This window comes from Pseudoalteromonas sp. T1lg22, from assembly GCF_002964645.1.
Taxonomy (GTDB): Bacteria; Pseudomonadota; Gammaproteobacteria; order Enterobacterales; family Alteromonadaceae; genus Pseudoalteromonas.
In genome coordinates, this window is the sequence record NZ_PQBY01000002.1 from 1 (window position 1) to 57,671 (window position 57,671).

The window sequence follows — 57,671 nt, forward strand, 5'->3', positions numbered from 1 at the left end:
AACAGTCGGGGATTACAAAGTTAATTACACCACATACGTTTAGACACTCGTTCGCGACTCATCTTTTGCAATCAGGAGCAGACATTCGCAAAGTACGCGGCTGCCTTTTTTAAGAATTCATTTTCCTCTTTCAGGTCGTGCAGCTCACGCTTAAGACGGCGTAACTCCTCGCTTTCATGTTTCGAGTAATCGACGCCTTGAACGGTATTAAATTGCTTGTCGGAAAGACGGTTGAATTGCCTGCGCCAGTTATAGATTTGCTGGGCGCTGATCCCCAGTTCTTCGGCGACTGATTTATTGGTATTACCCGGTAATTCCGCACGACGTACTGCTTCGCGACGGAATTCTTCGGTATAGGCCTGGGTTCTTTTCTTTTTAGTCATGAGACACCTCTTTTTCTAACTATAGAAGGTGTCTACTTTTTTTGGGTAAGTCCTACACATAACGCCCGCCACAAACGCGAGCAACTTGTTGTGAATCGAGCCGCGAAGCGGCGTTTTGATGGCGATTGTTATGTGCCACGCATATCGTTACCACAGTTATGACAGATATACTCAGACCATTCGATAAATAATGTTTTTTTAATATGCCCAATTTTTGGCGCGTACTGCCATGGTTTATTACAAGCTGGGCAAATAATTTCTGAAAGTTTGACCTCAATTATTGTTAGAGCAATGAAACCGAAGAAGAAACCAAATGCAATCAAATAAATGTTGTTCATCAGATTTAAAAACAGCAATAAACAGATTATCAATCTCATGTATAAAAGTCTGTCAAATTTACTCACGGTCTCTCCTTAGCACATTACAGTATCAAGTGATTAGTGTTGACACCGAGGGAGTCTACATAAGCCTATTAGTGCGAATTCCCGGTTAAGGAAGTTATCCACAACCTCACCATTGCCCACCAATAAACTTTTTTATTCAATAATAGCAATAAGTTATCAGGTGTTTTTCTTACGAGCAATTAAGAGATGGCTCATAAAATACGTGCCTTCACTTATTCTGGCCCTACTTGGCTCGCGATATAATTTATTTTCTCATTAAATATCATCAGATTATCTATTATCACCACATAACCGAGCCGGTTTTTTGTGTTACATAGTGTGCCAAACAACTCTAATTACAGGCATAAAAAGAGCAGCCGTCGGCTGCTCTTTTTATATTGCTAAGCTTAATTTTGCTGGAAGGGATACACTGAGCCAATAGAGAGTATCTGAGTCAGCTCATCAAGCGCCGTTTGGCTTTCAGTCATCAGGCAGGGGTCGGCCAAGTCCTTCTCTGAGACTCTGTCACGGTAGTGTTTTTTCACCCAGTCGGATAAAACGGCGTAAAGCCTGTCATCCAACAGGCAGGAGGGGTTCACCGCCGCCAGCTCCTGCTGTGACAGTGCAACTCGCAAACGCAGGCAAGCCGGTCCGCCGCCATTTTGCATGCTTTGCTTCAAGTCCAAATAGATCACCTCATTAATCGGGTTACTGGCCTTGCATAACAGTGACAGATAGCGCTCCACCCTGCCTATGGTCTGACACTCGCTTGGGGCGATAATGGCCATGCCCCCGCTTGGCAGGCTCACCAATTGGCTGTTAAATATATAGCTTTTAATCGCATCGTCGACGGTCACGTCTGTTGTTTTTACTTCTATCAGGTGCAAAGGGCGAGAGCCTGAATATCCGTTGCGGATCTGCGCTATCACCAACTGCTGCTGATAAAACGCCTGCTCATGAAACAGCAACACATTTTCGTTGCCAATGGCTATGACATCGTTGTGAAACACCCCCTGATCGATAACGTCGGGGTTTTGCTGAATAAACAAGGTGCGCGCTGGGTCGAGCTGATGGCTGCGTGCTATTGCTTCACTCGCCTGGCGGGTTTGTCTGGCGGGAAACGCGGAGGGCCTAACATTGGAATTCATGTCTTCGCCATAGACAAACAAGGCAAGCCCACTGTGGCCGTAACTGTCGACCAGCCTGGTGTAGTTTGCCGCCCCCTCATCACCAAAGAGTGAGTGCTGGGGCAAAGGCGGATGATGCACAAAATGCGCATCATCATTAAAGGTGGCACGCAAAATTTGCCCCGTGGTTTTCGCCTCTATCGCCCGATGCAGCTTATTATTCAGGTTGGCCGGCGTAAAGTGCACCTTGGCGTCTTGCGTATCACACCCGGGCGAGATGGTAGCAGCGTTGGCTGCCCACATGGATGATGCCGAATAACAGGCCTTCAACAACATGGGCTCGGTTTTCGCTGCCTTGTCGATCACCGCCGCATCCGAGCCGCTGAATCCCAGGGCTCTTAGCGTCGCTAAGTCAGGGCGGGCATTGGGCGCCAGCACTCCTTGGTACAGCCCCAGTTGTACTAAAGACCACATTTTTTCCAGACCCTGCAGCGCCGCTTGCCTGGGATTAGCCACCTTATTGGCATTGGATTTAGATGCAATATTACCGTACGACAAGCCTGCATAATTGTGGGTAGGCCCTACCAGGCCATCAAAATTAACCTCGTAATAACTCACTGCTGCCCCCTTTTGGTGCGTGATGCACTATGTTGGTTTTGATTGTTCCCGCGTTGTCGCCCGCTGTTTACCAGCCCATCCCCCAGCTCTCCTACACTAAGGGAGCAAAGCGAATCAGGTGTAAAACGTATCGGCGCGATAAAGAGTAGGCAATCAAGTCCTGTGCCAAGGTGCGCAAAAAAGAACTAGTTCGGTTAGGCAGGTAAGCAGCTTTCCCGCAGGTTACCAAGTTCAATACCTGCTAACGGACTTTACCGGCAATCTGTTCAATGTCCTGCTTCAGTCCCTTGTATAGGCCGAGCATAAACAACAGCTCCACCACCACAAACAGCGGGCCGATCACCAGGCCAATCAGATCGTCGACGAACGCCGGTTTCTTCCCTTCAAAATAGTGACCGATAAATTGAAATACCCAGGCGAGCAGGAACAGCCCACCCCCCCAGCCCGGCCAGTGTGGCCAGGGTAAGGCGGCCAAAGGTGCCGCGCCCACCAAGACGGCGGCCATCAGTACCGTCATCACTAAACCAAGGGACAGGGATAGAAACAAATAATAAACACAGGTGATGGCAACAGCTAGGGTGGCGGGAGTGAGTGTGAGTTCGGGAGTGAGCGTAAAGCTTGGTCGCGATAACAACACCGCCAAGGCATACACTATCAACGGGATGCCGATAAATTGAGTGTAAATATTGCGCTTATCCCTATGATAGTGGGCGTAGTTAGCCAGTTGGCTGACAAGTGTTTTCATCGTCTCTAACCTGCTTTACGTATATTTCTATAGATAAAAACCAGTTTAGAGTAAAAAATCTAATCTGCCTACGCCTTTTCCGCCTGACCGCTACCCACCTGATCTTTAAAGATAAAATAGCTTCTTATCAGCATAAAGATAAGTGTCGCGCCAATAAAGGCCGCCATCATATGATGCAACACCAGGTGGCTGGCAATAAACATGGGCACATCCTCCCATGACTCAAGCGTGAAGAGTTTTATCAGCAACATGGCGTAGGCTAAAAGGTGCAGCCCAAGCGCGAGTTTGAGTATTTTCGCGGCGCGGCGGCGTAACCAGGGTTCGGGCTTGCCCAAACCTAAGCGCAGCAATAATAACCCCAACAGTGCCAGCACTATGGAAAGGCCACCCAGCCCCAATAGTGACGTTTTTACCAATATCAGGGCGAGAATAATGTAAGGCCACATCAGTGATTTGCTCCTTGCAGTCGCTGATAAAGCCCGGACGCGCGACTAATGGGCTGATTAATGGCATGGAACAAGGTACGCATATCGCAGATAAGCTCAATGTGCTTTTTAGCCCGGGTAATGCCGGTGTAAACCAGTTGGCGGTTAAGACGCTGTCCGCCACGGCCTAAGGGCGGTAGTACCATGGCGGTATGAGCAAATTCCGAGCCCTGCGACTTATGTATGGTCATGGCAAAGACCTTATCAAACCCGGGCAGGCGCCCCGGCTCTATGGCGCGGAGTGTACCATCGCTGCCTATAAACATGGCTTTCAGGGCACCGTCCTCGTCCGGTAAAACTATCCCTATATCGCCATTAAAGAGGCGTAACTGATAGTCGTTTTGGCTGATCATCAAGGGCATACCAAGATAAAAACGTTGCCTCAGATCGATTAATCCCTGCTGTGCCAAACGTTGTTCAATACGTTGATTAAGCTGTTGCACGCCAAAGGGACCTTCGCGCAGCGCCGCCAGCAATTGATATTGAGCAAAAGCCTGATGCACGGCCTTGGCGCCCGCGCCCTCACCAGCCAAGTTTAAATAGGTACTGTATTGGGTTGCGGCGCGGTCGATAAGCTGGGAATAGAATCCCTCCTGCAAATCAAAATAGCTGATATCCTTGGCATCGCTTTGCAGCAGCTGCCTGGCGGTATTTTGTTCGGCGCGATTGACCGCATAGGCCAGACGGCCAATGCCACTGCCCTGGGCAAAGCGGTAACTATGCTGCAAAAAGGCGATATTGTCGCGCAGCAGATAAGGGGTTTGCTGCTGGCTGTGATACTGGTGCTGCCCACACAGGCCAGCCAATTGCTGCGCCCAAGGCGCGCTGTAATTAGGCAGGTGGCCAAGCTGACACTGGCAGCACAAATCGGCCATGATATTGCCACTGTCCACCGAGCTTAATTGGTCCTTATCGCCGAGCAAAATCAACCGGGTATGCGGCGCCAGGGCATCCACCAGCTTGGCCATCAAGCTGATGTCTATCATGGAGGCCTCATCGACCACCACCAGATCAGCGTGCACCGGGTTGGCGGGGTTATGACGAAACTGATTGGAGTATTGCAAGGTACCGAGCAAACGGTGCAGGGTTTGCGCCTGCTCGGGAATAAGCGCCGCCACCTCCTGAGGTGCTTGCGGTAAGTCCAGCTTGGCACCTTGAATAGACTCGCTTAAGCGTGCCGCCGCCTTACCCGTGGGCGCCACCAACTCGATATGCAGCGGTGCCTCACGATACAGGGATTGCAAAATGGCCAATAGCCGAGTCACAGTAGTGGTTTTGCCTGTGCCCGGACCGCCGCTGATCACACAGAATTTGCGCGTGGCCGCAGTGGCACAGGCGACCTTTTGCCAGTTCGGGCTTTGTGCATCCTCGGCGCCAAAATACAACTGGATCAACTCCGCCAGACGGGCATTGTCCAAGGTGATGGGCGCTGTGGCCAACGCGCTAAAACGCTCGGCCAGTAGCGCCTCATACTCATCATATCGAGCCAGATACAGGGCGTTATCACGAAGGCGCAGCGGCATCCCTTCGCCAATGCAAGACAACTGAGATAGCCCTAGCTCAATATCAAGCCCAAGTTCCAGCCCTGGCTCTAAGGTGCGCAGATCAGGGGAGCGCAGGTCAAGGGCAAAAGGATTGCGGGTATCAATTGTGGTTAAATCCAGACAGCTATGCTGCTCATTCATGGCCTTAAGCAGCAATAAGAGCAGGTAGAAGCCCATTTCATTGCCGCTGTGCAGGGGCTCGCCCAGCAGCAGCTTGGCCAGCTCAATATCCACGGTGCGCACCTTATCATGCGCTTGTAGTAACTCAATCACCGCGCTCTCCTTGGGCGAATAAGGCATCCAGTTGGTTAATCTCATTGATACTAAAGGCTTTGCTGTAGACCCCTTGCTGCTGTGGCATGGCGCGCACAAAGGTGTAGATCATACCGCCCAAATGGCGCTCGGGATCGTAATCCGGCAAGCGTTTTTGCAATAAGCGATGCAGCGCCACCACATAAATTGCCCCTTGCACATGGTAGCTGTGCGCATTCATGGCATGAGTGAGGGCATTTTGATCATAATCCAAGGCGTTATCGCCCAGGTAATTTGATTTATAATCAAGCACATAATAACGACCCTGATAACAGAAAATAAGGTCAATAAAGCCCTTTAAGACGCCCTTCACCCGCTCAAAGTCAAAATCGAAGTCATGGCCGAACAAGCTCAGCATGGCGTGGTTAAAGGCTTTAGGTTCGAGCTCAAGCAGAGGCAGATGAAACTCCATTTCCACCAGGCACTGCTTATCTTCCAGCGCCCCCAGACTTAAGCCTGTGTTATCGAGCGGACAGCGCACTATGTCCACCATCCAATGTTGCAATAATTCCAGCCAACTCTCGTCCAGGGCATACTTGTGCAGGCTCTGCTCACACACCTGTTGCAGTTGCGTCATCGCTTCTGCCTCACCCTTGGCGACTCCGGCGAAGGAAATTTGCTCTAGGATATCGTGCAAACAACTGCCCGGCCCCGGGCCTTTGGGGAATTCGTAGCTGCTAAGGCTTGCCTCATCGGCGCTCCTGGACGGGTATAAATACTGCTCCATACGATGGTCTTCATCGTCGTCACCACCACCGGCGCCAAAACTCGGCGCTTCATGGCGTTTATAACTTAAGGCACTAAAGCTGGTCGCCCGCCAATGACGCTCTATACCCGCCGGTGGCGTAGCAAGGTGCAATTCAACGGCGTCGCTGTGCGCCAGTGCTATATCAGACACGGGCACCTGCTCTGTTAGCATCAGCGCCATATCCGCGTTCGTTGCAACCTTGTCGGCCAGTAAGGCATAGAAGTCCGACTGCGGCTCGGCCTCGCTAAATAGCAAATAGCCCAAGGCGCAGCTGTGCATCTGCGAGCGCCCTCTCTGGCCTATGCCGTACATTCCTAAAGAACAGTGATAGATAGCGCGGGTCAGCGCCACATAAAGCAAGCGCAGGTCTTCGGCCAAACGCTCACGCTCGGCGGCCATCATGGCCTGCTCGCTCTCGGCCAGATCCAAACGTAACTGGCCGTCGCTATGGTAATAAGCCATGGCGGCGCTGCGATAACTCTGGGCAAAGGGTATAAAGACTATGGGGTATTGCAAACCTTTGGAGGCGTGCATAGTAACGATTTGCACCAACTGCGCATCGGTTTCCAGGCGCAATTGGGCGCTGTCGCCCTCACCATATTCGCTGCTCAGCTGCTGATGAAAATAGCTGAGCAAACGCGTGGTGCCATCAAGTTCAATTTGCTTATGTTGGAGGATTTCGCCGAGATGACGAAAATCTGTTAACGCCCGCTGTACATCCCAGCCCAGATCGTGCCAGCGCTGAGGAAGTTTATTTTGCCAAAGCAGCTGCTCCAGCATGGCCAGGGCACCATCGGCATACCAGCGGCGTCTTAGCTCGGCAAATTCATTTAAAAGCTCACCCCAACGCTGCTGATCATCGCCAAGGGCATAGATCTGTGCCGCCGAGAAATTATAAAAGGGGCCGCTCAACATACCGCGCAGCAAGCGCTCGTCGTAAGGCCCGTGCAGTACGCTTAACAAGCGATACAAATGCTGTGCCAAAGGCTGCTTAAAGACGCTGTCACGAGCCAGATAAACACTGGCCACCCCGGCCTCAGCCAGAGCTTTTTTCATCAGCGCCGCCTCACGACGGTCACGCACCAGAATACAGAAATCGCCGGCACAGGGAGACGTCTCGCCCAGGGTTAAACGCCCCTGTTGTGCTTCACCCAGCAGATAATGGATGCGTTTGGCAAAACTCTCGGCCAAGGCGCCCTGCCCCAGCTCCTTAGAGAGTATCTCAGTGCCACCGCCATGCCAGATAAACTCCATCGCCGCCAAGGGCTTGCCATCAAGGCATAACTGCTCTTTCTTGCCCTTGGCTTTGACATTGAAAAACGGAATTTGCTCGTTATAAATAAAGCTCTGCGGATGACCGCTAAAGAGGTCGTTCACGCAGCCCACCAGTTGTGTGCTGGATCTGTGGTTGACCGCCAGGGTATACAGGCGCTGCTCATCGAGCTGTTGTTTGGCATCTATATAGGTAAAGATATCGGCACCGCGAAAGCCATAAATGGCCTGTTTCGGGTCGCCTATCATGGTCAGACCGCTCATCGCCGAGCTTAGAGGGCGATACAGGGTATTAAAAATCCCGTATTGGACGGGGTCTGTGTCCTGAAACTCATCGATCATGGCCACCGGATATTGGCTGCGTATCTGCCACGCCAACTCACCTTCGCTGTCATTACCTAGGGCCTGATAGAGGCCGCTCAGCAGGTCGTCCGGAGCCAAGAGTTGCTGGCGTTTTTTCGCCGTTTGCACATGGGTGCGCACATAATCCAGAGCGTAAACACACAATAGCTGGGCCAAAGACTGGCCAAAACCGGCGCTGAGCTCACTTAAGCGTTCAAACTCGCTCACCAGTTCATGGCTGAACTCCTTGCCATTTTTCTTATAAATGCTTGGGTCTTGCAGCGACTCGCTTGACCAAAGCGCAAACGACTTTTTGCCTTTATCCAGCTCAAGATCATCGCTGTGGGCAAAGGCCTGCAAAGCGGCAACATTGGCCTTGTGCTTAGGTTTAGCTGTCCCCTTGATATCGCTGGCGGCCAGGGCACTGAAGAAATCGCCGTTTTTAAGCGCCTGCTTAAACGGCTCCAGGGCCTCAAGGTATTGCGCTTGTTGCTGCCAAACCTGCTCTAATGCCTGCTGCGGGTCGTCAAAGCGCGGCTCTATGATCAGTTGCTCGCGATTGATCAGCGGGCTCAGGGTTTTTAGCAAGCTGTAAGGTGACTTATAATGGGCCAACACCGCCTGTACTTGCTGCGCCGATAAGGGGTAAACGAATTGCCGCCAAAAATCGAACACCGCCTGTTGCTGCAATTCACTTTCGTCCATAACGAAATGCAGGTTGAAGGCCATATTGGAGGCAAAGGCATGCTGTTTTAGCATGCGCTGGCAAAAGCCATGTATGGTGAAGATGGCACTGTCATCCAGAGACTTGGCCGCTGCATCCAGCAGGTTATAGGCCTGCTGTGGCTCTTTGACCTGAGCCAGCAATTGCTGCACCAGCTCATCGCTACTTGCTTTACCAAGCAGCACTTCCTTGGCCTCGGTGATGCGCGCCCGCACCCTGTCTTTAATTTCACTGGTGGCCGCCTCGGTAAAGGTCACCACCAGAATTTGCTCAACGCTTAAAGGCTCCCCGTCACTGCCATCTGAGCGCTGGTACATGCCCAACAAGTAACGCAGGTATAAGCCGGTAATGGTGTAGGTTTTACCCGTACCGGCACTGGCCTCAATCAGTTGCTGGCCAATCAAGGGCAAGCTGAGGGGATCAAGAATCTGCATATTTTTGCTCCTCAGCCATCTCATCGATAGGGGCTAACAATTGCAGCGCCCAGTCGCAAAATTCCTGCTCGCATTGGTATAAATCTCGGTAGTCGGCACTGATATAAGGATCGGCACGCTCCGGCACGCCGATATAGGCGCCAACAAATTTTAAATTCGCCTTGCCGACTTCCCCCTGTTGCAACCATTCCCAGGCACTGATAGGGAAAAATGCCGGGCTGCGTGTTTGCGCCTCACGGTAAAGAGCCAACCAGGGTAACAAGAGTTGCTCGGCATGAGCCACAGTTAGCGGTTCAAAACGCACTTGCTCATCAAGGCCCATCACCAAAGTAGTAACGGCCTGGCCGCTTAATTGCGCCAGCAAATGATAAATAAAGCCCTTGATACGGTCCTTGGGTTTAATACTGGCGCTGCGATAAAACACCTGCTCATTGGCGTAAACATGACTTAGCCAGCCCTGAATTTGGTAGCCGCCGACGCTGACATCCACTTCCACCAGCTGTGGCTCTTGCCCACCGATGCGCATTTGTACCTGCTGCGCTAACGCAGTAATACGGGTTTTTAATTGCTCCAGGGTCACTTCAGCCATGATCCCTTGTGGTAACACGCCGCGTTGAATTAACTCGGCATCATCTACCTCTTTATCATTAACGGCGCACTCAAGCAGCTCATCGAGCAGCTGATAGCGAGCCATAGGATCGACGGTAAAGTGCTCATTATCATCGCTGCCTTCATCTATGTCCTTGATGCGCACCGCCAGCACCTGCTGATAAAAAAACTGCTGGGCACGAGTAGCGCAGTGCAATAAGGCATCGAGCTCGATAATGGACTCAGGTGACGCTGCCAGAGGTTGTTTCTCGCCCTGCTCCGGCCCCTCTTCATAGGTCAAGGCCCAAACCGGATTAAAGCTCTGCCAGCGTCCTTGGCTTTGATAGTAGTCACTGTGAAATGGCTGCAAATGATGCACGGCGGTAAGGGCAGCACTCACGGCTTGGTCCTTATCCGGATAATAAAAACAGCGGTCGATATATTCGCATAGCTCGCTTAACAAGATAGAGGGCATGCGCTCACTGTTATCACGGCTGGAGCGGCCAATATAGCTAAGATATACGCTGTCACGGGCACTCAAGAGCGCCTCTAAAAACAGGTATCTGTCGTCCAGGCGACGCGAGCGGTCGCCCTTACGGCGTTTGCTAAAGGGCACCAGGTCAAAACCAATGGGCTGTACGTTACGGGGATAATCCGCATCATTTAAGCCAAGAATACAGACCTTTTTAAAGGGCACCGCCCGCATCGGCATCAGGGTACAGAAGTTCACCTGTCCCATTAAGAAACGCTGACCCACGCCCTTGTCGTCTATGCCTTGTTGCAGCAGGTTTACAAACACCCGCTGTGAGATGAGGCCAAGATAATCACCATTATAATAATGCTTGTCGACGGCGTTAAAGAGCCTGTCCATGGTCGCTAAATCCACCGCACTGAGACTCGTACTGGCAAACATCTGCTCCAACACCTGACGCATGGACGCCACTTTTTGCGCCAAGTCTGCATCCGGGCTAAGCAAGGCTTTGGCCGCCAAAAGCGCATTGATAAAGCTCAGCAACTTGCTCAAGATATCGCTGTTCATCCCCTCAACCGCATCGGCGGGATACAAACCCAAATAGGGTTCGCTTCGGGTTGCCATACCGAGTAACAAACGCTGTAAGCCCAACTGCCAGGTGTTCAAAGCCAATGTCGGCAGGGCAAATTCGCTTTTATGCTCACCGTCTATGCCCCACTTCACCCCGACCTGCTCAAGCCAGACATGGCATTGCTGTAATTCCGGCTCGGACAAGGCAAAACGCTCGCTGATGGCGCTAATTTGCAGCAGGTCCATTAATTCGCTGACGCCAAAGCGGCTAAAGGGTAAATTTGCCAGCACTAAAATGGCATTAAGCAGCGGGCGCTCCTGGGCGATAGATAAGTCGGCGATGGCATAGGGAATATGGCGCGCGCCCTTGGCACCACCAAACACCGCCTCGATAAAGGGACTGTATTGGCCGACATCCGGCATCATGACAATAATGTCTTTGGGCGTAAGGCTTGGGTCTTTAGCGAATTCCCGCAGCAGGTAGTCGTGCAAACATTCCACTTCCCGTAGCTGGGTATGGCAATTGGCCAGCTGCACCGAGGTGTCATCATCGCACACCGCCATCTTGCCTTCATCGCTTACAAACCAGTGCGTATCTTCGGCCAGACTCTGACCCTTAAAGGCCAGCTCATACACTTCTTGCTGAAGGCGACCAAGCAAATGCGGCGCAAATTCATCGTCAAAGCCGTCCAGCCACTTGCCGTCGAGCTGTATTAGTTGCTCTAAATAATCCCGCCCCAGTTTGCCCCAGGACGCCAATAATGGATTACCGACAATATAATAATGCTCGCCCTTTTGCGCCGCATCCAATTCGGGTTTGACCTTATAGCGGCTGTTAACCTTGGCCAGGGTTTTCTCATCAACCAGATCGCCCCAATAATGCTCGCTGGGGTTAAACAAGAAAACCAAGACCTGGGTATGGTGCGCCAGGGCGTTAAACACTTCTAACTGCGACTGAGCCAAGGCCGAGATGCCAAATATACAGATGCGCGATGGCAGTTGTACCTTATTGCTGGCGAGCGCCGCCAACAAGGCATCATGCATATTGGCGCGGTGATACGGGCTTTGCCCAAGCTCGGCCACCACAGCAACCAGGCTGCGCCATAAATCGGGTTGCCAGGGGGCATGTGAAATATCGACTTCATCCAGCTCATCCACGCCCTGCTCCCATATTTGCAGCCACTGGGGCCGGTACATCAAATAATGGTCAAAAACATCGGCGATTTTTTCGCACAGAGCAAAACGCTTGCTGCCATCGACATCATCTTCAAGATAGCTGGCCAGCGCCTGATACGGTTCCAGAGACAGCTTTTGCATTAATAACTCATAGAGCTTCCAGGCCATATTGGCCTTATTGAATGCGGACTCTTCAGGCACATCGGGCAGAACTTGCTGGTATAAGGACCAGATAAAGCTTGAAGGTAAGGGAAAGTCGACCTGAGCACAGACGCCCTGTTGCTTTGTCAGCTCAAGTTTGAGCCATTGAGACATACCCGGCGAGTGCACCAACACCAGCTCCCGAGCGAAAATATCATCGCTACTGGGGTTCGCTAACACCGCACATAACTGGGCGCTGAGAATCTCCATGCGATTAGACTGAATGATATGCAGCATGCGTAAAAGCTGTTAAATAATAAAGACCCAGTGTACGCAATTTTTCTTCTATACTCTAGGCTACTGTTACATAAGGTGAATTAGCCCATTGGTTTGCAAAAGCCGAGATTATGCAGTACCTTCAGACTTTCTCGGATGATATTTTCACAGGGTGTGAATATGCGTTTAATCGTCTCCAGTTTACTGTGTGCCGGTATCCTAGCCTGCGCCGTATTATTGTTTACCCAAGCCAACTCCAATCGCCCTCAACTGTCCCAATTACTGCTCCAAGCTCATACTCTCTCCCCGCAAATTCAAGGCCGTTTAGCCATAGGTGATACTGACCTGGCCAATATTAAAATTACCCGCACCTTATCCATAGGCCAGCAGCACTTTGTCAGTCAGGCGATCACAGACGAGCATGGCCAGTTCAGCTTTGCCGCCCATACTTCGGATGAGCCGCTGTTAGGGCGTTCACCCGACAGACTATGGCAGGATATCAGCGTGCAATATCAGGGCCAGCAATATGTGCTCTGGTACACCGCCATAGACCATGAAATGGATAATTTTATTGTTCAGGAAGCCCTGTCAAAGCTCGACTGCAATCTGCTTTGGGGAGAGGACGAATTCAGTATTCAGGATAGGCGTCATCTGGGTCTGCCAGTCAATGTCTATTCCATCTGCGACCTAGCACCGGAGCAGATACAAAAAAAGCCGCTCATATGAGCGGCTAAGTCAGGGTTGTCTAATCAGAATTCAAGCAACAAGCAGGTCATTACTTGCCGCCTAGAATAAGTAATTGATATTTCAGTTTAATGACAAAAGTCATAAAAATGTGACCTTAGTCATCACTGCATAAAACCAGTTACTTTACGTCGATTTGCCACACGCTTACCGAACCGGAAATTTCATTGCCTACCACTAAGAGCGGCATGCCGTTAGGGCTTTGCTCAGCACTGATAAAACGCATGCCTTCCGGTGCCAGGTCGCCGGTAATATCGGCGCCTTCGACCAAGCCGCGGTTGCTGGCATAGTTTTTAAATTTCACATCGAACGGATTGGTGATGTCATACACCATGATGCCACCCATACGCTCAAGGCCGACAAAGGCATAGGTGCGACCTTGGACCTGACCTAAAGCCAGAGCTTCAGGCTCGGCACCTTTGGCGTCGGAGCGGGTGTCCCCTTCGTTTTCATCTTCATTATTGTTAAAGGCACTGCCGTGAATCGCCGCGGTAATACGACCTACATCGTCACCAGAGTCAAAGACCAGGCCGGTATTGGCATCCCAGATAGAGAAAGAGCGCGCACCATAGGCATACAGTTGCTCATAACGACCATCCTGATCCGCATCGCCACGTACCGTGCTCACAATAAGACGACCGATATCATCATCGTCGTTATTCACATAGGCAAAGTTATCCGCCAGGTCGAGGTCTTCTGCGCGCGACTCATCGATATAGGCCAAACAGCCATCATCTTCATCAAACTCTAAACCGCCTTCGGCCAAACAGCTGGCTTCATCGGCAGAGTCAAAGAAGTATTCACGACCATCGCCTTCGTTTGCCGAGACCACAAAATCCGCGCCCTGCCATTGGTAGGTGGCAATGGTATCCGGTTGATACATGCCGAACAGGCCTGGGTATTGTTGGAAGTTAATGCCGCCGTCTTTATCCGAGGCATCGATTAGCAAATTGCCCCAGTCCTTAAAACCCAGAGCACGTACTTCCAATGTCATATTTTCAAGGTCAACAACCGCAAGGGCGTTGTTTTCCTGCAATGACACATAAGCGGTTTTGCTGTCAGCGCTGATTGCCACATATTCCGGCTCAAGATCCATGGCTACTGTGGTATTGATCAACTGGCCCTTAATGGTACGGCCGGTTGGGTTGGCAAATACCACACCTTGGGCTGCAAGTTCCGCTTGTTGGTCATTGAATTGACTAAAACCTAGTAGGCTGGCCTCAATCGCGGGCTTACCCGATTCGATAGCAATAACGGCAATTGAACCTTCCGGATCAACACTGTAATCGCCCGCCGGCTCACCTTCATTGGCCACCACTACCTTGGTGCCATCCGGTGTAAAGGTCACCATATCCGGCAGGTAACCCACTTCAACATTGTGTAAGAACAGCGGCGCTTCACCGCTGATATCATAAAACGCTACCTGGCCTTTTACGCCTGTTTCAGCGGCCATGGCCACCGCCAGTAAGTCGTTGTTGGCGTCGATGGCGATACTGTTGGCATCGCCCGGTGTGTTAGCAGACACATCCAAGGTGGTTGTAATGTCAAGATTGGTGCTGCTGATCACCCCTTCGTTATCAGCAACTAAAGCAGCGACATCGAAGTTATCGGCAGCAATAATTTCCACCGTGGCTTTATCGCCGGAGCTGTTAATAGCGTAAATTTGCTGGGTGCGGGCATGGAAAGCGACGATTTCCGCCGCCCCTTCCGGCGACTCGGCGTTAAGTACCGCGCGACCTACCAGTGTTAATTCCAGATCGCCACTGATAGCCTGACCTGACTCGCCCTGCTCACCTTGAGGCCCTTGTGGTCCGGTTGCGCCTACGCTGCCGTCATCACCATCAAGTGAACAGCCCGCCAATACGCTGGCCAAAGTTAACGCTATTAATGTTTTTTTCATAACCCTGTCTCAATTGTTGTAAGAAATAGAAAGGGCTAAGTAAATAGTCGGAAGGTGACAATACAATGGCATGCTTATGAAAGGAGGATGACGATTTTATGGCAACGCCGGAACGCTCAGGCGTTGCCAGTGGGGATTAGACTAACTCAGCGAGCATGTCTTCACTGTATGGGGTCAGCGCCTGCTGGCCCTTGACCTTGGCGATCAAATCCGGATTAGCGATAAAGGGGCGGCCTATGGCCAACAAGTCAAAGCGTTCATTGGCAATGGCCTTGGCCCCTTGCTCTGGGGTATAGCTACCAACGCCCACCAAGGTGCCTTTATAACGTTTGCGTAAATTAACCGAAGCGCGACCACCGAGATAATCAAATTCCATGGCATCATCGAAAATACCCAGATGCAAAAACGCCAGCTCCCGTTGATTGAGCTCCTGCAACAAATAATCAAAGGTCTTGGTGTCTTCGCTGTCACCGGGCTCAAGCAGGAAGTAGGCACCCGGAGACAGACGTAAACCAACACGCTCACCGCCGATACGGGCGGTTATGGCATCAACCACCTCCAAGGCAAAGCGGGCACGATTTTCGGCGCTGCCGCCATAACGGTCGTCCCGCTGGTTAACGCTGTGATGCAAAAACTGGTCGATCAAATAGCCATTGGCACCATGGATCTCGACGCCGTCAAAGCCAGCGGCAATGGCATTTTCTGCCGCTTGAGCATAATCACCGATAAGCTCAGCAATTTGCTCTTGGGTAGCGGCTTTCGGAGTCTGGTAGCTAAGCTCACGCATTCTTGGTACCGTACCTTCTATCCCGATGGCGCTGGCACTTAGCACCTCACCATCAAAAAAGTGAGGATGGGCAACGCGGCCAACGTGCCATAACTGGCAGAAAATTTTCCCGCCCTTGGCATGCACCTCATCGGTCACCTTACGCCACCCGGCTATTTGCGCCTCGCTAAAAATACCAGGTACATTGGGGTAGCCTTGGCCATCGGGGCGAATAATGGTGGCTTCGCTGATGATCAATCCCGCATCCGCTCGGCGTCCGTAATATTCGGCCATGGCCTGGGTGGGAACCAAGTCGTCATCGGCCATACAGCGCGTGAGCGGCGCCATCAAGACGCGATTGTTAAGCTTTAGTTCTGAGGATAAAGCATAGGGTTGTAACAATAAATCCGACATAATGACTCAATAGTTATTTGAATGTTCAATCAAGATAAGGGCACTTGAATGAACATTCAAGTATATCCAAAAAATAAATGATACTATCTTATGCATCTTAAAAATAAGGGACCTCTACGCCCATGCGCAGTGCCGAGTTCGACCGCTCCCATGTCTTAGAGCAAGCCATGCATACCTTTATGGAACATGGCTACGCCAAAGCGAGTATGCAGAAATTAACCCAGGCTACCGGTTTACACCCGGGCTCTATTTACTGCGCCTTTGGCAGTAAAAAGGGGCTGTTTATTGAGGCTGTCAGCTTTTATCATCAACAAAAATTGCAGGCCTTTGAGAGCCTGTTTAGCGAAGACCAGCCGGTACTTTCAAGCCTCAAAGAATTACTCGCCAATACGGTACAGGAGTGTGTACAGAACACCTGTGCCAAGGTCTGCTTGTTAACCCGCTCGCTCAATGAAATCGAAGGCCAGGATCCGGAGATCGCCCGACTAATCGCCACGAATTTACAACAAATTGAGCTCAGTCTTGGCGAGCAAATCGCCCGCGCCCAGCGCCAGGGTGAAGCCATCAGTGATGAGGAACCTTTAGCTATAGCGCGCTTTATCACCATGGGGGTTTACGGTATGCGCACCTATGCCTTTACCAACGCCGATCAAAGCATTTTAGAGCAGATGGCCACGCAACTGCTCAGAGCCATTGAAAAACACTGACTTGATATCAGCGTGACGCGCCCTTATTGCTATACTAAGGGGTAAGCGCTTATCCAATAAGGCAAATTCTTGGTTAATTGCTTAATCACGCGCCGACCTTAATCGGCGCCCCACCCGATTTCTCTCTTAACGGTAATCGGAAGCCTCTTCACAGTGACGTTAATAACAAAAGTAGAGGATGAAACGCATGATAAATTCTGCATTGGTTGCCGAAGGCGGTGGTCAAAAAGGTATTTTTACCGCCGGTGTGTTGGATGCATTTTTAGAGCAAAAGTTTACCCCCTTCGATTTAAAAGTTGGCGTTTCCGCCGGCGCCCAAAACCTTGCCGCCTATTGCGCCAGAGCCCAACAGTACGCCCACACGGCGATACAACTGACCACAGAGCAACAGTTTTTTCGCCCGGCACGGTTTTTTACCGGCGGCAATGTGATTGACCTGGATTGGTATTTTCATGAGGTGCAGCACAATGGCAAGGTGCGCTTTCCCACCACGCCCGCCAACCTGACGCCACAAAGCAACTTTTATGCGGTGGCCAGTCATTTTGACTCCTTCGCCCCCCATTATCTGCACACCTGGCACGATAATATGTTTTCGCACCTGAAGGCTTCTTGCGCCATCCCGTTTTTATATCGCCCCGGAGTTGAAGTTCAAGGGCAAGGGCTGATGGACGGCGGTGTCGCCGATCCCCTGCCCGTACGCTGGGCTCATGAACAAGGCGCGAAAACCATCTGGGTGATACGAACGGTGGAAGCCCATAATGACGGTAAGATGCCCATACTGGAGCGTTTAAAGCCGATCATGAGCCGCATTAATCAGTCGCCGCGCATGTTTGCCATGTATCACCATTATCAACGCCGTTATGCGGAAGCGGTGGACTTTATGAATGCGCCGCCAGAGGGCGTAAACATAGTACAAATAGCGCCGACCCGGCCCTTGCACTCCATGGTGTTGGGCTCAGATCCGGCAACCTTGCAGGACGACTATCGTCTCGGTTTTGAACTGGGAATGGATGCGGTGCAGAAATGGCAAGATGCCAGTGCTTATGTGGTGTGAAATTTAAAACGGGCTTTCCAACCCACCCTAAGGCTGATCCTGATACAGGCTTTTGCCAAAGCGCTGCGACTTGGGCAAGTAGTGGTCGTTATAATCCAGTGAGTAGGCAATATGATGCGCCTTGCCCTTAAGCTCAGTGCGCGGCACTAAGCCATAATAACGGGAGTCGGCACTGTTACGGCGGTTGTCCCCCATCATCAGGTAATGATCGGCGGGGATATGCACGGGAGCAAAATGGCCGCTGGCGCCAGGGCGGGTCTTATCTATACGGATAGCATGCACCACATCACCTAATTCCTCGGTAGCCAGCAGTTCGTCGGCGTTATCCTTTGTGATGGCATAAGTTAGCGCCTCACCGTTGATCGTCAGCACCTCATTTTTCATGGCCAGGGTATCGCCCGGCAGACCCACCACCCGCTTGATCAATAGCTCATCAGCGGCGGCTGATTGAAACACCACAATATCACCGCGCTCGGGCTCGCCGGTACGCATCAGTGAATAGCTGGTGAAGGGAATACGTAAATCATAAGCCATCTTATTAACCGTGATTTGATCGCCAATTTCTATGGTTGGTAACATGGAGCCACTGGGGACCCGATACCAGTCGGCAAAGGAGCTGCGCATGGTAAATAAACAGGCGAGAAAAAGGATCAGGCCCCAGTTATTTTTGAGGCTCTTATGCAATATCAAGGAAAGAGAAGAAATGGCTAGCGATGATTTATTGTTGGCTGCTTTTTTTAACATCGGGCGCTCCGGGCGAATTATGCTTTCATCCTTAGAGCGCCTGGTGTTGGAAAAGTTTAGCTGCAAATGTAACAACTTATATAGGAGCTACATTAGCCTTGGGATTGTTCCCCAGAAGATAAGTGCCGCGACACCCACCAGGTCGCCAGTTGCAACATCAGGGCACAGGCCAAACAAGCCAGCAAACCGCTGACCTGATACAGCCAACCGGACAGCAAGGTGCCAATTAAGCGACCGCTGGCATTGGCCATATAATAAAAGCCCACATCCAAGGATACGGCATCGCGGTCAGCCAGCTTCACAACCAGATAACTGTGCAGCGACGAGTTAATGGCAAACACGGCACCAAACAGCAATAAACCCAGTACTAAAACCCAGGTTTGAGCGTTGCTGTTATTGCCGATAAAGACCAAGGCCAGCAGCAAGAGCAAGGTCACTAGAGCCAGCAAACCACTGTAACGCTGCGCCTGCTTAAACACCGAATGACTGTTACTGCGGGTAAACCTGGGCGCCATGCTTTGCACCACACCATAGGCAATGATCCACAGCGCCATAAAGCCGCCCACCTGCTGATGCTGCCAGCCCAGTTGGCTGATAAAAAACACCGGCAAGGCCACCACAAACCACACATCCCGTGAGGCAAACAAAAACAAGCGCGCCAAAGACAAGCGGTTTAAGGCAGCGCTTTTAGAAAACACATCCTTAAACTTAGGCTTAAACTTGCTGCGTCCCAAGTCTTCACCCAATAATACTGAGCTAAGCACAAAGCCCAAGGCTACCAGGGCGATTAACGCCCATACCGCGCCTTGAAAAGACAGCATGGATAACAATAAACCACCGAGAAAATACCCTAAACCCTTAAGGGCATTTTTCGAGCCGGTAAGCAGTGCCACCCACTGGTATAAGCGGCCCTGCTGATGCTCCTTGACCACCAGCTTAATGGCGCTTTTAGCACTCATTTTATTGAGATCCTTGGCGATGCCACTGAGCGCTTGCGCCGCCATCACCCAGGGCACGGTTAACAGGCTTTTATCCACCAAGAGCATGGCCAGGGCGCCGATTTGCAGCGCCATGCCCAGTTGCATGGTGCGATTAAGCCCGATGCGGGCGCCAAGCCAGCCGCCCACCAAGTTAGTGACGACACCAAAAAACTCATAAAACAAAAACAGCATGGCTATCGCCAAGGGCGTATAGCCAAGCTGATAAAAGTACAGCACCACCAACATACGTAGGGCGCCATCGCTTAGGGTAAAGGCCCAGTAATTGGCGGTGATCACCCCATACTGCTGCAGTGGCGTTGACTTCATCATGATGTGCCCTAATTAAAGATCCGCGGCTACTTTTGCGACCAGCTCGGCGCTACGATTGGCATAGCCCCACTCATTGTCATACCACAAGTATAATTTGGCCTGAGTGCCGTTCACCACCATGGTTGAGAGCGCATCGACTATGCTCGAGCGTGGGTCGGTGCGGTAGTCGATCGACACCAGCGGCTTTTCCTCATAACCCAAAATGCCTTTTAACTCGCCCTCGGCGGCGGCCTTAAACCAGGCATTGAGCTCCTGCTCCGTGGTTTCACGCTCCAGCTCGAACACGCAGTCCGTGATCGAGGCATTGGCAAGGGGCACACGAATGGCGTGACCATTTAGCTTGCCCTTAAGCTCGGGGAAGATATGAGTGATGGCGGTGGCCGAACCCGTGGTGGTCGGAATAAGGCTCATGCCACAGGCGCGGGCACGGCGCAGATCCTTATGCGGCGCATCCAAGATGGTTTGCGTATTGGTGATATCGTGCACCGTGGTCATGGAGCCGTGCTTAATGCCGATATTGTCTTGCAGCACCTTAACCACAGGCGCCAAACAGTTGGTGGTGCACGAAGCAGCCGTCACAAGATCATGCTCATCGCTCTTATAGAGATGATCGTTCACCCCCATCACAATATTGAGCACGCCCTCTTCTTTAACCGGGGCCGTTACCACTACTTTTTTAACCCCTTGATCCAGGTATTGCTGCAACAGCGCACGGGTTTTCATTTTGCCCGAGGCCTCAATCACAATATCGCATCCAGACCAGTCAACCTCGGCAATGGTTTTAGATTGCGAGCAGCGCACACTTTGGCCGTTAACCAGCATCTGTCCCGCGCTGGCGCTTGGGGCGTGATGCCAACGACCGTGCACGGAGTCAAATTCTAATAAGTGCGCCAAGGTGGCCGCATCGCCGCCTGGGTCGTTGATCTGTACAAACTCAAGCTCGGGCCAGTCGAAGGCTGCGCGCATGATCAGCCGCCCCATGCGACCAAAACCATTGATCCCTACTTTGATTGTCATCTGTATCTCCTTTGGGTGAAATTCACCCTAGTTGCAGCATGAAGCCTGGCGCTCAGGCCTGGCTCCCATATTGTCTAAACCTGTTAAGGCCGCAGCCAGAAGGTGCGGGTTCTCAGTTAATGTGGTTTCTAATACCTGACGCTGCCAGCTCGGCAACTGCTCGTTAATACGGTAGTAGACCCATTGTTTATGCTTGCGCGTACACAAGAATTGCGCCTCTTTCAATAGCGCTAAATGCCGGGATATTTTCGGCTGACTCAGTCCTAATGCACTGACCAGCTCACACACACACAACTCCCCCTGATGTAAAATCAGCAGGCAAATAAGTAACCGAGTGTCATCGCTTAGTGCTTTAAAAAAGTTAACGGCCATCTTGTATATATGAAATTTCGTATATGGCGAATACTAGCCCAGCTTTTTTATATACGCAATATCGTATATAGCTAATCTTTCCTAACGCAAAGGCATAAAAAAAGCCGCTCAAGGCGGCTTTGACATAACAACAATGGAATTATAAAAACTTGGCGAGGTTTTGCACTTGATCCAACATGCGGTTAGAAAAACCCCACTCGTTATCGTACCAGGCCATCACCTTAACCAGTTTGCCATCGACCCGGGTTTGCGTGGCATCGAATACCGATGAAGCCGGGTTATGGTTGAAATCGATAGACACCAGCGGCAGCTCGTTATAGGCCAGCACCTCAGCCATGGCACCTTGGGAAGCGGCCTTCACCGCGGCATTAACTTCCTCGATACTGGTTTCGCGCTTGGCGATAAAGGTCAAGTCAACCAAGGACACATTAATGGTCGGCACCCGCACCGCCATGCCATCGAGCTTACCGGCCAATTCCGGCAGCACTAACCCCACCGCCTTGGCTGCCCCGGTTTTGGTCGGGATCATCGACTGCGTCGCACTGCGCGCCCGATAGAGATCCGGGTGATAAACGTCTGACAGGTTTTGGTCGTTAGTATAGGAATGAATGGTGGTCATGCTGCCCTGCTCTATACCTATGGCATCGTTAAGGGCTTTAGCAACAGGAGCCAAACAGTTGGTGGTACAAGAGGCATTGGAAATAATGTTGCACTGAGCATTGAGCACCTCGTCGTTAACACCATGCACTACCGTGGCATCCATATCTGTGCCTGGCGCAGAGAGGATCACCTTCTTGGCACCCGCTTCAATATGCTTGGCCGCCGCTTCGCGGGAAGTAAACAGGCCAGTACACTCTAAAACGATGTCGACGCCGAGCTGTGCCCAAGGCAGGTTTGCCGGGTCGCGTTCCTGCAGCAGCTTGATCTCATCATGACCGACGATCATTACATCATCTTGCAGGCTGACTTTTTGCGAAAACTGCCCGTGTACCGAGTCAAATTGGGTCAAATGAGCGTTAACATTAGCCGGTGCCAAATCATTAATGGCAAGGATACTGATGTCTTTATTACGACCTGATTCATACAGTGCTCTAAGGGTGTTACGACCGATGCGACCATAACCATTGATAGCTACCTTAATCATCTTCACTCTCCCCGTTATTATTTAAGTTGGCTGGCTTGGCGCGCAAGTTCTTCTATCGCTTGCCAGTCCTTGTTTTCGATTAATGTTTTATCCAGCATCCAGGTACCGCCGACACAGACTACGTTATCCAAGGCCAGGTACTGAGGTGCGCTTTGTAGGCTGATACCGCCGGTGGGGCAGAATTTAATACCGGGTAAAGGGCCACCGATAGACTTGAGCATGGCCGGACCGCCCGCGGCCGCCGCCGGGAAAAACTTTAAAAAGGAGAAGCCACGCTCGGCGAGCCTCATTACTTCGCTTGGTGTGGCCGCTCCGGGCAAGAAGGGAATATCGCTTTGGCTGGCCAAGGCCAGTAATTCATCGTTCACGCCCGGGCTCACCATAAAGTCGGCACCGGCGTTTACTGAGGCTGCAAAAGTGGCCTTATCGATCACCGTCCCCGTGCCCACATAAGCATCGGGAACGGTTTCTTTCATAATTTTCACTGCCTCTGCCGCCACCGGAGTGCGCAGGGTAATTTCCAAGGCGCGCAAGCCGCCCTTGTACAGAGCCTGAGCCAAGGGAGCGGCGTCCTCAAGGCGCTCAATCACCACCACGGGAACCACGGGTGCCGATGCTAAAATCTGTTCTATTGCCATGTTAAATCCTCATTCCCAGTGACATTATTCTTGTTCGTAGGCCGGTGCGAAGGCACTGGCTCCTAAATCAGCGCTGCTGACAATATTTCTAAATCCGGCAAACAATTCCCGGCCGGTGCCGTAGGTGGCGCCGCTGTGCACCAGTTCGATGTCACGGGCGGCCAACTCTTCATCGCTGACATGCAGTTTTAGTACGCCGTTTGGCGCGTCTAATGTCAACAAGTCGCCGTCTTTGATTTTGGCTATCATGCCGCCTTCAACCGCTTCAGGAGCCAAATGAATGGCCGCGGGTACCTTGCCCGAGGCGCCGGACATACGCCCGTCGGTAACTATGGCCACCTTAAAGCCTTGATCTTGCAAGCTGGCCATAACCGGGGTCAGCTTATGCAGCTCCGGCATGCCTTTGGCTTTTGGCCCCTGCTCCTTGATCACGGCAATAAAATCCTGGTTGAGTTCGCCGCGAGCAAAGGCGCTTTGCAGCGAGGCCTGATCGGCAAACACCTTGGCCGGAGCACTCACTACCTGATGTTGCTCCTGCACTGCGGAGACCTTGATCACCGCCTTGCCAAGATTGCCGGTCAGCAGTTGCAGACCGCCGCTGCGGTTAAATGGATTATCCGCCGGACGTAACACCTCCTGATCATGGGATTGCTCGGCGCACGGCACCCATTTCACCTTGGTCGGGCCATTGTTATCGGAGACGATTAAATTCACATCGTTATCCAGGCGCGGCTCTGTGGTGTAGGCTTCAAGCCCCTCACCCAAGATGGTTTTGACATCATTGTGCAGCAGGCCTTTGACAAGCAATTGCTTCATCAAATAGCCCATGCCGCCAGCGGCCTGGAAATGGTTTACATCGGCAGAGCCGTTGGGGTAGATACGGGTTAACAGAGGCACGACTTCGGATAAGTCCGCCATGTCTTTCCAGGTCAGTTCAACACCTGCGGCCTTGGCCATGGCCACCAAGTGGATGGCATGGTTGGTCGAGCCGCCGGTGGCCAAAAGGCCAACCAGACCATTGATAATGGTTTTTTCACTCATCACCTCGGCCATGGGCACCGCATCCTTACTTGTGACTAGCTGTTTAAGCATGGTCTCTACCGCGTGTGCGGTCAAACCATCGCGCAGCTCGGTATAAGGGTTCACAAATGAGCTGCCCGGCAGGTGCAGGCCCATGATCTCCATCAGCATTTGATTTGAGTTCGCAGTACCGTAGAAGGTGCAGGTACCGGCGCTATGATAAGACTCGCTTTCGGCCTTTAACAGCTCTTCACGGCTGACAAGGCCCTGGGCAAATTTTTGTCTTACGCGGGCTTTTTCTTTGTTGGGAATGCCTGAAGGCATAGGGCCGGCAGGCAGGAAAAATACCGGTAAATGGCCAAATGATAAGGCGCCAATAACCAGTCCAGGGACGATTTTGTCACACACACCCAAACAGAATACGCCGTCGAAAACATCGTGGGATAAGGCGATAGCCGTCGACATGGCAATCACATCGCGGGAAAACAGCGACAGGTCCATGCCATCACGCCCCTGGGTCACGCCATCGCACATGGCCGGCACGCCGCCGGCAACCTGAGCAGTGGCATCGAATTTGGTAGCGATTTGCTTAATTAAATCCGGGTATTCCTTATACGGCACATGGGCCGACAACATGTCGTTGTAAGAATTGATAATGGCTAAATTTGGCTTTTCATCACCGCTTAGACGCGCCTTGTCATCGCTTGTACAAGCCGCCATAACATGGGCAAGGTTGCCACATCCGATACCAGCACGTACGCGCGTTTGTGATTTAGCCGCTTGCATACGGGCCAAATAGGCGGCACGGCTCGCTTTACTGCGTTCGATTACCCGTTCGGTGACTTCTTTAATACGCGGATGCAACATAGTTCTGCTCTTTCTTGCCAGTAAGTCGATAAAAGGCTCAGCACATCAGTACAGACTCCCCGCACTGAGGTACTGAGCAGCTTGGATTACCCGTTCAAAGGTACGTTGCCAACTCGTCTCTCACAACCAAGCTGACACCGGTGTCATGACATTAACTCACAACCCTGACACCGGTGTCAACCCTCCATGTAAATTTAGTCTAAAAAATCTATGTTGCGAGTTTTTGACCTTTTATTGCCATTTTTCACACCAGCTGAGGGCACTTGGCAAAGATTGAAGAAAGAGCGCTGAAAACAAAAAACCAACACCTAGGCGAACCCGGATGTTGGTTTTTAATTTCCGTGCAATTGGGATTTAAAACGTTAGGACTTTGGCGCTGCGGTGGACTCGCGACAAATAAGTTTGGCTTCCAAGGTGATTTGCAGCGGCTCTTTTTGCTGCTCTTCATCGCCATTATCGCCCTGGTTGATTTGCTCGATTAAATGCTCAACCGCCAGGCGCGTCATCTCCTCCACCGGCTGGGCTATGGTGGTGAGCCCGGGCCAGATATGGCGCGCAATGGGAGCATTATCAAAACCGGCAATGGCAATATCGTCGGGGACCTTTAAATCCATTTGGGTGGCCGCTTTGAGTACTGCCGCCGCCATATAATCATTTGAGGCAAACACGGCGGTGGGTCTGGGGTCTAAATGCAATATGGTTTCGGCGCTGTCGGCACCTGAGTGATAGGAGAAATTCCCCTCTTCCACCAGGTGCTCCTGATAGGCAATGCCATGTTCGGCAAGCGCCCGGCGATAGCCGTTAAAACGCTGCTCGGTGGCACTGTGATCCGGATGGCCCTTAATAAAGGCAATGTCTTTGTGACCGAGCTCGATAAGCAGCTCGGTAATTTCAAAGGCACCCTGCTCGTCATTGCTGCGCACCGAAATCGACTCATCATCGAGTTTCACCGAAGCCACCCGGGCAAAGGGCACTTTTTTCTGACGTAAAAAGGCCACCAGCTCACCGTGGTCGGAAAACGGTGGCGTTAATACCAGGCCATCGATACGTGAGGTTTGTAACAGTTGCTCAATATTGTCGAGCAGCGCCTGACCGCGCAGCTCACACGGATGGATCAAGAGATTAAAACCATGTTGATGGCAGGCCGCCAAAGCACCGCTTTGCAGACGGGTAATATAACTTTTCGAAGGATTGTCGTATAAGCAGGCAATAATAAAGCTGCGATTACGGGCCAATCCTCGGGCAATAGGGTTAGGTGTATAGTCGAGCTCTTTAAAGGCCTTAAGCACCTTTTCCCGGGTCACGTCGCTGACGTTGGGCTCATTATTAAGCACCCGGGAGACGGTCTTTTTCGATACACCAGCATAGCTAGCAACACTGTTTATAGTTATCTTTTTCATCGTTGACTAGTATCTTCCTTAATCGCCTTGCCTTGTCGAACAGCCCGTTGAGCTAGCCGTTGGGCTCGCCGTATGAATACAGGCCGCGGCGCCAATAAAGGGAATATGTTCTTGGCACACCAAGGTCACAGGTATTTGACTGTTATACTGCGACATCACCCCTTTAGCAATAAATCGTTCATTAAATCTACTCGTTAGCAGCCGCTGTTGCATACGCGGCAAAATACCGCCACCGATAAATACGCCGCCTAAAGCACCAAAGCTCAGGGCTATATCACCGGCAACGCTGCCAAGCCAATCGCAAAAATGGTTCAGGGTACGCTCGGCAATCATACATTCTTTATTTTCTGCCAGAGCCGCTATTTGCGCCGCATCTATGTCTTCTACCGTTTGCCCATGAACCTTGGCCATGGCGCGATACAAACGGGCGATGCCGGGGCCGGCAAAGACATTTTCCACCGACACATGTTGCAGGTCTTCGCGCAGCACATTATGCAATTGACGGTCTAACTCTGTCACCGGGGCCAAACTAATATGCCCCGCTTCACAGCTCATTACCGCCTGTTGACCCTGCGAGCGCACCAGACAAGCGGCGCCAAAGCCGGTACCCGGTCCGAATACGGCGATATTGGCATGCTCCTGGGCAATGCCTTGCTTAACGCAGATATTATCGCGCTCATTCAAATAAGGAGCGGCATAGGCAAAGGCGGCAAAATCGTTGATCACTTGTAAATTGTCAAACCCGAAACGCTGCTTCAGTTGCTGGGTATTAAATTGCCACCCCAAATTGGTGAGCATCACTTCTGCCCCCTTAACCGGACCGGCTACTGCCAGACAGGCTCGGGTAATGCTGATGGCATTAATCTGAGATAAATAGGCATCGACCGCGTCTTCAAAAGATTTAAAGTCGCAGCTTGGAAAGGTGTGCTGATGTTCAATGGCGAAAGATTTGCTGCTATTGCAGTAGTCGGTAATTAACGCAAAACGGGCGTTAGTGCCGCCAATGTCGGCGACTAAAATAGGTGCAAAAGCCACCTTGTTACCTGCCTGTGGACCTGATGAACTCATTGTCGTTTCTCTTTTTTAATTTATACCAAGTTTTTGGGATTTCCAGGTTTTCCCCAGAGCATTACTTAATCCCAACATTGACTTACCTGGCATAAACTTATTAAGTTTATGTTAGCAGTTCTTTTTTCGCGCTACTGAAAAAAGTGCTGCCCGGGCAGCGGGCAGCCAAACCGTTTTGTGACAACAAAATGATAAAACGCCGACATTATGACACCGGTGTCAGACGGGGATCAATAAAAATTTTCAGTTCCCGCTAAAAATATTGCAAAATGCGCCCCCTATTCGGCCTAATGGCCAAGTGCAAATGCGCACCTAGAATTTCAGCCGGGTTTGTATTAACCCATGAGGACATACATGAAAGGTAAAGCCACCTCCTTCGATATCGCCCACTATGCCGGGGTATCGCAATCAACGGTGTCACGGGCACTGCGCGGCAGCCCCTTGGTCAATGAAGAAACCCGCCGTCGGGTGGTCGAGGTAGCGCGTAAGCTCAATTACAAGGTCGATAAAAATGCCAGTAACCTGAGGGCACAGCAAAGCTCGACTCTGGCGGTACTGCTGTTTGAAGACCCAACCTCGGATGAGTCTCAGATCAACCCCTTTTTCTTGTCCATGCTCGGCTCCATTACCCGAGCCTGTGCCAAGGCCGGCTATGATCTGTTGGTGTCCTTTCAATCCAGCAGCAACGACTGGCACGCCGATTATGCCGAAAGCCACCGCGCCGATGGTATTATCCTGCTCGGCTATGGCGACTATATGGACTATCAAAGCAAGTTTGAGCGCCTGCTAGAGAGCGATACCAAGTTTGTGTGCTGGGGTGCCAATGTTGAAGGACGCCCGGAGTTAACCGTCAGCTGTGACAACAGTCGCGGCGGCGCCCTTGTGGCCGAGCACTTAATTGAATTAGGGCGCACCGACTGTGCCTTTATCGGCGATACATCACACCATAGCCCGGAGTTCAGCGCCCGCTTTAATGGCTTTGCCGAGCGCCTTAAAACTCATGGTGCTCATGTGAGCGAACGCAAAATAGCCACCGCAATTTCCACCGAGGAGTCCGGCTATCAGGCGACCAAGTCCTTATTGGCCAATAACATTAAATTTAATGCCCTGTTTGGCGCCAGCGACCTCATTGCCATAGGCGCCATTCGCGCATTGCAGGAGGCAGGCTTAAGGGTGCCCCATGATGTGTCCGTGGTTGGCTTTGATGACCTGGCTGTGGCGCGTTTTTGCACCCCGCCACTGTCGACTGTGCAGCAAAACACCACACTCGCCGGGCAAATGCTGGTCGCTAATTTATTGAATTTGATAGCAAAGCAGGAAGTGGATGTTGCCAGCAGCGTCTTACCACCACAATTGATTGTTAGACAATCAAGTAAATAGGTAATGCAGTTTTATCTAATAGAAAGGCAGTGTTAGGAAATAATAACCTTTTCTTTTAGCCCTTGTGGCAAGGGTAAACCGAGTTTACTCTTGCCTCTTATCTCCCATATCTCATCCACTTCGGCGGCATCGACCTCTAATATAAAGCCGTCTGACAGGCTGATAAATCCAAGTCTCGATGCAAGCTGTTCATCATGAGTTAGTAAACCAAATACTTTGGAACGAGAACTATATCCGCAAATAATAAACTCCAGCCCCTTGTAACGCCCTCTTGTTGCTACTTCATAAGCATTGCTCATATCTGCAACCTTGATGCTTTTACAATAGCGGCCTTCGTTGTCATCTAATTTAAACCCCTTGATATAACCTAACTTTTTTGCATAGGAGATTTCTCTCATATGATCTATATCTGGGTCTGATATGCCATGCCCGTAACACTCCCTGACCAGCATATGGGTATTATTATACAGGGTGTAGGTTCCATTTCTTATTTCCACACTATTACCTCGAGTAAAGCTGGTTTCTCTCGTTTATATCTACGCCAACTTACATCAGGTAAATTCATTGCGCCTAGTTTAACGATCACTTCTTAACAGCGTCTAGATAAAACAACCAAGAATACTCACAGGAGTATAACGCACACTTTGAAACATGTGTTAATTAACTACTTGTTTTATTTAAAATAATAAATCAAGGGCTATTATGAAAATGACCCTCCTAGTCAATAACAATAAAAGAAGGAACTTGTCCTATGTATCGCAGCTTTTTCCTAAGTGCATTTAGTATTGCCGTATTAGCCGGTTGTGGTGGCTCAGGCGGCTTCGATTCAACAGCGCCCCCTGAACCCAGCGGTAAAACGTTAACCATTACCGCCGTGTATAGGGACGCGTGTGGCAACGAAACCCCGGACAGAGACGCCGCCCTGATCATACATAATGCCGATTATTCCAACAAAACCACGGTGTATGCCGATGACAATGGCGTCATTAGCTACCCAACAACGAAGGATCACTAAACATTTTCTTTAGTCAGGCTAGTCCAAGAGAAAATCGATGGTATTACGCCCGTAGATTTGCTTACCTTCGTTGACCACCCTGTGATCGATTTAGGAAAAAACGCTTTGCAAACGGATGATACCAGTGCATGTGAATGTAGGACCAGCAATGTACAAGTAGCCATCCCCGCACGCGTTAACAGCTATGTAGAAAGTAGCATGTTATATGGTGCAATGTTCGACACCTATCAAAAAGGCGTTGGTTCAGTCACGTACCAAGCAGTTGTTCAGTGTAAACAAAGTGGTTCCGAGCAATGGCCGCAGCTTTCTGTAATTAACCAATTTAGCTCGCCTGAGCAAGCGTATGGCGCTTTATTCGCCGACCTCAATGACGGTGGCACAACTGAGGTTGCAGCGGAGCTTGTCGGTACCCCTGTTGTCATTAATTCTGATATGTTTTACAAGCAAGTCTCTGCTATCGTTGATAGTAATAGTCACTTGTACAATTATGGAGTTAACGGCTCCAAAGATGTCTTCGCTTTCACCCATCAAAGCATAGAGAACCACAGCATTACTGCATACGAACATGAAAATTTAGACAATCCATCCGGTGATGGATACATCATCACCTCATCAACTGTCAGAACCAAAGAAATTAATCAAACATTTGATTTACCACCCATGGCCCTGAGCTTAGATAACCTGGCCTCTGTACTGACTCTTGATGGTCAAGATTATGACATAGCCCAAAGCGGCGTAGACTACGCTTTCATTTTCATTGCCATGGAAGCCTCTTACTATAATCGTCCACTTCTTGGCTGGAGTATTTTTGCGCCGCCAAGCGGCACAAGTGTAAACATCGAAAATCTAAACCTTGCTGAGTTTATAGATGAGTCAGTACTTGAGTCTAAGGTGAATTCACTAAGTATGTCTGTAACAGCTAGAGACTATGGCGGCATGCCCGGCTACGAAGACTATATGAAGCGACGTCCGACTAGACAACCCAGTACCTTTAATGACCCTGAATATACGCAAGCTAAAACCAAGACAGTTCAATTGACAGTCGATGACCTTAGTTACTCGCAATCAGCCTTGTCTAACCTAATACCGACACAGTTTTAAACGACTCCACACTAAAATGCCGCCTATAAATATAGGCGGCATTTTTTGTCTAATTGGTCGCAGCCCAATTAATCTTGCTTAAGTTTTTGCTCCACCACAGGATAGTGATCCCACACCCGTTTATCGCTTAGTGAGCGCAGCAGTTTCACGTATTCGGCGTGAGTCCAGGCCAGAGGTGTGGCCGAGTTGGTGCCCTGCCCCAACTCATAACCGAAGGGGTTAACGCCAACGCCATCCCATACCTGCTCGGGTAGCATCATGCCCTTATTGGCAAAGCCTTCCATACCGCGTACATAGGTGTGTTGGATATCGGCGTACTTCTGCGCCGCAGCGTCGCCTGTTAGCGATTGCGCCACGGCAATTTCATAGTGACCGCGCTCACCGGTAAAGAAGGGCCATACACGACCGCGTTGACCATCGCTATTCACTCCACCCTCTGCGTAGTTGGTACCACGTTTTTCATCTTCACCATAGCCATCGTTACCGTAACGGCGCCAGCCCGGGAAGGCCTCGCCTTCGGCATCGGTGAAGCTGTATTTAACGCGCAGGTTTTCCGCTAGGGTTTGGTCATCGTACTCCGGCAGTGATTCGAGTACCGAGTCACTGCTTGCGGCGCGTACGCCATAACGCACCAGCTCCAGGAAACCGCCATCGAGGATCTGCTTCTTATCCATGCCCTGACGGCCATTGTTGGCGGCCAACTTGGTATCGGCGTTGGCATTCAGGTCCTGAGCGATACGCACAAAATAACGGCCATTGGCATTGTCGCCCTTGAGCGTACCCTTGGTAGTAAACATCAGGGCTTCAACGTCCTGGTTATATTGTTTGGCCGTTGCTAGGTAACGTGCAGCATTTTTATCATCACCGCTGAGCGTGGCGATTTCCGCGGCACTGATAAGGCCCGCAATAACCGCTGCCGTGGTTGAGGGCGAATAACCGGCCTGCTCTTCCCAACGCTCTTGTTGGGTTAACGGCGGGGTGATCTGCACATCATTCCAAAGAATTTTCGCCAGGCCACCGTCAACGAGAAAGTCGGCGGCAGGTTTAAGCATATCTGCATACCAGTTGCTTAACTCTTCCTTGGTGAGTACCTCACCCTGGTAAAGTTTCCACGCCAGCATAATAGGCATGGCGGTTTGATCCAGCTGAACACCCACCCATTCCAACTCACCATCAACATGGGTCTTTTGTAAGAACCAGCCACTGTCGCCCTGATTGCCGGGCGTGTTTTCACGCACCTGAACCTTAGGCAGGTAGTTGAATGCAGCCTTGGCGGTGTCACTGTCGCCCATGGCCAAAAACGCCATGGCCACCTGATAGAAATCACGCACCCAAACCGCCTTATAGCCTGTATGCCCCTGCTCGGCTTTGACCGTATCACCCCAAGGGTTCGACAAGGACGCAATCAGCGCGCCGGCGTGAGTTTTATCTTCCTGCGCTTTAAGCACCAGAGCACTGGTGTTAAGCAGCTTGCCGCCGTCTTTGGTCGCAGCATATAAATCTGTTACAGACAGGCTTTGCAAATAGTCCTGCCAGCCAATAAAGTCGCCTTCGCCATTGTAATGCGCCAATACTGTGTCATAGCCTCGACTCAGGGTCTTTTGCCCCTCGGCCAGCGCGCTTTGCTCCGTGTTGCCATAGCTCAGTACCAAGTCAAATTCGGCACCTTCTTTAATCTCACCCAGGGTCGCACTCATGGTGACGTTCCCGGTTTGCTCGCCGGTGCTGGTGTAGCGTGCAAAGCTATTACCTTTATTGGCTGGGTTAAACGGTCGCTTTGACCGAAAAAGCCTACCGAAGTATCTTTTAGGCCCTGTTTGCTTTGCAGGCTTAAGAAGTGTTTGCCTTGGCTGTAGGCAAGCAATGCATCGCCGGCCACCTTGGCGCTGTCATTTAAGCCATCATTATTTACATAGGGATTAACCTGCACATGGGCGCTTAGGCCAGGTTGGTTTGCTTCAAAGCGAACGCGCACCATCAGCGACTGAGCATCCGGATCGGTAAAGATATCCTTGATAATACGAAAACGCCCCTGCTCATCTTCACTGGTTACCCGGTAGGCCAAAGAAAGCGGACGGCCTTGCTCGTCGGTATCCAGGTACTCAAGCGTGTTTTTTAAGCCATCTTGCTCGCTGACCACAAAGTCATCGCCGGTGACAATAAACTGCATATCGCGAATTTGCGCCTGGTGGATAAGGCCAAACATGGTTTCGGTGATCATACCTTTCGCCAGGGAGAACCACACCTTAGACACGGGGCCGGTCGCAGCCTGCTCGCTGTATTGGCCGTTATGATAGGCCTCAAATGAGGTGCCTATGCCGGTTTTGCCCGAATAGGCCCAATAAGGGGTGTCACCAGGAGCACCCGGCGCTACCGTCTGTACCTGAGTTGTTTGCTGCTCGGCGCTGTTACAGCCCGTCAGCCCTGCGACCAGCATGGCCGCCATAACTGAATTTAAAACTTTCACTGAGTGTCCCCTTATTATTTTACTAATTTGACTCGACTAACCGCGATGGCACCTAGGACAAAGGAAATGCCGCCAATCACTAAGGCATAAATAGGCTGGTTGGCGAACCCATGCTTGAGAATAAGACCCAGGATGCTGGCCGCGAGCAACTGTGGAATAACGATAAAGAAGTTAAAAATACCCATGTAGACCCCCATTTTTGCGCTCGGCAAAGTGGTCGATAGCATGGCGTAAGGTAAAGAGAGAATCGACGCCCAGGCAAAACCTATGCCTACCATGGGTAACATCAACCAGCTTGGATCTGCAATAAACATAAAGCTGATTAGCGCCGCCGCGCCTAAGATAAGATTCAGCGCATGGGTCAAACGTATGCCCATGCGCTTAACCATGATAGGAATAATCAAGGCAGCCAAAGCGGCAAAACCATTGTAGGCGGCAAACAGTACACCCACCCAGTCGGCACCGTCGTTATAGGCCTTGGAAGTCACATCTAAGGTATCGTAGTGGTAACTGGTTACCGCCGCCGTGGTATAAATCCACATGGCAAACAGTGAGAACCAGCTGAAAAACTGCACCCAGGCCAGCTGGCGCATGGCCGTTGGCATGGTGAAAACATCGTAAACCACGGCAAAAAAGCCGTTTTCTGTGTATTCCTTCGCTTGCTGCCACAGGGCAATGCCTTGCAACAAGGCAAAGGCCACTAGTCCGGCGCCCAGCAGATACAGCTCTTTTTCCAGATCTAGGGCCGTCACCAAGGCGATAATAGACACGCCAATCACACCACTGATGCTCATGGTGCGGCCAAAATTAATCTCTTGCATTTGCGTGTCGCTCTCAAGATGCGCTTCGCTCTTTTCAAACGCCGCCAACTGCTCTGGACTGTATTCCTTGGTGGTAAACACTGTCCACATCACGCTCACCAATAAGAAGACACCGCCAATATAGAAGGCATATTGCACCGACTCAGGGATCACCCCGGCAGCGGCGGTATTGCTGACATCAAACCAGTTGCTTAGGATCCAAGGCAGACTTGAGGCCACCACGGCGCCTATGCCGATAAAGAAACTTTGCAGCGAATAACCCAGGGCGCGCTGTTTATTGGGCAGGTTATCGCCCACTAAGGCACGAAACGGCTCCATGGTAACGTTAATGGAGGCATCCATAATCCACAGCATACCGGCGGCAACCCACAGAGTTGGCGAGTTCGGCATTACCAGAAGTGCTGCCGTAGTCACTATGGCACCATAGAAAAAGTAAGGACGACGACGGCCTAAGCGTCCCCAGGTTTTATCGCTCATATAGCCGATGATCGGCTGTACAATTAAACCGGTTAAAGGCGCTGCGACCCAAAGAATGGGAATATCATCGATATCGGCACCCAGGGTTTGGAAAATACGACTGACATTGGCATTTTGCAGGGCAAAGCCGAATTGTATGCCCATAAAGCCCAAACACATGTTCCAAATTTGCCAGAAGCTCAGGCTAGGCCTTTCAATATTCATCTACTTGGATCCCCATCTGAAACACGGTAACGCCCTGATATGGCAACTTGATTGGAATTTCCTTATCTAAATACAGAGGATCCGTACCCAGGAGGGTTTTCCCGACCATGGCTTCCTCTGGCTCAATATCAACAAACACCGGATGCTTGCCAAAGTTAGCAACCACGACAATACGCTGATCGCCTAGCCTGCGCTCAAAACTGATCACTGCATGGGGCGCCGAGTTTGGCACTGGGATCAGCTCACCGGCGACAATCGCAGGAAGAGAATTAAGTGCCATCAAATCAATATAAAACTGGCGCAGCGCACGCTGCTCATCGTTAAGCGCGCCGCCGTCGAACTTGCCGCCATTCATCCACTGCTGATGCGCGGGCACGCCGATATAATCAAAAATACTGGTACGTGTTGGGTCGCCGAATCCCGGCTCTTCAGAGCCATCTTCGCCCACGGTTTGGCCGAAATACAACATGCTAGGTGAGCGCCCAATTAGGGTTGAGACCGTCATCGCCGGCTTGCCCCAGCGCATATCGCCAGCAAAATCCGGGCTCGCCAGGCGCTGCTCATCGTGGTTTTCCAAAAAGTGCAGCATATGCTGTTCAATATCTGCCACCTCTTGGTGCGTTGCCAGCAGCTCGCTGGCCTCTGCTTTACCTTGAATAATGGCCTTAAGGCTGTCGTAGAAACCGACCTTGTCGTACAGGTAATCCATCTTGCCTAAATGAATATAAGGGCGGTACAGCTCGGGGTTATAAACCTCGGCCAGCAAGAAGGCATCCGGGTTGCTCATCTTGATGGAGGAGTTTAAAAAGCTCCAAAATTCCACCGGCACCATTTCCGCCATATCGTAGCGGAAGCCATCGACACCCTTTTCGAGCCAGTATTGGGTGATATCGCGGAACTTATACCAGCTATCGGGCAGCTCCTGCTCCTGCCAAAAGGCATAATGGGCACGATAATCCAGCTCGGCGTAGTTATCCGGCAAACGGGGGAAGTCATAGCTGCCATCCGGCTTGACGCCATAGTTGATCTTTACCGTTTCATACCAGTCGTTAATATCCGGCTGGGCCTTGCGAGCACCATTACCTGTCCATTTCGCCGGGCTTTCGGCAAATTTACCGTCCGCAAGCGGGTGGCTTTGGCCGCCCAGCACCTGATAGTTGGTGTCTTGGGGAACAATAAAGTCCTCACCCACCACATAATAGAAGTTGTTGTCGCGCTTATAAGCGACACTGGTATCGTCATTGGCACCGAAATCTGCAGTGCCCTGAGGCTTGCTGACGGAATGATAATCGCGGGCGACATGATTGGGCACTATGTCGATGATCACCTTCATGCCATGCTTATGGGTGCGTGCGATCAGCTCTTCAAATTCACGCAGGCGGTCGGCGGGTTTGGATGCCAAGTCCGGATTCACATTGTAGTAATCCTTAATGGCATAGGGCGATCCGGCGCGGCCTTTAACCACATCCGGGTCATCACTTGGCAGGCCAAAATCGCTGTAGTCGGTCACCATGGCATGGTGCAAAACACCGGTATACCAGATATGAGTGACACCCAGCTCTTTAATGCCTATAAGCGCCGCATCATTGAAATCCGCAAATTTACCGACGCCGTTTTGCTCCAGCGTGCCCCAGGGTTCATTGGCGCTCTTGGTATTACCAAATAAACGGGTAAATACCTGATAGACCAAGGGCTTTTGCATCTGCTGCATGCCCTGCTCTGCGGTGCTTTCAGTGCTTGCGTCTTGTTGTTGTGGCCCCTGGCCACAGGCGACGAGCGCGGCGCTGAGCGACAGTGCCAATAACGGCGTTTTCAACTTGCTATTTATCATTCGCTTACTTTATTTATCTTTTGTTATGACAAAAATATTACGTGCTCTAGACCCGCTTGGGTATGGCGTGCATACGTATTCAAACCAGTCCGGTGCCATATTATCGGCGGATTCAGGCGAGTATCAGCGCCCTTGTTTGGCGCTTTTTACTAAGGAACCGAGATAATCCTGGTGGCTCGGCATTTGTGCCACTGTGCGCTCAATTAAGGTGCGCAAACTGGCCAACAATTCGCTGCGCTGCTCGGCGCTAAATTGCTCTGCCAAGGGATGATGTTGCTGCGGCCAGCAATTTTGTCCAAGCAACACCTGCTGCCAGGCAACCTCGGCGAACAGCTCATCCTGATAGCGAAATACCGTACCCGTTTTTTCAAACAGTTCCAGCTTTTGCGTTAAAGACTCCGGCAATTCCATGCTTTGGCAGTGGCGCCAAAAGGCGCTGTCTTGGCGTTGGTTCAAGGCATAGTGGAGAATGATAAAATCGCGAATTTGCGCCATTTCCGTACTAAATTGCCGATTATAGGAATCCCGCGCCTCAGCGCTAATCTCCCTGTGGGGGAAATGTTTAACCAGACGAATAATCGCCGTTTGAATAAGGTGAATACTGGTGGACTCCAAGGGCTCCAAGAAGCCACTGCTGAGGCCAATGGCCACCACATTGTTTTGCCACTGTTTGCGTCGCTGCCCGGTGCGAAATTTAATAACCCTGGGCTCGGTAATGGGCTTACCCGGCAGGTTTTCAAGCAACTGGGTCATTGCCTGCTGCTCATCCATATACCGGGAGCAATACACCAAACCGTTACCCATGCGATGTTGTAGCGGGATTTGCCACTGCCAGCCACACTCGCGGGCGATGGCCCGGGTATAAGGTTTAGGGCTGTGCCCTTCGGGCAATTCGCATTGCACCGCAATAGCACGGTCGCACGGCAACCAGTGGCCCCAGTCTTCAAAGCCCACTCCCAGGGTTTGCTCGATAAGCAAAGCACGCAGGCCGCTGCAATCGATAAACAAGTCGGCTTCAATCTCGCTGCCGTTGTCGAGCGTCAGGGCGCGAATATCGCCATTGTTATGCTGACTCACCTGCATCACCTTGGCATCTATGCGCGTCACCCCCATGGCCTCGGCACGCTCGCGTAACAATTGGGCATAAAGTGAAGCATCGAAATGATAGGCATGTTGGGTGCCGGGCAATTGCGTACCGGGTATCTGTGCCAGGGGTGTAAAACGCTCGGCTTTGGCAGCCTGATAATTTAATGAGTAATCCCACAGCGAGCCGCTGTAACCCTGCTCTTTTGCGGCATGAAAAATATGGTGGAAGTCACAAAAGGGAAACGCCTTACCGAGTGAGCCAAAGGCATGCATATAGCGCTCGCCCACCTGCCCCCAGTTTTCGAACTCAATACCCAGTTTAATGGTGGCGCTGGTGCGCTCTACCAGGGTTTGCTCGTCTATGCCAAGGGCCTGATTAAAAGCGACTATCGGGGGAATGGTGGCTTCGCCTACCCCTACTGTGCCAATTTGCGTCGACTCCACCAGGGTAATATCCAGACGCGCGCCCATCAGTTTTGCCAATAAGGCCGCACTAAGCCAACCAGCTGTACCACCACCGAGGATCAATACCTTTTTCACTTCCGCCATTATCCTGCTCCTGTGAAAAAGCCCTTGAAAATTCAAGGGCTTTTTTTAACTTCAGTTAAGAGTTATAGCTCATACTTGAAGCCCAGCAAGTAAGTACGACCATAATCCTGGTAGTCACGTACTTGCAGCGAGTTATCACCTTGCAGTGATACAAACGGCTCTTCGGTGATGTTTTGTACCTGGAAGGTCATTTCCAGACCTTCTAGGCCGGCAATACCCGACTCACCGAAGTCATAACCGATTTGCGCATCCCAAATGGTCTCACCTTGGATAGCAACCTGATCGGTTGAGAAACCAGGGCCATAGATATCGCCTTTAAAGTCGCTACGCTTACGCATGCTGGTACGGGCGCTGAAACCATAACGCTCATAGTAAAGAGTAAAGCTTTGAATACTATCAGACAGACCCGGCAGTTCATATTCATCACCGTTAGGGGTTTCCACATCCTGCTCTACGCCTGTGTGGCTGGCCAGTAAACCAAAACCTTCAAGCTCATCGGCAAAAAGATTGAACGGCAGCGCAAGTGATAGTTCGTAACCCCATAGGTCGCCGCCACCGCCATTGATTTTACCCGAGCCGGTCGCCGTGCTGTGCTCCGGCACTAGACCAGTGGCCGGATCGGCAGTGCCGCTCATATCCGCTTCATAAATACCGTCGAAAATCCACTCGTTCAGGTCCTTGTAGAACACGGCAACGGAGAAGTAACCTTCATCGCTGAAGTAGTTTTCATAGCTTAAGTCAAAACCTGTTGCTTCTTTTGGCTCCAGCGATGGGTTACCACCGGATACAGACCAGTGATTACCGTTTTCATCAGGTCGATCCGGATTGTATGAGGCATCGATAGAGGCATTCATCTCATCCAGACGAGCACGAGAAATAGTCTTAGCTGCACCAAAACGTACGGTTTGATCTTCTGTAATGGCGAAGTTCAGGTTGATGCTAGGTAACAAGTGTGAGTAATCGTGACTGATATCGGTTGGCTCTGCCACTACTAGGCCATCGGCGTCAACGCTAAAGGCATAACCTTGTGACGACTGCTCGGTGCGTACATAACGCAGACCAACATTACCTGTCACTGGCACATCACCCAAAGCGGCATCGATATTGGCTTGCACAAAGGCGGCCGTCACTTCTTCTTGCACTGTCCAAGAACGCGTTAAGTGCTTAGAATCGGTCAGGCTCTCGGCCATTAGATTATAATAACCGTCGTCAACAAGGGCGCGGGTATCGTAAGCGATCATCTCGCCCATGCCGATAAAGCTAAGATCAGCTGTACCTAAACGGTATTGCTCTGGTACTACTAGCATGCCTGGGTTGCTCAAGGAGAAATCCGCTAGCGTCATAAAGTAACCTTCAGACAGCTTGGTCTTTTCACGGTCACGGTACGAGATACCAAAATCTATGCTATTGATATATTCGTTATCGAGCAGCTTTTTGGCCGCTAGTTTTAACGTCGTCAGTTCATCTTCAACTTCCGGCGCATTAATAAAGCCATCTTGAGCGGTATTTTGATACTCAGTGCCAGTCAGGCCGTAGTGATTATTTAATGCGGCGCTGTGACCCCAGGATAGCGGGCCACCTAGTTGGATCAGGTTAAAGTCACTGTAATCCAGACCATGAGTAAACTGGGCGCCTGTGTTGCCACTGTTGAAGGTGTAGCCCAAATCATCGGCTACGCCATTGTTGTCGCCGCGACCAGTACCTGAATAACTTTCGATACTCCATACCTGACGGTCTACTTCAGAGCGGCTGGCGTCGAATTCAACCGACCATTCGTCACTTACTTGATACTCAAGGTTAAAACCAAACTGAGTTAGCTCGGCCTTACGCTCTTCAAAGTCGTTACGTACGACAACGCGCTGACCTTGGGTAATCGCACTGGTAACAAATCCCGTTTCATCATCAACGGCCAGTGGTGTTCTCGTACCCTGACCCCAGGCAAAAGGTACCTCGATACCACGGAGGATCTTCTCATCAGAGAAATCCACATACAGGGCGTCAAAGGTCATGTTCAGGTCGCTGGTCGGTGCATATTCAAGCACCAACATGGCGGAGTCGCGCTCTAGGGTAGAAGAGCGAACGAAAGGTTTGGCGCCGCCCAGGATAGAATAGGTGTTGCCATCGGGCGTTTCAACATCCGGGTAACCCCATGAGTTCCAACGCTTTTCCTGGTTTGGAGAGCTCATGGTGGTGTACGCAAAGGCCACACCCAAGGTGTCATCGGCAAATTGATCGATATAAGAGATGGTGCCACGGAAACCTTTATCGTCGCCATCCGGGTTTAACTTATCGAAACTGGTTTGCTCAAATTGACCATTGAATTGGATAACCTGCTCGCCCTTGCTTAAAGGACGTACGGTTTGCATGTCGATCACACCGGCGATGCCTTCGGCTTCAATCGAGGCACTCGGTGTTTTATATACGGTTACGCCGCTCATGATCTCAGAAGGATACAGGTCAAACTCAACACCACGGTTATCGCTGATTGAAACCTGCTCGCGACCATTAAAGGTAGTGGCGCTTTCGTTTTCGCTAAAACCACGTACGCTAACGCGTGATGCACGGCCATCTAAGCGCTGGGCAGTTAGACCCGGTAGACGCGCGATTGACTCGGCAATAGATGAATCCGGTAGCTTACCAATGTCTTCAGCAGAAATAGACTCTACCACTTCGTTGGCGAAACGCTTGGTGTTGATTGACTCGGCGACGCTGCGGCGGAAACCGCGCACTTCGATCACTTCAACCTTTTGTTGCTCTTCGATGTTCGCGGCGTCATTTTCTTGCGCCAACGCAACATTGCTACTGGCAACCCCGGCGCTGATCAGCGCAAGAGTTAGCATACTTGGTTTGAACATAGACATACTGTTTTACCCCAATTAACCATAATGTGTGGCCGAACGAGGTGGAAGTTAGCGCTGCACCAAGTTGGCTCATGTTGTTGTCACAAAAAATACTAACTCTCGTGCTAAATTAATAACAAATTTATGCATACGTATTCAGGCCCCGCAACAGGCATTTTATTAACATTAAGGTTACAACAACTGTTACATCATTATAGCCATAACGCCCACTGACGCACCCTGCAGCGAGGACGCATTTGTAAACGTCTTGGGTGGCAAATAAGAAGCCATTACAACAGGGTAAATGTTAATAAAAGTCCGACCTCTGTCACCACTTGGTTTGCTCAAGCCCAAGCCATGATTTATGCGCTCGACACAGTGTTAATTGGTCAGACCAAAATTAAATTACACCATACTGGTGCAAAACCCAGCCGCAACGCCCAAATTCAGTGCATTCTCATTATTGCATTTATGACAATCAAGTAATGTATTTTTCCCATTGGTAAACTTGGTTTGAGTTACTTACTGCCCCTTTTGCAGCCCAATAGGAGGCTTTTGCTTCATTTTCTGCATACGTATCCACAATGCATACGTATGCAGTTCTTTTACAAGCCTTTGTAGCATGCCGTATTCTTTTCTCAGTTTGACTAATTAGGTTTTCATCTGGAGTGTGATATGGCAAACCCACAATGGTGGAAAGGTGCGGTTATTTACCAAATTTATCCCCGCAGTTTTCAAGACACCAATGGTGATGGCATTGGCGATCTTCGCGGTATTATCAACCGCTTAGACTATATTAACGATCTCGGCGTGGATGCCGTGTGGATCTCGCCGTTTTTTAAGTCTCCGATGAAAGACTTTGGCTATGATATTAGCGACTACCGCGATATCGACCCGCTGTTTGGCGACCTTGCCGACTTCGATGAGCTGATAGCCGAAGCCCATAAGCGTGACATCAAGATTATTATCGATCAGGTATTAAGTCATACCTCAGATCAGCACCCTTGGTTCTTAGCAAGCCGCGAAAGCAAAGACAATGACTTATCCGACTGGTATGTGTGGGCCGATGCCAATGAAGACGGCACTCAGCCTAACAACTGGTTGTCTATTTTCGGCGGCCCGGCATGGCAATGGGAGCCCCGTCGCGGTCAGTATTATTTGCATAACTTCTTAACCGAGCAACCGGATCTTAACTTCCATAACCCGGACGTACGCAAAGCGGTACTCGATAATGTTGAGTTCTGGTTGGAAAAAGGCGTTGATGGTTTCCGTTTGGATGCCATTAATTTCTGCTATCACGATGCCCAGCTCCGTGACAATCCGGCCAAGCCGAAGGAAAAACGTCAGGGTCGTGGCTTTAGCGAAGATAACCCTTACGCCTTCCAATACCACTATTACAATAATACACAGCCGGAAAACCTAGAGTTTATGCGCGATATCCGTGCCCTGCTCGACAAGTACCCAGGCACAGTAGCGCTGGGTGAAATCTCTTCGGAAGACTCCTTAGCGACCATGGCCGAGTACACCTCAGGTGGCGACAAACTGCACATGGGTTATAGCTTTGAGTTGCTAACCAATGACTACAGCAGTGCATACATTCGCACCACGGTGGAAACCTTAGAAGCGCGTATGCTTGAAGGCTGGCCGTGCTGGGCCTTTAGCAACCATGATGTGGAGCGCGTTGCCAGCCGCTGGTCACCAAGCGGCGAAGTACAGCCACAGCAGGTGAAAATGTTGACCGCACTCCTAGCTTCACTGCGCGGCAGTGTGTGCATGTATCAAGGTGAAGAACTGGGTCTGGGCGAAGCCAGCGTGGCGTTTGAAGATCTACAAGACCCTTATGGCATCACCTTCTGGCCAAACTTTAAAGGCCGTGACGGTTGTCGTACGCCCATGCCTTGGCAAGACACTGAACAAGGCGGCTTTAGCAGTGCCAAGCCCTGGCTGCCACTGAGCCCTGCCCACCTGCTAAACAATGTGGCCTCACAACAGCAGGAGCAGGACTCTATCCTTAAGGCCTATCAAGAGTTTATGCATTGGCGTCGCAGTCAGAGCGTATTGCTTGAAGGCGATATCGCCTTTATTGACAGCGATGAGCCAATCTTAGCGTTTCGTCGTCAGCATCAGGGCAAAACCCTGCTGTGTTACTTCAACCTGGCAGCGCAGAGCGCACAGATAGACCTAGAGGCACAGCCTGTGCAGCAGTTTAACCAGCTTAGCCATCACAGCGGCACGCTTGAGGGCAACACCCTGACTCTGCCTGGCTTTGGTTGCTGGTTCGCGCAGCTTTAAGCACACTTTAAGCAAGCTTAAAACCGGTCAACAAGATTCACAGTGACTAGCGCACACCCACAAGAGCACCCTAAGGTGCTCTTTTTTTCTCGGCAAATCTTACCTTGCATAACGGCGATTTTCTTTATCCTAACGATAAAAATAACTCACTTTTCTAAGTACCCACACTGAGCTAAAAATACAGCCATGTTGAATGGTTTTGCCCTTGGCAACCATGGCAACGATATTAATTCCTAGAGGATAAGAATATGAAATGCCAAGTTTTAAGTGTGTTATTTGCTATTAGCTTAAGCAATGCTTATGCCAGTGATGATTTACCAGTCGCCCCCGCGGAGACGATCAAGGAGTACACGCAGATGTGCCTAGACTGGGCCAGGGAAGATGACATCGACGAGCAAGGCTTGTACAAGTACGTTTTGGACTGCGTCAACGAGGAGTTGACCTCAGCGGGCTATCAAACTGTAGAAAAAGTAGATATCAAATAACCACTTAGCTTATTCATAGCACGCGCGTTCAAACGCTGGCTATAAGCCTAGGGGAAAATAAAAGCCGCCTGGAATCCAGAGCGGCTTTTTTTATAGCGAGTTAGATGGACTTACTGCGAGCCCTATTTGGCCTTTTTAGCAGCGGCTTTTTGCTTTTCTTCCACCACCCATTTGCCATGCTCATAAGTTGCCTTCCAGCCCGTGGCCTTACCATCTACCTCTGTCATCACATACTGAGACTTGGTTTTGCGGCTAAAGCGGACAATCGCCGGGTTACCATCCGAGTCCTCACTAGGCGCGTCGGCAAGGTAATAGAATTTCGGTGAAATTCGGTCACGGAAGCGTCGCAGCTCTTCCACTTTAGGCGCTCGTGTTTCCCTTGATTTCGGGAAGGTCGAAGCGGCAAGGAAAATACCTGCAGCGCCGTCACGTAACACAAAGTAGGCGTCCGATTTCTCACACTCTAGTTCCGGCAGGTGCACAGGATCTTCTTTTGGTGGCGCCGGCTCACCATTTTTCAACAGCTTGCGAGTGTTTTTACATTCTTCATTGGTACAGCCGAAGTATTTACCGAAGCGGCCGTTTTTCAGCTCCATATCGCTGCCACATTTATCGCACTCGATAATGGGACCATCATAACCCTTAAGCTTAAACTGACCCTGTTCAATAAGATAGCCGCTACAACCCGGGTTATTACCACAGACATGCAGTTTACGGTTTTCATCGATAAGGTAAGAGTCCATCGCCGTTTCGCACTTAGGACAGCGCTTCATCTGCATCAGGGTCGAGGTTTCTACGTCTTCCACCTCATCGGCGTTCACCGCTTCCTCACCTGGGGTAAGATTCATGGTGGTGGTACAACGCTCCTTCGGCGGCAGGTTATAGCCGGTACAACCCAAGAACACGCCGGTTGATGCGGTACGAATACCCATTTTACGACCACAGGTCGGACAATCGATATCGGTTTCCACCATCTGATTTTGGCGCATGCCGCCTTCGGCTTCATCGCCACCGGCAATGCTCAGCTGGCTGCTAAAGTCGGCGTAGAAGTTATCCAGTACCTGAGTCCACTGACGCTCGCCCTCGGCGATATCATCCAGACGTTCTTCCATTTTGGCGGTAAAGTCATAGTTCATCAACTCGGTGAAATTCTCAAGCAGACGATCGGTGACGATTTCACCCATTTTCTCGGCAAAGAAGCGACGGTTTTCAACACGCACATAGCCGCGATCCTGAATGGTACTGATAATGGCCGCATAGGTAGAAGGACGACCAATGCCACGCTTTTCAAGCTCTTTAACCAGACTCGCTTCGCTAAAACGCGCCGGCGGCTTGGTAAAGTGCTGCTGCGGGTCAAGCTCAACCAAGGACAGTTCATCACCGACTTTTAATGCCGGTAGCGCCTGCTCTTCTTCGTTTTTCTTACGTACCGCTGGCTGCACTCGCGTCCAACCGTCAAAACGCATCACTCGGCCCTTGGCTTTAAGCTCAAAGTCACCGGCTTCTACGCGAATGGTGGTTAAATCGTATTGCGCCGGTACCATCTGACAGGCCACAAACTGGCGCCAGATCAGTTCATACAGCTTCTTGGCATCGGCGTCGACGCCTTCTACATGACCTGAAAGTATATTGACATCGGAAGGACGAATCGCTTCGTGCGCTTCCTGGGCATTGCCCTTAGCGCTGTAAATATTGGCGGTTTCCGGCAGATAATTAGCACCAAACTTGTCGTTAACATAGTCGCGACACATGTTTATCGCGTCTTGCGACAGGTTGGTCGAGTCGGTACGCATATAGGTAATATAACCGGCTTCGTACAGACGCTGCGCCAACATCATGGTTTTCTTTACGCCATAGCCCAGGCGCGTACTGGCTGCCTGTTGCATGGTCGAGGTAATAAAGGGGGCACTCGGACGGCTCTTGCTCGGCTTTTCTTCTACTTCGCTGACCACATAACGAGCATCTTGTAAAAGTGCCGTTGCGGCGTCGGCCTGTTCTTTATTTACAGGTTTGAATGCTTCACCTTGTTGTTTGCTCACCAACAGGCGCAGGGCTTCTTTCTTGGCGCTAACATCGGCGTGAATATCCCAGAATTCCTGAGGAATAAAGGCCTTGATCTCGCGCTCGCGTTCAACCAACAAACGCACGGCGACAGACTGAACGCGACCGGCAGACAAACCACGGGCAACTTTTTGCCACAACAGCGGCGATACCATAAAGCCCACAACACGGTCGAGAAAACGGCGGGCTTGCTGCGCCTGCACCATATCGGTGTTGAGCTCGCCAGGAGCTGAGAAGGCTTGTTGAATGGCATTTTTGGTGATTTCGTTAAACACCACGCGCTTATACTTGTCTTTATCGCCACCGATAATTTCTTCGAGGTGCCAAGCAATGGCTTCCCCTTCTCTATCCAAATCGGTTGCGAGATAGATTTCATCGGCATCTTGGGCTAGCTTTTTCAGCTCCTGAACCACCTTCTCTTTACCGGGAAGGATTTCATAATGGGGCTGCCAGCCTTTTTCCGGGTCTATGCCCATGCGCGCAACTAGGTTTTGGTAGTCTCGCTTCTTTTTATAGGCCGCCTTTTCCTCCGGCGCCATTTTACGTACTTCTGCCGGAGACTTGCCTGCAGGTGCTTTGGCTTTACCCGAGCCAGACGTAGGTAAGTCACGGACATGACCAACGCTGGACTTAACGATGAAGTCCTTACCCAGGTATTTATTGATTGTTTTTGCTTTTGCAGGAGACTCTACAATGACTAGCGATTTGCCCATAATAGTCTAAGTTGACCCATCTCTTATATATAATGACTGCCCTTGTCCTGGGCACGAATAAATATAGGTATATCTACTATCACCCATTGTTACAAGCTTTAACACTAAACTTTTATCCAATCAGTGATTTTTTAACCAGCGCTTGCTGCGCTTTTAACCAGAGGCGAATTATGTAAAATAGCGGCCACTGGCTAGGGTCTGTTTATCTTTGCGGTTTACTTTATGTTCAATCTAAACGCATTCTGATCGCGACGCGAGCTATGCAGCTTAGTTATTCTATGTAAATAGTGAGCAACAAAGAGCAGGAGGCGTTTAGATGAACCCACAGGGCAGCGCTTGTAGTGTCTTTCTACTGTGTTATCGCATGCTCATGTAGAATAACTACACCACACATGCTCTACCTTGTATAAATACACCTCAAACTGCTGCAGAAACAAACAGCAAAGGTCAACAGACCCTTTTGCGGGGCAAATATATAGGAATAAAAACAAAATTGCCAACCGCGCACCCTGCATTTACCTCCTAAAGCATAAAAACTGATTGTTTATCCCGTGTTCAGAGCCACAAAATCACGGTTAGCGGCCTGCTTATTTAGTGCGCAGATTGATAAAAAGTTATCGTTTTTCGCTGCATTAAAGCCGGTTCGCTGATAGGCTATAGCAAAATTATTATAATGAAGTTGATCGTTACTTATGTCTTCACAAGGTTCATTAAGTCTCACCACACGCATTATGCTGGGTATGGGACTGGGAGTATTTGTTGGCTTCCTGTTCAAATTTATCCTCGGCGGTGAACAAGAATTACTGTTGAACTTAGGGCTTTTTTCCCTGCCAATTAAAGCATTTTTCGTTGATGGCCTGTTCCATATCGGCGGACAAATCTTTATCGCCAGCTTAAAAATGTTAGTGGTGCCCTTGGTGTTTGTGTCCCTAGTTTGCGGTACCTGTAACTTAAGCGATCCGAAAACTTTGGGGCGTTTGGGCGGCAAGTCCATCGTTTTGTACCTTGCCACCACGGCCATTGCCATTACCGTTGCCATCACCCTGGCGCTGCTGTTTAACCCAGGTGAAGGCATCGCCCTGCCTCATGATGCCAGCTTTGATGCCAAACAGGCACCGACCCTGGCGCAGGTGATCATCAGCATGTTCCCGACCAACCCAATAGATGCCATGGCCAATGGCAACATGCTGCAAGTAATCGTCTTTTCTTTACTCTTTGGTGTCGCCATGGCCCTTAGCGGCGAAGCGGGACAGCGCTTAAGCGCAATTTTCGAAGACCTAAACAATGTGATTCTTAAGCTGGTGACCCTGCTTATGAACATCGCCCCATACGGGGTATTTTGTTTGATGGCAAAACTCTTTACCACCATAGAAATCGCACTGATCTGGAGCCTGGCCAAATACTTTGGCGTGGTGCTTTTGGCCCTGGCCATCCATGGTTTAATAAACTACTCGGTTATCTTCAAAGTCTTTACCGGCCTAAGTCCATTTAGATTCCTGGCGCAGATGAAAGACACCTGCTTGTTTGCTTTTAGTACCTCAAGCTCCAGCGCCACCATGCCGGTTACCCTTGAGACGGCAACCAAGAAGCTGGGCGCCAGCAACTCTGTGGCTTCTTTTACAGTGCCTCTGGGCGCCACCATTAATATGGATGGCACCGCCATTATGCAGGGTGTGGCCACCGTATTTATCGCCCAGGTCTTTATGGTTGATTTAACGCTATCCGATTACCTTATGGTTATTCTTACTGCAACTCTGGCCTCTGTGGGCACAGCCGGCGTACCCGGTGTTGGCCTGATCATGCTGGCCATGGTGCTTAACCAGGTTGGCCTGCCGGTAGAAGGTATCGCCCTGATCATAGGTGTTGACCGCCTGCTGGATATGACCCGCACCGCGGTTAATGTGACCGGCGACTGTATGGTGACTTGTGTGGTAGCCAAGTCCGAAGGTCAGCTCGATGAAGCCGTGTTTAACGACTTAGAATCGGCCAAGGAACTTGAAGAATACAACCCCAAGGCTAAGAGCTAACGGCTCAGGCCTACGGGCTGTGATCTGAAATATAAAAGCCTCGCAACACGCGAGGCTTTTTTATCACACTATAAAATTAAGGCCTAAGACTTTTGCTCTTACTCCAAAGGCGCATCCCAAGCTGCTCAATGGTGATGGCAAAATTCTTTGCTACCTTCTCCGCCAGGCCTTTTTTCTGCTTATAGGTCACCTTGTAGGTTTGGTAGTCCTTCACCAGGTTTAATAGCTCATCGTCACTGGTGCTTATTCTGTCCACCAGACCCTTGTTATGGGCATCCAGGGCAAACCAATGCTCCCCGGTGGCCACTTGCTCGATATCCAGCGCGGGACGATGCTCGGCAACAAACTGCTTAAATAAAGTATGAGTTTGCTCTATTTCTTCACGGAACTTTTCCCGTCCGGCATCGGTATTTTCGCCAAACAGAGTCAGGGTGCGCTTATATTGACCCGCGGTGATCTGCTCATAGTCAATATCGTGCTTTTTGAGCACCTTATTAAAGTTAGGGATTTGCGCAATCACACCGATAGAGCCGACGATGGCAAAGGGCGCGGCGATTATTTCATCGGCCACACAGGCCATCATATAGCCACCGCTGGCGGCAACCTTGTCTATGGCCACGGTCAGCTTAATCTCAGCGTCTTTAAGACGTTGTAATTGCGATGCACCAAGGCCATAGCCGTGTACTACTCCGCCGCCGCTCTCTAAACGCACCAGCACCTGGTCTTTATCCTTATCCGCCAAGCTGATAATGGCGCTCACTTCCTGGCGCAAGGACTCAACTTCATGAGCATCCATAGAGCCTTTAAAGTCGATAACATAAAGCCGCCCCTTAGGCTCTTTGTCCGCCTCTTCCTTAGCCGCCTGCTTGCGCTCTTTATTAAGTACCTTTAACGCTTTTTTATCCAGCGTATTGTCTAGGAAGTCATCCTTTATCTGCTTCATCTGCTCGGATAAATCATCTACTTCCAAAGTGCCGGGTTTAGTTTTTGGCTTGGCCGCGGCGCCAACAATAAGAGCAATAACCACACCTATGGCCACCACTATGGTCAGGGCTTTAGCCAAAAACAGGCCATATTCAAACAAGTATTCCACTGAAATTCCTCTTAAATTTACTATGCAGGCAATGTAACACAGCGTAGCGACATAAAAAAAGCCGCACCCTAGGGGTACGGCTTCAATCTCTAAGTTATACGCTTACTTGGCGATAACAGACGCATCTGAAATCGGCAATACAGTACCTTTAGTTGCCAGGTATGTAGCAAACTGGCGCTGCATTTCAGCGTTAGCCGCAGCACTGCTTTGCGCATCGGCACCTGCCATCTCATCCGGTGCCGGTGTTAGCAAGGAGCCATGGTGACCTTTAGCAAAGCGAACCAGGTAGCTGGCCGGCTCTGGAGTCATTTTCATCTCGGTAGCAACCGTTGCGCCCATCAAGAGCGACAAAGGAATGGTACCGGCGATCGGGTTGGTTGCCACTTGCACCGGAACTACGGTATCAGGTTTATTACCCGCACCATCACCCACCACCGCGGTTGTCAGCACAGGTGTACCCTGAGCATTGACACGCATGGCGTAGTTGGTCGGATCGCCGGCATCAATAATGGTCTGCGCCGCAAATGAGAACTCACTGACCAGGCCTTGAATGTTCGCCAAGCTGGCACTGTCGCCCGTGGCTTGCAGTGAAGCCAGGAAGGCCTGATAACTACAAGTTACATAGGCTTCTTGGTTTTCTACATACTGAGCACAGCTGGCCAGGGCATCGCCTTGCATAAAGGCGCTAAAGGCGGCCGATTCTGCGCTACCTGCGCCTAATAATACCGACCCCTGGATAAAGGGACCGAAGGTATCGGAATTAAGTAAGATGCTGGCGGCACCGCCACCACCACTGCTCAGCGCTGCAGTATGCACCTTGAATAATGGGTCTACCTGAGGTGCCAGCGGCGTATTGGTTGTGGCCAAGAACGACGGCGACACGATAGAGCCCATGGAAATGGCACCCAGGCTCACGTCTTGGGCGTTTAGTTCAGGATCGCCACTGAAGTTTAAGGCCAAACGCAGACCCAATAGATCCGCAGTTGACTGGCGTACATTATCACGGCCCACCAACAGGGATTGCAGGTTCATATAGGCCAGGATAGAGCCGGTAGTAGCGTTAAAATCATCGGTACCGTCAAGATCCACATCGATACCGCGCTCACCGTGCGCCGGTAAATCTATGGCCACGGTTGCTAAGCCTTGCAGACTAAGCGCACCAGTTAATGCCAGCATGTCTTCTTTTTGACGGGTAATACCGTGTTGTAAGATAACCACGGGCCAACCGCCTTCAGGCATGCTCATCGCTGGCAAGCCTAACTGACCACGAATGGCGTTTAGGGTGGCCAAATCGCTCGGCTTGGTGATCTGCACCGGCACATTGGCGTAGCTTTGTACTTTCGGGATCTTATTGTACTTGGTGAGATGACGCTTATCATCTAGACCCAGATCGCGCAGTAACCCACCACTTAGAGCATGACATAAGGCATCCTCGGTCGTTTGTGGTTGCTCAGGGAAAGCTTCACCGACATTGGCTCTATGGGCCATCACCGCAACGGCATTATCGCAGGCACCCTGCCAGTAAATGTCGTTTAAATCGCTAAGCTCGGTGCCTTCAGGAGTCTTTAGATAGTTAGGAAGCAGCACGCTGCCTTTTTCATAACTGACCGCGTTAAACATCACAGGCACATCTTGCATGCCTTGCATGGCGAAGACCTGACCCACGGTAATAAGGGGCTGCTCTGGAATTTGCACCGCAGGCGTCGGCAGGCTTGGCTCTTGTATTGAGGCCGCCAGGATACTCTTAATGGTATTCAAGATTTCGCCGGCCGATTGCATGGTCATGGCCGCCGAATAAATAATATCGTCCTTGCTTAAATCTGTGCTGCCAACAATGACATTTTCATAGCTGTTGAGCACCGCTTGCAGTGATTTTTGCTCTGGCGTCACCAAAGGCTCTTCACCGCTGGCCAAGGCGTAAGTTGACGAAGACGCGATGGCGCGACCTTCACTGTCTTTGAGACCGGTTGTTAATACAGTGATGTAAGAGCGGCCTTGCGTGAAAGGTTTCAACGGCACTACGGCCACTGCGTCACCACTGCCCTGGGTGATAAAATCTACGCCGAAGCCTAATTCTTTAACGAACTCACAAGCGATACCAGCGGGCACGGCAGCACAGCTTTGCGAGCTTTGATCTGCGCCCATCACCACTTCAAAAATACGCACGCTACCCGGGGTGGCTGCCGAGGTTGCATCTAAGCTTACGCCGGCTGCGAATTTTAAGTCGATTTTAAATGGCGTTTGCGTCGACCAGCCGTCCAAGGCACCAAGGGCCAACTGGGGGCTACTGTAATCATCGCCTTCGCCGGGAATAGCTAAAGTACCGTCTTGAGTGCCGCTAAATAGCAGGTCGTTGGGAACCGACACAGCGCCGTTACTTGGGTCAAAAACCACGGTAGATAGTGGAATGACTGTTGGGGTTTCTGTTTTGATTTCTTCGAGCGTGTCTTCGCTGCCACAGCCAGCGAGAGCAGAAGCTACAGCGAGAGAAAGTAGCATTTTTTTCATTGTGTTGGCTCCAAACCTGTTCTTATTGTTCTGCGCAAATAATGTTAATCAAAATGATAGAAAATCGTTAATGACACATTAGACCAGTTTAACTTATCGTAAACAGGTACGTTTCGCTACTTAAATTTGTAATAAATCACTTACTTGTTTATTGACTGTGGTAAAATCCAGCAAAAATCATGCGCTAGGTGCTACTGATGCAAAACTACAATGCAAGTGCGAATGCACTAGACCAAAAAACTATACTTGTTACTGGAGCCGGCGACGGCATCGGCCGTGTTGCCGCCCTGACTTACGCCAAGCACGGTGCGACAGTGATCTTGCTGGGTAAAACCACCAAAAAACTTGAGGCCGTGTACGATGAAATCGTTGCCGCCGGTTACCCACAGCCTGCGATTGTACCTTTGGATTTAAAAGGTGCAACCAAGCAAAACTATCGCGACTTAGCCGCCACCATAGAGCAGCAATTCGGCAAGCTTGATGGCCTGTTGAACAATGCCAGTATCCTCGGCTCTCTAGGTCCCCTTGAGCACTTCTGCTCATCGACCTTTGAAAGCATTATGAAGGTTAACGTCACCGCCCAAGCGCTGTTAACCAAGGCCATGTTCCCTGTGCTACGCAAGGCGCCGCATGCATCTATTATCTTTACCTCATCGGGTGTAGGCCGCGAGGGTCGTGAATTTTGGGGTGCCTACTCTATCTCTAAATTCGCCACCGAAGGCATGATGCAAACCTGGTCAAAAGAAGTGGGTAAAACCAACATCCGCATCAACTGTATTAACCCAGGTGCTACCCGCACCAGCATGCGTGCCAGCGCCTTCCCAGGTGAAGACAGAGATAAACTGGCGACGCCAGAAGATTTGATGCCGACCTACCTGTACCTGATGAGCGATGACTCAATCGAGGTAAATGGTCAGTCGCTGGATGCGCAAACAAAAAAGTAAGCTAATAATTTAATTTGGCTTAGACATAAAAAACGCCGTATTACACGGCGTTTTTTATTGGCTGTTTCGCAGTGACTATCTGCGTTTCTTTTGCTGCTGCACACGTTGGTTGTGCTTTTTCACCGCCTTACGAATACGGTTCACCTGAGCGCGCTTATCCTTACGCTTAGGCTGCAGCTGCTCTACGGTCAACTTGGTTTGCTTTTCCGGGCGCAGGCCAACACTCTTACGTAGGTAGTTGACGCGACCCAGCTCCAGCTCTTCCCAGCCACCCTGAGGCAAACGTTTATTCAGATCCAGCTCACCGTAGCGCACACGAATAAGACGGGATACTTCCACGCCCTGCGATTGCCACATACGGCGTACCTCACGGTTACGGCCTTCACTCAGGGTTACATTAAACCACTTGTTGATCCCTTCACCACCCATAGGCTTGATGGTATGAAAGCGTGCCGGGCCGTCATCGAGCTCAACGCCTTTGGTCAGGGTTTTCAAGGTGTCATTGGTGACTTCGCCGAAGACACGTACCGAGTATTCACGCTCGATTTCATAGCTGGGGTGCATCAGGCGGTTAGCCAGTTCCCCGTCATTGGTAAACAACAAAAGGCCCGAGGTATTGATATCCAAACGACCGATGGCAATCCAGCGATCGCCGTCGATACGCGGCAGGCGGTCAAATACGGTGCGGCGGCCTTCAGGATCTTTACGGGTACACAACTCGCCTTCCGGCTTATGGTACATGATCACTCGACAAATACGCTCCGCCGGCTGCTCAATCTTGACGATATGGCCGTCAACACGGATCACCTGGTTTACTTCAACTCGGTCGCCCAAACGCGCCACCTTGCCGTCAACACTGACACGGTTCCCTTCGATGTACTTTTCCATCTCACGACGGGAGCCAACACCGGCACGGGCTAACACTTTTTGTAACTTTTCACTCATTAAGATGGTTCTCTCACAGAAGGATCATGTAATAGTTTTTCTATCTGGCTGTGTTGCTGCGCCGGTAAGGGCGGTAACTGCTCAAGGCCAGATAAAGAAAAATAGTCTAAAAACTCGTTGGTGGTGGCATACAAGGCCGGCCTTCCCGGTACCTCTTTATGGCCTACCACCTTTACCCAGCCCCGCTCCTGCAGGGTTTTGATAATATTACTGGCCACGGTCACGCCGCGTACCTGCTCAATCTCACCCCGGGTAATGGGCTGGCGATAGGCGATAAGTGACAAGGTCTCCATCAGCGCCCGCGAATACTTGGGAGCGCGCTCCACAAACAGCTGACTTAGCCAGGGGCTGAGACTGCTACAGGCTTGAAAACGATAGCCCGAGCCCACCTTGACCAGGCGAATGCCGCGGGTTTGATAATGCTCTTCTATGCTTTCCAGTGCCTGGTTCAGGCGCTTGGGCGCCACGCTGATATCACTGAGTAGGGTTTCTTTTAGTTGTTTTTTTGTCAGTGGTTGTGGTGATACAAAAATAGCCGCTTCAATAAGCTCGACCAGTTGCTCATCACTAATACGTCTGCTGCTCATGACTGCACCTCCGTCGCAGCGGCTATTATGGCAGAGCCGGGCCCTAAGGCAAAGCGCTTCATGCCTCTTGTGGTTTTAGGCGCACATGGATCAAAGACTCGCTCGTGGCCTGCTGACACAAGATCAGCCCTTCTTTGGTCAGCTCTAAAATGGCAATAAAGGTGACGACAACACCGGCACGGCCCTCGGATACGGTGAATAAGGCATGAAAGTCAAGGTAACCGGGCGCCTGTTGCAGCCGCGTGAGAATATCACTCATGCGCTGGCGGGTAGATAAATGCTCCGGACTAATATGATGATGCTCAAAGGTTTTTGCCCGCGCCATCACATCACTGAGCGCCAGCATCAAATCCTGCATGGAGACATCGGGGAACAGCGGCTCGGGCTTGGCCTGCTCGTCAACCAGGGCATGGGCGGTAAAGATATCCCGCTCAAGGCGCGGAATTTCATCAAGACGCTCTGCCGCCTTTTTAAATTGCTCGTATTCCTGCAGACGGCGCACCAGCTCGGCTCTAGGGTCTTCCTCGTCTTCCCCCAACTCCTGGTGTACCGGTAACAACAGTCGCGACTTAATTTGCGCCAACAGCGCCGCCATCACCAGGTATTCCCCCGCCAATTCAAGCTGAAACTCGCGCATCATCTCCACATACTTCATATATTGTTCTGTGATGCTAAACACAGAAAGCTCCAGCACATCGAGCTTATGCTTTTTGATCAGATATAAAAGTAAGTCTAGGGGACCTTCAAAGGTTTCCAGTACCACCTCTAAGGCATCGGGAGGAATATACAAGTCCTCCGGCTTTTCTATCACGGCTTCGCCGCGGATAAAGGCCAGAGGCAACTTTTGTTGCTGGGGTACGACTTGCTCTGTCATTGAAATGGACTTGGGTCACCACAGCCTATGCGCAGCACCTCGATATCGTCTTCGGACATATCTATCACAGTGGTGGCCTGCTCGCTTAAATAGCCGCCGTGAATAATCACGTCCACCTGTTTTTCCAAACGCAGGCGGATTTCATCCGGATCTGACTCGGTAAACTGCTCACCTGGTAAAATTAGCGAGCAACTCATCAAGGGCGCATCCAGCTCTTCCAATAAAGCCTGGCTGATAGGATGGTCGCTGACGCGAATGCCTATGGTTTTCTTTTTCTCATTGAGCACCCGGCGCGGTACTTCTTTGGTACCTTTTAAAATAAAGGTATAGGGCCCCGGGGTATTGTTTTTAATCAGGCGGAACATCTGGTTATCGACCCGGGCATAGGTGGCAAGCTCAGATAAATCACGACATATCAGGGTGAAATTATGGTGCTTTTCGATGCCACGAATGCGGGTGATACGCTCCTGGGCTTGCTTTTCACCCAGTTGGCAGCCGATGGCATAGCCCGAGTCGGTTGGGTAGACCACCACCCCACCTTGGCGAATAATGTCCACCGCCTGCTGAATGAGGCGACGCTGCGGGTTTTGCGGATGGATATGGAAAAACTGACTCATGGCTGTCCTTGGTATTGTTTTATGACTGTGACTGCCAGCGTTGCCAGACGCCATCACAGTCTTTTGGTAAGTATAGGTTCTTTCCTAATTCTATGTAAGGTAAAGGGAAATGGAAATCTGAACCCTGTGAACCTAGCAGTCCATTTTCACGCGCCAGCTGGCCTAAAAACTGCCGCTCACACGGAGCCTGCTGGGTTTGTGCCACTTCCATGGCATCGCCGCCTAGGCCACTAAACTCGCCAATGAGCTTACGCAGCCATTTATTCGACATCTTGTAACGCCCAGGGTGCGCCAACACCGCCTGACCACCGGCGCTGTGAATGGCGTCGATAGCCGTGCCCATATCACACCAGGTGCTTGGCACATAGCCGGTGTTACCTCGGCTGAGGTACTTTTTAAACACGCCTTGCATGGTTTTGGCAGCGCCCTGGGCCACCAGCACACGGGCAAAATGGGCGCGGGTTACCTGGGCTTTTTCAGCGAGCGCCAAGGCCTGCTCATGGGTGTTTTCAAAACCGGCTTTATCCAGACGTTCACCAATTTTAAGCGCACGTTCTCTGCGTTTTTGCTGCTGTTGACCAAGCAATTCGTTAAGATCTTCGTTTTCAGTATCGACCTGCAGACCAACAATATGAATTTCAAAACTATGCCAGCGGGTGGATATTTCAACCCCAGGCACTAAGGTCAGCGGCAGGTTCAACTCGCTGATGGCGGCCTGCGCCGGTGCAATGCCCGCCAAAGTGTCATGATCAGTCAGGGCCAACACATCCACGCCCTTATCTGCGGCGCGCTGCACAAGCTCAGCAACGCTTAACTTGCCATCGGAATATTGACTGTGGCTGTGGAGATCATACTTCAACGCGGTTATCCCATTGTGGTCTTTTGTTAAATCCCTGCCAGTGTACCATTTTATCCGGCGCCTAGGGGCAACTTATGTCATTGCCAAGGCCAGCAAAGTTTTCTTTGCACTTTTATGCCCCTTGGGGTTGACTCTGATGCCGAGGTAAGTTTTACTAACTGGCATAATTTTTCGGTTCAAAAAGAAATAAATATGCGCTCAGCAAAACTAATTCATATCACTTGGTGGTGGCACTCGAACTAGCGGGTGGGATTAGTCGTGGCTGTAGCCAGCACAGAACTGATAACAAACCCGCTCATGTCGCGGGTTTTTTTGTAACTAAATTTGGTAACTAACAATGATTTTTACTCAGTCTAAACACATGATGATTTGGTGGTGGCACTCGAACTA

Annotated in this window: 42 protein-coding genes and 2 pseudogenes; 11 read left to right on the forward strand and 33 right to left on the reverse strand. The window is 50.7% G+C overall.

Translation table 11 applies throughout. From position 1 onward, the window contains the following. Positions 1-107: pseudogene (locus C2M24_RS00010) on the forward strand (tyrosine-type recombinase/integrase); the annotation flags it as partial. On the opposite strand, the gene C2M24_RS00015 reads toward C2M24_RS00010, so the two are convergent. The 8 genes from C2M24_RS00015 to recC all read right to left on the reverse strand — a co-directional run bounded on the left by C2M24_RS00015 (position 72) and on the right by recC (position 12,361). Beyond that, positions 72-383: a transposase gene (locus tag C2M24_RS00015; protein ID WP_199774400.1), complete on the reverse strand. Its 312-nt coding sequence runs from the start codon at positions 381-383 to the stop codon at positions 72-74. The pseudogene C2M24_RS00010 and the gene C2M24_RS00015 overlap by 36 nt on opposite strands. Positions 384-511: 128 nt before the next feature. Next, a complete protein-coding gene (locus C2M24_RS00020) occupies positions 512-787 on the reverse strand; it encodes a hypothetical protein (RefSeq protein WP_158677937.1) in 276 nt (91 codons plus the stop codon). A 386-nt stretch (positions 788-1,173) separates the two neighbouring features. Beyond that, positions 1,174-2,511 (reverse strand): N-succinylarginine dihydrolase, encoded by a 1,338-nt coding sequence (astB, locus tag C2M24_RS00025; protein ID WP_105212884.1) that lies wholly within the window; start codon positions 2,509-2,511, stop codon positions 1,174-1,176. Positions 2,512-2,752: 241 nt separating this feature from the next. Next, positions 2,753-3,256 carry an Mpo1 family 2-hydroxy fatty acid dioxygenase gene (locus C2M24_RS00030; RefSeq protein ID WP_105212885.1) on the reverse strand — a complete coding sequence of 168 codons (504 nt, stop codon included), beginning with the start codon at positions 3,254-3,256 and terminating at the stop codon, positions 2,753-2,755. A gap of 68 nt (positions 3,257-3,324) precedes the next feature. Continuing rightward, positions 3,325-3,702, reverse strand: coding sequence for a hypothetical protein (locus C2M24_RS00035; protein WP_105212886.1), 378 nt, complete (start codon positions 3,700-3,702; stop codon positions 3,325-3,327). Further along, positions 3,702-5,558, reverse strand: coding sequence for an exodeoxyribonuclease V subunit alpha (gene recD, locus C2M24_RS00040; protein ID WP_105212887.1), 1,857 nt, complete (start codon positions 5,556-5,558; stop codon positions 3,702-3,704). Before recD ends, C2M24_RS00035 begins: the two co-directional genes overlap by 1 nt. Beyond that, complete coding sequence (gene recB, locus C2M24_RS00045; RefSeq protein ID WP_105212888.1) at positions 5,551-9,117, reverse strand: exodeoxyribonuclease V subunit beta; 3,567 nt, start codon at positions 9,115-9,117, stop codon at positions 5,551-5,553. Before recB ends, recD begins: the two co-directional genes overlap by 8 nt. Then, positions 9,104-12,361 (reverse strand): exodeoxyribonuclease V subunit gamma, encoded by a 3,258-nt coding sequence (gene recC, locus C2M24_RS00050; RefSeq protein WP_105212889.1) that lies wholly within the window; start codon positions 12,359-12,361, stop codon positions 9,104-9,106. The genes recB and recC overlap by 14 nt, the downstream gene beginning before the upstream one ends. A gap of 159 nt (positions 12,362-12,520) precedes the next feature. Here recC and C2M24_RS00055 point away from each other — a divergent pair, with 159 nt between their 5' ends. Then, a complete protein-coding gene (locus tag C2M24_RS00055) occupies positions 12,521-13,066 on the forward strand; it encodes a DUF6795 domain-containing protein (RefSeq protein WP_158681453.1) in 546 nt (181 codons plus the stop codon). A gap of 139 nt (positions 13,067-13,205) precedes the next feature. Here the strand turns inward: C2M24_RS00055 and C2M24_RS00060 are convergent, their stop codons facing one another. Further along, positions 13,206-14,984 carry a choice-of-anchor I family protein gene (locus C2M24_RS00060; protein WP_105212891.1) on the reverse strand — a complete coding sequence of 593 codons (1,779 nt, stop codon included), beginning with the start codon at positions 14,982-14,984 and terminating at the stop codon, positions 13,206-13,208. 136 nt (positions 14,985-15,120) lie between these two features. After that, positions 15,121-16,164, reverse strand: a complete 1,044-nt coding sequence (locus C2M24_RS00065; protein WP_105212892.1) for an alkene reductase — start codon at positions 16,162-16,164, stop codon at positions 15,121-15,123. A gap of 122 nt (positions 16,165-16,286) precedes the next feature. Here C2M24_RS00065 and C2M24_RS00070 point away from each other — a divergent pair, with 122 nt between their 5' ends. Together C2M24_RS00070 and C2M24_RS00075 are read left to right on the forward strand one after the other, a co-directional pair. Next, the gene (locus tag C2M24_RS00070; protein ID WP_105212893.1) at positions 16,287-16,871 is read left to right on the forward strand and encodes a TetR/AcrR family transcriptional regulator; all 585 of its coding nucleotides are present in this window, start codon (positions 16,287-16,289) and stop codon (positions 16,869-16,871) included. A 187-nt stretch (positions 16,872-17,058) separates the two neighbouring features. Continuing rightward, the gene (locus tag C2M24_RS00075) at positions 17,059-17,925 is read left to right on the forward strand and encodes a patatin-like phospholipase family protein (RefSeq protein WP_233999468.1); all 867 of its coding nucleotides are present in this window, start codon (positions 17,059-17,061) and stop codon (positions 17,923-17,925) included. Between the two features lie 27 nt (positions 17,926-17,952). Here the strand turns inward: C2M24_RS00075 and lepB are convergent, their stop codons facing one another. From lepB to glk, 9 genes are all read right to left on the reverse strand, one after another. Continuing rightward, positions 17,953-18,669, reverse strand: a complete 717-nt coding sequence (gene lepB, locus C2M24_RS00080; RefSeq protein WP_105213132.1) for a signal peptidase I — start codon at positions 18,667-18,669, stop codon at positions 17,953-17,955. Between the two features lie 92 nt (positions 18,670-18,761). Then, complete coding sequence (arsJ, locus tag C2M24_RS00085; protein ID WP_105212895.1) at positions 18,762-19,979, reverse strand: organoarsenical effux MFS transporter ArsJ; 1,218 nt, start codon at positions 19,977-19,979, stop codon at positions 18,762-18,764. Positions 19,980-19,991: 12 nt separating this feature from the next. After that, entirely contained in the window at positions 19,992-20,996 is a 1,005-nt protein-coding gene (locus tag C2M24_RS00090) for an ArsJ-associated glyceraldehyde-3-phosphate dehydrogenase (protein WP_105212896.1), read from the reverse strand. A gap of 27 nt (positions 20,997-21,023) precedes the next feature. Next, positions 21,024-21,368, reverse strand: coding sequence for a metalloregulator ArsR/SmtB family transcription factor (locus tag C2M24_RS00095; protein WP_105212897.1), 345 nt, complete (start codon positions 21,366-21,368; stop codon positions 21,024-21,026). A gap of 139 nt (positions 21,369-21,507) precedes the next feature. Then, positions 21,508-22,512, reverse strand: a complete 1,005-nt coding sequence (gene gap / locus C2M24_RS00100) for a type I glyceraldehyde-3-phosphate dehydrogenase (RefSeq protein ID WP_105212898.1) — start codon at positions 22,510-22,512, stop codon at positions 21,508-21,510. 17 nt (positions 22,513-22,529) lie between these two features. Continuing rightward, positions 22,530-23,150 carry a bifunctional 4-hydroxy-2-oxoglutarate aldolase/2-dehydro-3-deoxy-phosphogluconate aldolase gene (gene eda, locus C2M24_RS00105; protein WP_105212899.1) on the reverse strand — a complete coding sequence of 207 codons (621 nt, stop codon included), beginning with the start codon at positions 23,148-23,150 and terminating at the stop codon, positions 22,530-22,532. Between the two features lie 24 nt (positions 23,151-23,174). Beyond that, a complete protein-coding gene (gene edd / locus C2M24_RS00110) occupies positions 23,175-25,037 on the reverse strand; it encodes a phosphogluconate dehydratase (protein WP_105212900.1) in 1,863 nt (620 codons plus the stop codon). 362 nt (positions 25,038-25,399) lie between these two features. Further along, positions 25,400-26,437, reverse strand: a complete 1,038-nt coding sequence (locus C2M24_RS00115) for a LacI family DNA-binding transcriptional regulator (protein WP_105199227.1) — start codon at positions 26,435-26,437, stop codon at positions 25,400-25,402. 18 nt (positions 26,438-26,455) lie between these two features. Then, positions 26,456-27,505 carry a glucokinase gene (glk, locus tag C2M24_RS00120; protein WP_105199226.1) on the reverse strand — a complete coding sequence of 350 codons (1,050 nt, stop codon included), beginning with the start codon at positions 27,503-27,505 and terminating at the stop codon, positions 26,456-26,458. Positions 27,506-27,859: 354 nt separating this feature from the next. Here glk and C2M24_RS00125 point away from each other — a divergent pair, with 354 nt between their 5' ends. Continuing rightward, a complete protein-coding gene (locus tag C2M24_RS00125; RefSeq protein ID WP_105199225.1) occupies positions 27,860-28,885 on the forward strand; it encodes a LacI family DNA-binding transcriptional regulator in 1,026 nt (341 codons plus the stop codon). Positions 28,886-28,917: 32 nt separating this feature from the next. On the opposite strand, the gene C2M24_RS00130 is transcribed toward C2M24_RS00125, so the two are convergent. Then, positions 28,918-29,382 carry a hypothetical protein gene (locus C2M24_RS00130; RefSeq protein WP_158683666.1) on the reverse strand — a complete coding sequence of 155 codons (465 nt, stop codon included), beginning with the start codon at positions 29,380-29,382 and terminating at the stop codon, positions 28,918-28,920. A gap of 254 nt (positions 29,383-29,636) precedes the next feature. On the opposite strand from C2M24_RS00130, the gene C2M24_RS00135 reads away from it, so the two are divergent. Further along, complete coding sequence (locus tag C2M24_RS00135) at positions 29,637-29,900, forward strand: hypothetical protein (RefSeq protein WP_105212902.1); 264 nt, start codon at positions 29,637-29,639, stop codon at positions 29,898-29,900. Between the two features lie 81 nt (positions 29,901-29,981). Further along, on the forward strand, positions 29,982-31,001 hold the full coding sequence (locus C2M24_RS00140) for a hypothetical protein (RefSeq protein WP_158683667.1): 1,020 nt from the start codon (positions 29,982-29,984) through the stop codon (positions 30,999-31,001). Between the two features lie 68 nt (positions 31,002-31,069). Here the strand turns inward: C2M24_RS00140 and C2M24_RS00145 are convergent. The 5 genes and pseudogenes from C2M24_RS00145 to C2M24_RS00165 all read right to left on the reverse strand — a co-directional run bounded on the left by C2M24_RS00145 (position 31,070) and on the right by C2M24_RS00165 (position 41,297). Continuing rightward, positions 31,070-33,468, reverse strand: a pseudogene (locus C2M24_RS00145) (glycoside hydrolase family 15 protein). A gap of 14 nt (positions 33,469-33,482) precedes the next feature. Continuing rightward, positions 33,483-34,970, reverse strand: coding sequence for an MFS transporter (locus C2M24_RS00150; RefSeq protein WP_105212904.1), 1,488 nt, complete (start codon positions 34,968-34,970; stop codon positions 33,483-33,485). Further along, positions 34,960-36,801, reverse strand: coding sequence for an alpha-amylase family glycosyl hydrolase (locus C2M24_RS00155; RefSeq protein WP_105212905.1), 1,842 nt, complete (start codon positions 36,799-36,801; stop codon positions 34,960-34,962). The genes C2M24_RS00150 and C2M24_RS00155 overlap by 11 nt, the downstream gene beginning before the upstream one ends. A 123-nt stretch (positions 36,802-36,924) precedes the next feature. Then, positions 36,925-38,436, reverse strand: coding sequence for a tryptophan halogenase family protein (locus tag C2M24_RS00160; RefSeq protein ID WP_105212906.1), 1,512 nt, complete (start codon positions 38,434-38,436; stop codon positions 36,925-36,927). A 62-nt stretch (positions 38,437-38,498) separates the two neighbouring features. Next, entirely contained in the window at positions 38,499-41,297 is a 2,799-nt protein-coding gene (locus tag C2M24_RS00165) for a TonB-dependent receptor (RefSeq protein ID WP_105212907.1), read from the reverse strand. A gap of 654 nt (positions 41,298-41,951) precedes the next feature. Here C2M24_RS00165 and C2M24_RS00170 point away from each other — a divergent pair. Further along, positions 41,952-43,568, forward strand: a complete 1,617-nt coding sequence (locus C2M24_RS00170) for an alpha-glucosidase family protein (RefSeq protein WP_105212908.1) — start codon at positions 41,952-41,954, stop codon at positions 43,566-43,568. 248 nt (positions 43,569-43,816) lie between these two features. Next, positions 43,817-44,053: a hypothetical protein gene (locus C2M24_RS00175; protein WP_105199215.1), complete on the forward strand. Its 237-nt coding sequence runs from the start codon at positions 43,817-43,819 to the stop codon at positions 44,051-44,053. A 122-nt stretch (positions 44,054-44,175) separates the two neighbouring features. Here C2M24_RS00175 and topA read toward each other — a convergent pair whose 3' ends face one another. Beyond that, positions 44,176-46,827: a type I DNA topoisomerase gene (gene topA / locus C2M24_RS00180; protein WP_105199214.1), complete on the reverse strand. Its 2,652-nt coding sequence runs from the start codon at positions 46,825-46,827 to the stop codon at positions 44,176-44,178. A gap of 692 nt (positions 46,828-47,519) precedes the next feature. Here topA and C2M24_RS00185 point away from each other — a divergent pair. Further along, positions 47,520-48,854 carry a dicarboxylate/amino acid:cation symporter gene (locus C2M24_RS00185; protein ID WP_105199213.1) on the forward strand — a complete coding sequence of 445 codons (1,335 nt, stop codon included), beginning with the start codon at positions 47,520-47,522 and terminating at the stop codon, positions 48,852-48,854. A gap of 76 nt (positions 48,855-48,930) precedes the next feature. Here the strand turns inward: C2M24_RS00185 and sohB are convergent, their stop codons facing one another. Both sohB and C2M24_RS00195 read right to left on the reverse strand, forming a co-directional pair. Beyond that, the gene (gene sohB, locus C2M24_RS00190) at positions 48,931-49,947 is read right to left on the reverse strand and encodes a protease SohB (protein ID WP_105199212.1); all 1,017 of its coding nucleotides are present in this window, start codon (positions 49,945-49,947) and stop codon (positions 48,931-48,933) included. A gap of 102 nt (positions 49,948-50,049) precedes the next feature. Continuing rightward, on the reverse strand, positions 50,050-52,455 hold the full coding sequence (locus C2M24_RS00195) for a VolA/Pla-1 family phospholipase (RefSeq protein WP_105212909.1): 2,406 nt from the start codon (positions 52,453-52,455) through the stop codon (positions 50,050-50,052). Positions 52,456-52,652: 197 nt separating this feature from the next. On the opposite strand from C2M24_RS00195, the gene C2M24_RS00200 reads away from it, so the two are divergent. Continuing rightward, on the forward strand, positions 52,653-53,399 hold the full coding sequence (locus C2M24_RS00200; RefSeq protein WP_105199210.1) for a YciK family oxidoreductase: 747 nt from the start codon (positions 52,653-52,655) through the stop codon (positions 53,397-53,399). A 75-nt stretch (positions 53,400-53,474) separates the two neighbouring features. Here the strand turns inward: C2M24_RS00200 and rluB are convergent, their stop codons facing one another. From rluB to rnm, 5 genes are read right to left on the reverse strand one after another with little or no spacing between them, the layout of a single operon-like run. Further along, positions 53,475-54,344, reverse strand: a complete 870-nt coding sequence (gene rluB / locus C2M24_RS00205) for a 23S rRNA pseudouridine(2605) synthase RluB (RefSeq protein ID WP_105199209.1) — start codon at positions 54,342-54,344, stop codon at positions 53,475-53,477. Next, positions 54,344-54,931, reverse strand: coding sequence for an SMC-Scp complex subunit ScpB (gene scpB, locus C2M24_RS00210; RefSeq protein WP_105199208.1), 588 nt, complete (start codon positions 54,929-54,931; stop codon positions 54,344-54,346). The genes rluB and scpB overlap by 1 nt, the downstream gene beginning before the upstream one ends. Positions 54,932-54,989: 58 nt before the next feature. Further along, on the reverse strand, positions 54,990-55,805 hold the full coding sequence (locus tag C2M24_RS00215) for a segregation and condensation protein A (RefSeq protein WP_105212910.1): 816 nt from the start codon (positions 55,803-55,805) through the stop codon (positions 54,990-54,992). After that, positions 55,802-56,422 (reverse strand): L-threonylcarbamoyladenylate synthase, encoded by a 621-nt coding sequence (locus C2M24_RS00220; protein WP_105199206.1) that lies wholly within the window; start codon positions 56,420-56,422, stop codon positions 55,802-55,804. The genes C2M24_RS00215 and C2M24_RS00220 overlap by 4 nt, the downstream gene beginning before the upstream one ends. A gap of 19 nt (positions 56,423-56,441) precedes the next feature. Then, a complete protein-coding gene (gene rnm, locus C2M24_RS00225) occupies positions 56,442-57,281 on the reverse strand; it encodes an RNase RNM (protein WP_105212911.1) in 840 nt (279 codons plus the stop codon). Between the last annotated feature and the right edge of the window lie 390 nt (positions 57,282-57,671).

Excerpts from the sequence above, each read along its gene's own strand:
- C2M24_RS00015 (WP_199774400.1), bottom strand. The coding sequence starts at position 383 with ATGACTAAAAAGAAAAGAACCCAGGCCTATACCGAAGAATTCCGTCGC.
- C2M24_RS00030 (WP_105212885.1), bottom strand. The coding sequence starts at position 3,256 with ATGAAAACACTTGTCAGCCAACTGGCTAACTACGCCCACTATCATAGG.
- C2M24_RS00035 (WP_105212886.1), bottom strand. The coding sequence starts at position 3,702 with ATGTGGCCTTACATTATTCTCGCCCTGATATTGGTAAAAACGTCACTA.
- recB (WP_105212888.1), bottom strand. The coding sequence starts at position 9,117 with ATGCAGATTCTTGATCCCCTCAGCTTGCCCTTGATTGGCCAGCAACTG.
- recC (WP_105212889.1), bottom strand. The coding sequence starts at position 12,361 with ATGCTGCATATCATTCAGTCTAATCGCATGGAGATTCTCAGCGCCCAG.
- C2M24_RS00055 (WP_158681453.1), top strand. The coding sequence starts at position 12,521 with ATGCGTTTAATCGTCTCCAGTTTACTGTGTGCCGGTATCCTAGCCTGC.
- C2M24_RS00060 (WP_105212891.1), bottom strand. The coding sequence starts at position 14,984 with ATGAAAAAAACATTAATAGCGTTAACTTTGGCCAGCGTATTGGCGGGC.
- C2M24_RS00065 (WP_105212892.1), bottom strand. The coding sequence starts at position 16,164 with ATGTCGGATTTATTGTTACAACCCTATGCTTTATCCTCAGAACTAAAG.
- C2M24_RS00070 (WP_105212893.1), top strand. The coding sequence starts at position 16,287 with ATGCGCAGTGCCGAGTTCGACCGCTCCCATGTCTTAGAGCAAGCCATG.
- C2M24_RS00075 (WP_233999468.1), top strand. The coding sequence starts at position 17,059 with ATGATAAATTCTGCATTGGTTGCCGAAGGCGGTGGTCAAAAAGGTATT.
- lepB (WP_105213132.1), bottom strand. The coding sequence starts at position 18,669 with ATGTTAAAAAAAGCAGCCAACAATAAATCATCGCTAGCCATTTCTTCT.
- arsJ (WP_105212895.1), bottom strand. The coding sequence starts at position 19,979 with ATGATGAAGTCAACGCCACTGCAGCAGTATGGGGTGATCACCGCCAAT.
- C2M24_RS00090 (WP_105212896.1), bottom strand. The coding sequence starts at position 20,996 with ATGACAATCAAAGTAGGGATCAATGGTTTTGGTCGCATGGGGCGGCTG.
- C2M24_RS00095 (WP_105212897.1), bottom strand. The coding sequence starts at position 21,368 with ATGGCCGTTAACTTTTTTAAAGCACTAAGCGATGACACTCGGTTACTT.
- gap (WP_105212898.1), bottom strand. The coding sequence starts at position 22,512 with ATGATTAAGGTAGCTATCAATGGTTATGGTCGCATCGGTCGTAACACC.
- eda (WP_105212899.1), bottom strand. The coding sequence starts at position 23,150 with ATGGCAATAGAACAGATTTTAGCATCGGCACCCGTGGTTCCCGTGGTG.
- edd (WP_105212900.1), bottom strand. The coding sequence starts at position 25,037 with ATGTTGCATCCGCGTATTAAAGAAGTCACCGAACGGGTAATCGAACGC.
- C2M24_RS00115 (WP_105199227.1), bottom strand. The coding sequence starts at position 26,437 with ATGAAAAAGATAACTATAAACAGTGTTGCTAGCTATGCTGGTGTATCG.
- glk (WP_105199226.1), bottom strand. The coding sequence starts at position 27,505 with ATGAGTTCATCAGGTCCACAGGCAGGTAACAAGGTGGCTTTTGCACCT.
- C2M24_RS00125 (WP_105199225.1), top strand. The coding sequence starts at position 27,860 with ATGAAAGGTAAAGCCACCTCCTTCGATATCGCCCACTATGCCGGGGTA.
- C2M24_RS00135 (WP_105212902.1), top strand. The coding sequence starts at position 29,637 with ATGTATCGCAGCTTTTTCCTAAGTGCATTTAGTATTGCCGTATTAGCC.
- C2M24_RS00150 (WP_105212904.1), bottom strand. The coding sequence starts at position 34,970 with ATGAATATTGAAAGGCCTAGCCTGAGCTTCTGGCAAATTTGGAACATG.
- C2M24_RS00155 (WP_105212905.1), bottom strand. The coding sequence starts at position 36,801 with ATGATAAATAGCAAGTTGAAAACGCCGTTATTGGCACTGTCGCTCAGC.
- C2M24_RS00160 (WP_105212906.1), bottom strand. The coding sequence starts at position 38,436 with ATGGCGGAAGTGAAAAAGGTATTGATCCTCGGTGGTGGTACAGCTGGT.
- C2M24_RS00165 (WP_105212907.1), bottom strand. The coding sequence starts at position 41,297 with ATGTCTATGTTCAAACCAAGTATGCTAACTCTTGCGCTGATCAGCGCC.
- C2M24_RS00170 (WP_105212908.1), top strand. The coding sequence starts at position 41,952 with ATGGCAAACCCACAATGGTGGAAAGGTGCGGTTATTTACCAAATTTAT.
- C2M24_RS00175 (WP_105199215.1), top strand. The coding sequence starts at position 43,817 with ATGAAATGCCAAGTTTTAAGTGTGTTATTTGCTATTAGCTTAAGCAAT.
- topA (WP_105199214.1), bottom strand. The coding sequence starts at position 46,827 with ATGGGCAAATCGCTAGTCATTGTAGAGTCTCCTGCAAAAGCAAAAACA.
- C2M24_RS00185 (WP_105199213.1), top strand. The coding sequence starts at position 47,520 with ATGTCTTCACAAGGTTCATTAAGTCTCACCACACGCATTATGCTGGGT.
- C2M24_RS00195 (WP_105212909.1), bottom strand. The coding sequence starts at position 52,455 with ATGAAAAAAATGCTACTTTCTCTCGCTGTAGCTTCTGCTCTCGCTGGC.
- C2M24_RS00200 (WP_105199210.1), top strand. The coding sequence starts at position 52,653 with ATGCAAAACTACAATGCAAGTGCGAATGCACTAGACCAAAAAACTATA.
- rluB (WP_105199209.1), bottom strand. The coding sequence starts at position 54,344 with ATGAGTGAAAAGTTACAAAAAGTGTTAGCCCGTGCCGGTGTTGGCTCC.
- scpB (WP_105199208.1), bottom strand. The coding sequence starts at position 54,931 with ATGAGCAGCAGACGTATTAGTGATGAGCAACTGGTCGAGCTTATTGAA.
- C2M24_RS00215 (WP_105212910.1), bottom strand. The coding sequence starts at position 55,805 with ATGACAGAGCAAGTCGTACCCCAGCAACAAAAGTTGCCTCTGGCCTTT.
- C2M24_RS00220 (WP_105199206.1), bottom strand. The coding sequence starts at position 56,422 with ATGAGTCAGTTTTTCCATATCCATCCGCAAAACCCGCAGCGTCGCCTC.